General features: G+C 58.7%; 57 protein-coding genes and 1 pseudogene (1 of these 58 running past the window's edge). 21 read left to right on the top strand and 37 right to left on the bottom strand.

Annotated features, from left to right (window positions below; genetic code table 11):
* The 4 genes from ntrC to glnA all read right to left on the bottom strand — a co-directional run.
* On the bottom strand, positions 1-1,134 hold the 5' portion of the coding sequence (gene ntrC, locus ABYA88_RS00290) for a nitrogen regulation protein NR(I) (protein WP_373184407.1). The gene continues 297 nt to the left of window position 1, outside the view; only the first 1,134 of its 1,431 coding nucleotides appear in the window; the start codon lies at positions 1,132-1,134; its stop codon lies beyond the left edge, outside the window.
* A complete protein-coding gene (gene glnL / locus ABYA88_RS00285; protein ID WP_373184406.1) occupies positions 1,121-2,218 on the bottom strand; it encodes a nitrogen regulation protein NR(II) in 1,098 nt (365 codons plus the stop codon). The genes ntrC and glnL overlap by 14 nt, the downstream gene beginning before the upstream one ends.
* 333 nt (positions 2,219-2,551) lie before the next feature.
* Positions 2,552-3,172 (bottom strand): DUF4124 domain-containing protein, encoded by a 621-nt coding sequence (locus tag ABYA88_RS00280; protein ID WP_373184405.1) that lies wholly within the window; start codon positions 3,170-3,172, stop codon positions 2,552-2,554.
* A gap of 129 nt (positions 3,173-3,301) precedes the next feature.
* The gene (gene glnA, locus ABYA88_RS00275) at positions 3,302-4,705 is read right to left on the bottom strand and encodes a glutamate--ammonia ligase (RefSeq protein WP_373184404.1); all 1,404 of its coding nucleotides are present in this window, start codon (positions 4,703-4,705) and stop codon (positions 3,302-3,304) included.
* Positions 4,706-5,143: 438 nt separating this feature from the next.
* Here glnA and typA point away from each other — a divergent pair, with 438 nt between their 5' ends.
* Positions 5,144-6,952: a translational GTPase TypA gene (gene typA / locus ABYA88_RS00270; protein WP_373184403.1), complete on the top strand. Its 1,809-nt coding sequence runs from the start codon at positions 5,144-5,146 to the stop codon at positions 6,950-6,952.
* A 109-nt stretch (positions 6,953-7,061) separates the two neighbouring features.
* Here the strand turns inward: typA and ABYA88_RS00265 are convergent, their stop codons facing one another.
* Positions 7,062-7,979: a MotB family protein gene (locus tag ABYA88_RS00265; RefSeq protein ID WP_373184402.1), complete on the bottom strand. Its 918-nt coding sequence runs from the start codon at positions 7,977-7,979 to the stop codon at positions 7,062-7,064.
* Positions 7,979-8,752 carry a flagellar motor protein PomA gene (gene pomA, locus ABYA88_RS00260; protein ID WP_373184401.1) on the bottom strand — a complete coding sequence of 258 codons (774 nt, stop codon included), beginning with the start codon at positions 8,750-8,752 and terminating at the stop codon, positions 7,979-7,981. Before pomA ends, ABYA88_RS00265 begins: the two co-directional genes overlap by 1 nt.
* Positions 8,753-8,833: 81 nt before the next feature.
* Between pomA and ABYA88_RS00255 the strand changes: the two genes are divergently transcribed.
* Together ABYA88_RS00255 and ABYA88_RS00250 are read left to right on the top strand one after the other, a co-directional pair.
* Entirely contained in the window at positions 8,834-9,991 is a 1,158-nt protein-coding gene (locus ABYA88_RS00255) for a DNA ligase (RefSeq protein ID WP_373184400.1), read from the top strand.
* Between the two features lie 300 nt (positions 9,992-10,291).
* Complete coding sequence (locus ABYA88_RS00250) at positions 10,292-10,426, top strand: entericidin A/B family lipoprotein (protein ID WP_373184399.1); 135 nt, start codon at positions 10,292-10,294, stop codon at positions 10,424-10,426.
* A gap of 79 nt (positions 10,427-10,505) precedes the next feature.
* On the opposite strand, the gene ABYA88_RS00245 is transcribed toward ABYA88_RS00250, so the two are convergent.
* The 5 genes from ABYA88_RS00245 to ABYA88_RS00225 form a co-directional block, all read right to left on the bottom strand.
* Positions 10,506-12,164 carry an NAD(P)/FAD-dependent oxidoreductase gene (locus tag ABYA88_RS00245; RefSeq protein ID WP_373184398.1) on the bottom strand — a complete coding sequence of 553 codons (1,659 nt, stop codon included), beginning with the start codon at positions 12,162-12,164 and terminating at the stop codon, positions 10,506-10,508.
* A gap of 157 nt (positions 12,165-12,321) precedes the next feature.
* A complete protein-coding gene (gene yghU, locus ABYA88_RS00240; RefSeq protein ID WP_373184397.1) occupies positions 12,322-13,200 on the bottom strand; it encodes a glutathione-dependent disulfide-bond oxidoreductase in 879 nt (292 codons plus the stop codon).
* A 111-nt stretch (positions 13,201-13,311) separates the two neighbouring features.
* Positions 13,312-13,542, bottom strand: coding sequence for a ChaB family protein (locus ABYA88_RS00235; protein ID WP_373184396.1), 231 nt, complete (start codon positions 13,540-13,542; stop codon positions 13,312-13,314).
* 98 nt (positions 13,543-13,640) lie between these two features.
* Positions 13,641-13,952: an EthD family reductase gene (locus ABYA88_RS00230; protein ID WP_373184395.1), complete on the bottom strand. Its 312-nt coding sequence runs from the start codon at positions 13,950-13,952 to the stop codon at positions 13,641-13,643.
* Between the two features lie 140 nt (positions 13,953-14,092).
* Entirely contained in the window at positions 14,093-14,689 is a 597-nt protein-coding gene (locus ABYA88_RS00225) for a VTT domain-containing protein (RefSeq protein WP_373184394.1), read from the bottom strand.
* A 125-nt stretch (positions 14,690-14,814) separates the two neighbouring features.
* Here ABYA88_RS00225 and ABYA88_RS00220 point away from each other — a divergent pair, with 125 nt between their 5' ends.
* From ABYA88_RS00220 to dtd, 4 genes are all read left to right on the top strand, one after another.
* The gene (locus ABYA88_RS00220) at positions 14,815-15,384 is read left to right on the top strand and encodes a DUF924 family protein (RefSeq protein ID WP_373184393.1); all 570 of its coding nucleotides are present in this window, start codon (positions 14,815-14,817) and stop codon (positions 15,382-15,384) included.
* Between the two features lie 94 nt (positions 15,385-15,478).
* Entirely contained in the window at positions 15,479-16,060 is a 582-nt protein-coding gene (locus tag ABYA88_RS00215; RefSeq protein WP_373184392.1) for an NnrU family protein, read from the top strand.
* A 123-nt stretch (positions 16,061-16,183) separates the two neighbouring features.
* Entirely contained in the window at positions 16,184-17,158 is a 975-nt protein-coding gene (gene pip / locus ABYA88_RS00210) for a prolyl aminopeptidase (protein ID WP_373184391.1), read from the top strand.
* Between the two features lie 3 nt (positions 17,159-17,161).
* On the top strand, positions 17,162-17,599 hold the full coding sequence (gene dtd / locus ABYA88_RS00205; protein WP_373184390.1) for a D-aminoacyl-tRNA deacylase: 438 nt from the start codon (positions 17,162-17,164) through the stop codon (positions 17,597-17,599).
* Here dtd and ABYA88_RS00200 read toward each other — a convergent pair.
* Both ABYA88_RS00200 and ABYA88_RS00195 read right to left on the bottom strand, forming a co-directional pair.
* Positions 17,596-18,189, bottom strand: coding sequence for a 2-hydroxychromene-2-carboxylate isomerase (locus ABYA88_RS00200; protein ID WP_373184389.1), 594 nt, complete (start codon positions 18,187-18,189; stop codon positions 17,596-17,598). The genes dtd and ABYA88_RS00200 overlap by 4 nt on opposite strands.
* A 23-nt stretch (positions 18,190-18,212) precedes the next feature.
* Complete coding sequence (locus tag ABYA88_RS00195; protein ID WP_373184388.1) at positions 18,213-18,941, bottom strand: SDR family oxidoreductase; 729 nt, start codon at positions 18,939-18,941, stop codon at positions 18,213-18,215.
* Positions 18,942-19,043: 102 nt separating this feature from the next.
* Between ABYA88_RS00195 and ABYA88_RS00190 the strand changes: the two genes are divergently transcribed.
* On the top strand, positions 19,044-19,532 hold the full coding sequence (locus ABYA88_RS00190) for a winged helix-turn-helix transcriptional regulator (protein WP_373184387.1): 489 nt from the start codon (positions 19,044-19,046) through the stop codon (positions 19,530-19,532).
* Between the two features lie 14 nt (positions 19,533-19,546).
* On the opposite strand, the gene ABYA88_RS00185 is transcribed toward ABYA88_RS00190, so the two are convergent.
* Genes ABYA88_RS00185 through ubiE form a run of 9 tightly spaced genes read right to left on the bottom strand, consistent with a single transcriptional unit; the run spans position 19,547 to position 25,439 of the window.
* A complete protein-coding gene (locus ABYA88_RS00185) occupies positions 19,547-20,254 on the bottom strand; it encodes a 16S rRNA (uracil(1498)-N(3))-methyltransferase (RefSeq protein WP_373184386.1) in 708 nt (235 codons plus the stop codon).
* Positions 20,251-21,030 carry a twin-arginine translocase subunit TatC gene (gene tatC / locus ABYA88_RS00180; RefSeq protein WP_373184385.1) on the bottom strand — a complete coding sequence of 260 codons (780 nt, stop codon included), beginning with the start codon at positions 21,028-21,030 and terminating at the stop codon, positions 20,251-20,253. The genes ABYA88_RS00185 and tatC overlap by 4 nt, the downstream gene beginning before the upstream one ends.
* A complete protein-coding gene (gene tatB / locus ABYA88_RS00175; RefSeq protein WP_373184384.1) occupies positions 21,020-21,412 on the bottom strand; it encodes a Sec-independent protein translocase protein TatB in 393 nt (130 codons plus the stop codon). Before tatB ends, tatC begins: the two co-directional genes overlap by 11 nt.
* A 6-nt stretch (positions 21,413-21,418) precedes the next feature.
* Entirely contained in the window at positions 21,419-21,655 is a 237-nt protein-coding gene (gene tatA, locus ABYA88_RS00170) for a twin-arginine translocase TatA/TatE family subunit (protein ID WP_373184383.1), read from the bottom strand.
* Between the two features lie 22 nt (positions 21,656-21,677).
* On the bottom strand, positions 21,678-22,010 hold the full coding sequence (locus ABYA88_RS00165; RefSeq protein WP_373184382.1) for a phosphoribosyl-ATP diphosphatase: 333 nt from the start codon (positions 22,008-22,010) through the stop codon (positions 21,678-21,680).
* Positions 22,003-22,407: a phosphoribosyl-AMP cyclohydrolase gene (gene hisI / locus ABYA88_RS00160; RefSeq protein ID WP_373184381.1), complete on the bottom strand. Its 405-nt coding sequence runs from the start codon at positions 22,405-22,407 to the stop codon at positions 22,003-22,005. The genes ABYA88_RS00165 and hisI overlap by 8 nt, the downstream gene beginning before the upstream one ends.
* A gap of 58 nt (positions 22,408-22,465) precedes the next feature.
* The gene (gene ubiB / locus ABYA88_RS00155) at positions 22,466-24,058 is read right to left on the bottom strand and encodes a ubiquinone biosynthesis regulatory protein kinase UbiB (RefSeq protein WP_373184380.1); all 1,593 of its coding nucleotides are present in this window, start codon (positions 24,056-24,058) and stop codon (positions 22,466-22,468) included.
* On the bottom strand, positions 24,055-24,678 hold the full coding sequence (locus ABYA88_RS00150; RefSeq protein ID WP_373184379.1) for an SCP2 domain-containing protein: 624 nt from the start codon (positions 24,676-24,678) through the stop codon (positions 24,055-24,057). The genes ubiB and ABYA88_RS00150 overlap by 4 nt, the downstream gene beginning before the upstream one ends.
* On the bottom strand, positions 24,678-25,439 hold the full coding sequence (gene ubiE, locus ABYA88_RS00145; protein ID WP_373184378.1) for a bifunctional demethylmenaquinone methyltransferase/2-methoxy-6-polyprenyl-1,4-benzoquinol methylase UbiE: 762 nt from the start codon (positions 25,437-25,439) through the stop codon (positions 24,678-24,680). The genes ABYA88_RS00150 and ubiE overlap by 1 nt, the downstream gene beginning before the upstream one ends.
* A gap of 155 nt (positions 25,440-25,594) precedes the next feature.
* On the opposite strand from ubiE, the gene ABYA88_RS00140 reads away from it, so the two are divergent.
* From ABYA88_RS00140 to ABYA88_RS00125, 4 genes and pseudogenes are all read left to right on the top strand, one after another.
* Positions 25,595-25,870, top strand: a complete 276-nt coding sequence (locus ABYA88_RS00140; RefSeq protein WP_373184377.1) for a polyhydroxyalkanoic acid system family protein — start codon at positions 25,595-25,597, stop codon at positions 25,868-25,870.
* 98 nt (positions 25,871-25,968) lie between these two features.
* Positions 25,969-26,391 carry a phasin family protein gene (locus ABYA88_RS00135; RefSeq protein ID WP_373184376.1) on the top strand — a complete coding sequence of 141 codons (423 nt, stop codon included), beginning with the start codon at positions 25,969-25,971 and terminating at the stop codon, positions 26,389-26,391.
* A 19-nt stretch (positions 26,392-26,410) separates the two neighbouring features.
* Positions 26,411-27,136 (top strand): phasin family protein, encoded by a 726-nt coding sequence (locus tag ABYA88_RS00130; RefSeq protein WP_373184375.1) that lies wholly within the window; start codon positions 26,411-26,413, stop codon positions 27,134-27,136.
* A gap of 173 nt (positions 27,137-27,309) precedes the next feature.
* Positions 27,310-27,725, top strand: a pseudogene (locus tag ABYA88_RS00125) (phasin family protein).
* 98 nt (positions 27,726-27,823) lie between these two features.
* On the opposite strand, the gene ABYA88_RS00120 reads toward ABYA88_RS00125, so the two are convergent.
* From ABYA88_RS00120 to ABYA88_RS00075, 10 genes are all read right to left on the bottom strand, one after another.
* Complete coding sequence (locus tag ABYA88_RS00120; protein WP_373184374.1) at positions 27,824-28,438, bottom strand: TetR/AcrR family transcriptional regulator; 615 nt, start codon at positions 28,436-28,438, stop codon at positions 27,824-27,826.
* A 9-nt stretch (positions 28,439-28,447) separates the two neighbouring features.
* Positions 28,448-30,085: a PHA/PHB synthase family protein gene (locus ABYA88_RS00115; protein ID WP_373184373.1), complete on the bottom strand. Its 1,638-nt coding sequence runs from the start codon at positions 30,083-30,085 to the stop codon at positions 28,448-28,450.
* Between the two features lie 88 nt (positions 30,086-30,173).
* On the bottom strand, positions 30,174-31,031 hold the full coding sequence (phaZ, locus tag ABYA88_RS00110) for a poly(3-hydroxyalkanoate) depolymerase (RefSeq protein ID WP_373184372.1): 858 nt from the start codon (positions 31,029-31,031) through the stop codon (positions 30,174-30,176).
* A gap of 23 nt (positions 31,032-31,054) precedes the next feature.
* Positions 31,055-32,734 carry a class II poly(R)-hydroxyalkanoic acid synthase gene (gene phaC / locus ABYA88_RS00105; RefSeq protein ID WP_373184371.1) on the bottom strand — a complete coding sequence of 560 codons (1,680 nt, stop codon included), beginning with the start codon at positions 32,732-32,734 and terminating at the stop codon, positions 31,055-31,057.
* Between the two features lie 214 nt (positions 32,735-32,948).
* A complete protein-coding gene (locus tag ABYA88_RS00100) occupies positions 32,949-33,329 on the bottom strand; it encodes a gamma-butyrobetaine hydroxylase-like domain-containing protein (RefSeq protein ID WP_373184370.1) in 381 nt (126 codons plus the stop codon).
* A gap of 94 nt (positions 33,330-33,423) precedes the next feature.
* The gene (hslU, locus tag ABYA88_RS00095) at positions 33,424-34,764 is read right to left on the bottom strand and encodes an ATP-dependent protease ATPase subunit HslU (protein ID WP_373184369.1); all 1,341 of its coding nucleotides are present in this window, start codon (positions 34,762-34,764) and stop codon (positions 33,424-33,426) included.
* Between the two features lie 19 nt (positions 34,765-34,783).
* On the bottom strand, positions 34,784-35,314 hold the full coding sequence (hslV, locus tag ABYA88_RS00090; RefSeq protein WP_373184368.1) for an ATP-dependent protease subunit HslV: 531 nt from the start codon (positions 35,312-35,314) through the stop codon (positions 34,784-34,786).
* A 144-nt stretch (positions 35,315-35,458) separates the two neighbouring features.
* Positions 35,459-36,049, bottom strand: coding sequence for an SPOR domain-containing protein (locus ABYA88_RS00085; RefSeq protein ID WP_373184367.1), 591 nt, complete (start codon positions 36,047-36,049; stop codon positions 35,459-35,461).
* 5 nt (positions 36,050-36,054) lie between these two features.
* Positions 36,055-37,800, bottom strand: coding sequence for an arginine--tRNA ligase (argS, locus tag ABYA88_RS00080; RefSeq protein ID WP_373184366.1), 1,746 nt, complete (start codon positions 37,798-37,800; stop codon positions 36,055-36,057).
* 104 nt (positions 37,801-37,904) lie between these two features.
* Entirely contained in the window at positions 37,905-40,121 is a 2,217-nt protein-coding gene (locus tag ABYA88_RS00075; RefSeq protein WP_373184365.1) for a primosomal protein N', read from the bottom strand.
* 193 nt (positions 40,122-40,314) lie between these two features.
* Between ABYA88_RS00075 and rpmE the strand changes: the two genes are divergently transcribed.
* The 4 genes from rpmE to ABYA88_RS00055 all read left to right on the top strand — a co-directional run bounded on the left by rpmE (position 40,315) and on the right by ABYA88_RS00055 (position 44,153).
* Complete coding sequence (rpmE, locus tag ABYA88_RS00070; protein ID WP_373184364.1) at positions 40,315-40,527, top strand: 50S ribosomal protein L31; 213 nt, start codon at positions 40,315-40,317, stop codon at positions 40,525-40,527.
* A 35-nt stretch (positions 40,528-40,562) separates the two neighbouring features.
* The gene (locus ABYA88_RS00065; RefSeq protein ID WP_373184363.1) at positions 40,563-41,351 is read left to right on the top strand and encodes a thermonuclease family protein; all 789 of its coding nucleotides are present in this window, start codon (positions 40,563-40,565) and stop codon (positions 41,349-41,351) included.
* The gene (locus ABYA88_RS00060) at positions 41,351-42,793 is read left to right on the top strand and encodes a M48 family metalloprotease (protein WP_373184362.1); all 1,443 of its coding nucleotides are present in this window, start codon (positions 41,351-41,353) and stop codon (positions 42,791-42,793) included. Before ABYA88_RS00065 ends, ABYA88_RS00060 begins: the two co-directional genes overlap by 1 nt.
* A 97-nt stretch (positions 42,794-42,890) precedes the next feature.
* A complete protein-coding gene (locus ABYA88_RS00055; protein ID WP_373184361.1) occupies positions 42,891-44,153 on the top strand; it encodes a malic enzyme-like NAD(P)-binding protein in 1,263 nt (420 codons plus the stop codon).
* A 43-nt stretch (positions 44,154-44,196) separates the two neighbouring features.
* On the opposite strand, the gene ABYA88_RS00050 is transcribed toward ABYA88_RS00055, so the two are convergent.
* The 5 genes from ABYA88_RS00050 to fmdA form a co-directional block, all read right to left on the bottom strand.
* Positions 44,197-45,264, bottom strand: a complete 1,068-nt coding sequence (locus ABYA88_RS00050) for an AAA family ATPase (protein WP_373184360.1) — start codon at positions 45,262-45,264, stop codon at positions 44,197-44,199.
* Between the two features lie 21 nt (positions 45,265-45,285).
* Positions 45,286-46,332, bottom strand: a complete 1,047-nt coding sequence (locus tag ABYA88_RS00045; protein WP_373184359.1) for an aliphatic amidase — start codon at positions 46,330-46,332, stop codon at positions 45,286-45,288.
* A 37-nt stretch (positions 46,333-46,369) separates the two neighbouring features.
* Complete coding sequence (locus tag ABYA88_RS00040; protein WP_373184628.1) at positions 46,370-48,001, bottom strand: sigma 54-interacting transcriptional regulator; 1,632 nt, start codon at positions 47,999-48,001, stop codon at positions 46,370-46,372.
* An 89-nt stretch (positions 48,002-48,090) separates the two neighbouring features.
* Entirely contained in the window at positions 48,091-48,420 is a 330-nt protein-coding gene (locus ABYA88_RS00035) for an FmdB family zinc ribbon protein (RefSeq protein ID WP_373184358.1), read from the bottom strand.
* A gap of 71 nt (positions 48,421-48,491) precedes the next feature.
* Positions 48,492-49,721: a formamidase gene (gene fmdA / locus ABYA88_RS00030; RefSeq protein WP_373184357.1), complete on the bottom strand. Its 1,230-nt coding sequence runs from the start codon at positions 49,719-49,721 to the stop codon at positions 48,492-48,494.
* Between the two features lie 439 nt (positions 49,722-50,160).
* On the opposite strand from fmdA, the gene urtA reads away from it, so the two are divergent.
* The 5 genes from urtA to urtE all read left to right on the top strand — a co-directional run bounded on the left by urtA (position 50,161) and on the right by urtE (position 55,010).
* Positions 50,161-51,405 carry an urea ABC transporter substrate-binding protein gene (gene urtA, locus ABYA88_RS00025; RefSeq protein WP_373184356.1) on the top strand — a complete coding sequence of 415 codons (1,245 nt, stop codon included), beginning with the start codon at positions 50,161-50,163 and terminating at the stop codon, positions 51,403-51,405.
* Between the two features lie 75 nt (positions 51,406-51,480).
* Positions 51,481-52,404 (top strand): urea ABC transporter permease subunit UrtB, encoded by a 924-nt coding sequence (urtB, locus tag ABYA88_RS00020; protein WP_339844213.1) that lies wholly within the window; start codon positions 51,481-51,483, stop codon positions 52,402-52,404.
* Between the two features lie 27 nt (positions 52,405-52,431).
* Positions 52,432-53,568 carry an urea ABC transporter permease subunit UrtC gene (gene urtC / locus ABYA88_RS00015; RefSeq protein WP_373184355.1) on the top strand — a complete coding sequence of 379 codons (1,137 nt, stop codon included), beginning with the start codon at positions 52,432-52,434 and terminating at the stop codon, positions 53,566-53,568.
* Complete coding sequence (gene urtD / locus ABYA88_RS00010) at positions 53,565-54,305, top strand: urea ABC transporter ATP-binding protein UrtD (RefSeq protein ID WP_373184354.1); 741 nt, start codon at positions 53,565-53,567, stop codon at positions 54,303-54,305. Before urtC ends, urtD begins: the two co-directional genes overlap by 4 nt.
* Before the next feature lie 15 nt (positions 54,306-54,320).
* Positions 54,321-55,010 (top strand): urea ABC transporter ATP-binding subunit UrtE, encoded by a 690-nt coding sequence (urtE, locus tag ABYA88_RS00005; protein WP_339844222.1) that lies wholly within the window; start codon positions 54,321-54,323, stop codon positions 55,008-55,010.
* The last annotated feature ends 231 nt before the right edge of the window (positions 55,011-55,241 follow it).

Here is a 55,241-nt window from a genome sequence, read left to right as displayed (position 1 = left end):
CAGCACTTCGCGGCTAGACGCCATGACGGTGATCCAGCGGCAGGTGTTTTCAAGTTGGCGCACGTTGCCCGGCCACGGCAGGCTGCGCAGGTAGTCGCGGGTCTGCGGCTTGAGTACCTTGGGTTCGACTGCCAGTTCCTGCGCGGCGCGGGCGAGGAAATGCTGGGCCAGAGCAGGGATGTCCTCGCGGCGCTCGGCGAGCTTGGGAATATGGATTCGGATTACGTTCAGGCGGTGGAACAGGTCTTCGCGGAAGTTGCCGGCCTGTACCAGATCCTCGAGGTTCTGGTGTGTGGCAGCGATGATGCGCACATCGACCTTGATCGGCACGTGGCCGCCCACCCGATAGAACTCGCCGTCGGCCAGTACGCGCAGCAGGCGGGTCTGGGTTTCCGGCGGCATGTCGCCAATTTCATCGAGGAACAGCGTGCCGCCGTCGGCCTGCTCAAAGCGTCCACGGCGTTGTACTGCAGCTCCGGTAAAGGCGCCTTTTTCATGGCCGAACAGCTCCGATTCCATCAGATCCTTGGGGATCGCTGCCATGTTCAACGCAATGAACGGATTGCGTGCCCGCGGGCTGTGGCGGTGCAGGGCATGGGCGACCAGCTCCTTGCCGGTACCGGATTCGCCATTGATCAGCACGGTGATGTTGGAGTGGGATAGACGACCGATGGCGCGGAACACCTCCTGCATCGCCGGCGCTTCGCCGATGATCTCCGGCGTGCGGGCGTCGCTCACCTCGGGTCCCTGGCCTTCCTGCTCGCGGCTGTGGGCCAGTGCCCGGCGCACCAGGGCAACTGCTTCGTCCACGTCGAAAGGCTTGGGCAGGTATTCGAAGGCGCCGCCCTGGTAGGAGGCTACCGCGCTGTCCAGGTCGGAATGCGCGGTCATGATGATGACCGGCAGTTTTGGCAGTCGGTCGCGCAAGGTGGAGAGAAGCTCCAGACCGCTGGTGCCGGGCATGCGTATATCGCTGATCAGGACGTCCGGATGTTCGCGCTGAAGCCGCGCCAGGGCGGCATCGGCATTGTCAAAACTGACCGATTCCATGCCTTCCTGCTGAAGCGCCTTTTCCAGCACCCAGCGTATCGAACGGTCGTCATCGACGATCCAGACGTTTTCAGTTCGGCTCATGGGTTTTGTCTCCCGGTACGGGTTCCAGTGGTAGGAACAGGGTAAAAACGGTACGGCCAGGTTTGCTCTCGCATTCGATCAGGCCCTGGTGTTGACTGATAATGTTCTGGGTGATCGACAGGCCAAGCCCCGTGCCTTCGGGCCGACCGCTGACCATCGGGTAGAAAATGCTCTCAACAATGTCGCTGGGTATGCCCGGACCGTTGTCGATAATCTGTACGCGACAGACGAGGCGATGACGTACCTGGCCGATAGTGAACTGGCGTAACGCGCGGGTGCGCAGAACGATACGACCTTTCTGCAGGCCACCTTGCTCGGCAATGGCCTGCATCGCATTGCGCACGATGTTGAGCAGTGCCTGGATAAGCTGTTCCCGGTCGGCCATGATCTCTGGAATGCTTGGATCGTAGTCCCGGCGCAGAATCAGCTCCCGCTGGGTTTCGGCCTCAACCAGGCTGTAGACGCGCTCGGTAATCTCGTGGATGTTCAGCGGCTGCAGGCTGGGTGGCCGATACGGCCCGAGCATGCGATCAACCAGGTTGCGCAGGCGGTCAGCCTCTTCGATGATTACGTCCGTATAATCCTTGAGCGACTCCTCCGGCAATTGGCGGGCCAGCAGCTGGGCGGCGCCGCGGATGCCGCCCAGGGGATTCTTGATCTCATGGGCCAGGCCGCGTACCAGAACCTTGGTCACCTCCTGCTTAGAAAGCTGGGCCTCTTCCTTGGTGATCCGCAGCAGTCGGTCGCGGGGATGCAGTTCCAGCAACAGCCAGTGAGTGTCTGCGCTCACAATTGGGGTGACCGAGTAATCGACCGTCAGGCTGTGGCCGTTGTTAAGGTCCAGCTGGGCTTCACGTTTGGTGAACGGGTTGCCATCGGTAACCGCCTGGCGCAATGACTCGAGGGCGGTCCGATGGTCATTGAACAGATCGCCGATCGGCTGCTGGGAGACGCGCTGGCCGCTGACCTCGAGCAGAATTTCCGCGGCCGGATTCATGTATCTAAGATACAGACCTTCGTCCAGCAAGAGCACAGCTGTGGTGAGGTTGTCGAGTATCTGGCGTAGAAATCGGTCAGGCAGCATAAGAGACCCCGTGGTTTGTGCAGACAGTTGCAAGAAGCGAACCAATAAAGGGCGTAAATCACGCTGGAGACTGCGGGCCGGTCGGGAGCCAGGACAGGTTCAGGCGAATACGCTGGTGCGGGGGATCATGCAGGGCTGCAAAGCCCGCTGCTTAAGGGGTTTGCGGCTTGATTGCGCGCCAGTATGGGTAACTGATGCGACGGGACGTTCACTCCAGCCGGGCGGAACCATGTCCGGCCGAGAAAGGGAAGCGTGCACGAAATCCGGCGTACCGGGAATCAGTATGCACTGATTTGGTGCGCCGCGTCAGGTCGGCTCACTGAGCAGCCGGGTTCAGGGGGCAGGATTGCCTGCGGCGGGCTTTTGCGGTGCCTGGGGTGCGGCATTGGAGCCGGTGCGTCCAGGCTGGAGCAGGGAAGTACGCTGCAGGTGCACGGTGATGCCCTGGCTGCGCTGCACTTCCTCACCCCGGGAATTGGTCACCACTGCCACAATATCGTGCGACCCTCGATCGAGCTCGGTCAGGGTCAGGCGCTGGGTTGCCTGGCCGTTGCCGGCAGTCGCCGCCGGGCGCATCTCACCGTCGACGCTGGCGCGCAGGATGTGTCCGGGCGCCAGTGGCGGCTCGGTGTTGACCACCAGCGTGAGGCTGCCGTCATTCGCCCGGACTGCTTCGTCATGGTCGGGACTGGCAATCTGGAGGGTGTTGTAACTATTTGTCGGTTTTCCCTCGGCATCCTGGTTTTGATCCGGGGTGCGTTCGCGCATTTGCGGGACTGCTGTCTCCACTGTATTGGTGGGTGGCAGATCGATCCGGCGCGAATCGGGGTGAGGCTGGTCGGAATAGATCTTGTTGCCATTCGCATCGGTCCAGGTATAGATCTGGGCGTTGGCGAGGCCGGCCAGCGAGACGAGCACGGCGCCCAGCGCCCAGCACAAATGAATTCGCAGCATGATTGTCACTCCTGTGATTCGAGTTTCAAGCCTTGCACCCAATCGTGCTTCTGGCAAGGCCCGACGGACGGGCGAAAAAAAAGGGCGCCTGAAAGGCACCCTTTTTCGACCGCGGTCAAGACACCGGGTTCAGACGCTGTAGTACAGGTCATACTCGAGCGGGTGAACGAAGGTGCGTACCTTGAGCTCTTCTGCTGCTTTCAGTTCGATGTAGGCATCGATCAGCTCGTCGGTGAATACACCGCCCTTGGTCAGATACTCGCGATCAGCGCTCAGAGACTCCAGGGCCTCCTTCAGGCTGCCACAGACCTGAGGGATCTGGTTCGCCTCTTCGGGCGGCAGGTCATACAGGTTCTTGTCAGCCGCATCGCCGGGGTGGATCTTGTTCTGGACGCCGTCCAGGCCAGCCATCAGCAGTGCCGCGAAGCACAGGTAGGGGTTGGCTGCCGGATCAGGGAAGCGAGCTTCAATGCGACGTGCCTTCGGGCTGGAAACGTACGGGATACGGATCGAGGCGGAGCGGTTGCGGGCCGAGTAGGCCAGCATGACCGGGGCTTCGAAACCGGGTACCAGACGCTTGTAGGAGTTGGTGGCCGGGTTGGTGAATGCGTTCAGCGACTTGCCGTGCTTGATGATACCGCCAATGAAGAACAGGGCAGTGTCGGACAGGCCGGAGTAGCCTTCGCCAGCGAAGGTATTCTTGCCATCCTTGGAGATGGACATGTGTACGTGCATACCGGAGCCGTTGTCACCATACAGTGGCTTGGGCATGAAGGTAGCCGTCTTGCCGAACGCGTCGGCAACGTTGTGTACACAGTACTTCAGCGTCTGTACTTCGTCCGCCTTGGCTACCAGAGTGTTGAACAGCACGCCGATTTCGTTCTGGCCGGCAGTCGCCACTTCGTGGTGGTGAACTTCGATGGTCAGACCCATTTCTTCCATGGCATTACACATGGCGGTACGGATTTCGTGGTCATGGTCGACCGGCGGAACGGGGAAGTAGCCCCCTTTCACTGCTGGGCGGTGACCCTTGTTGCCGGTCTCGATGTCGGCGTCGGTATTCCAGGAAGCCTGCTCGGAGATGATCTTGAACATGGAGCCGGAAATGTCGGACTTGAACTTCACTTCGTCGAATACGAAGAACTCAGGCTCGGGACCAACGAATACGGTGTCACCGATACCAGTGGACTTCAGGTATTCCTCGGCGCGGCGGGCGATGCTGCGCGGATCACGCTCGTAACCCTGCATGGTGGAGGGCTCGATGATGTCGCAGACCAGAATGACGGTGGGCTCTTCGGTGAAAGGATCGAGAACCGCTGTGCTGTCATCGGGCATCAGGATCATGTCGGACGCTTCGATACCCTTCCAGCCGGCGATGGACGAACCGTCGAACATCTTGCCTTCTTCGAAGAAGTCATCGTTTACATCGCGGGCGGGCATGGTGACGTGCTGCTGCTTGCCCTTGGTATCGGTGAAGCGCAGGTCAACCCACTTCACGTCAAATTCTTTAATCAGTTTAACTGTCTTCGACATGGTTTCCTCCAGAAGGAATCATTAGCCGGGCATCTGGCCCGGCGTTACTAAATTCGAGCGGACAACATCCGCGCTCCGCTTGCATTACAAGGGAGCAAAAGGTGTGCCATTTCAGAGCATGCGCTGAAACGCCCGTATCACCGGGCCTCCGGCTGCTAATACAACAGGGCGCACTTAATAAGTGCGCACTTATTTAGTGCAAAAAAGCCAGAGTGCGAACCATAATGGTGCGTCTGCAGCTTTATTTCCCAGTTATGACAATCGCGCGGGCAATAAACGGCGGCACCTATAATGCTCCCGTTTGGCCTGTCTTGCACCCCCGACGCAGAAAACCGCCGTTTCGTACAAAAAACATACACTGTCACGCGAGGGTCTGTATAATGCCCCCCTCTTTTTTCAGTTAGCCAGGCTGCCGTCTGGCCACCCAGGATGTCCATAGTGATCGAGAATCTTCGCAACATCGCCATCATCGCCCACGTCGACCACGGCAAGACCACACTGGTCGACAAGCTTCTGCGCCAGTCCGGCACCCTCGAGCGGAATGAGCTCGACACTGAGCGCTTGATGGACTCCAACGACCAGGAAAAAGAACGCGGTATTACTATTCTGGCCAAGAACACTGCCATCAACTGGCACGACCATCACATCAATATCGTCGACACCCCCGGCCACGCCGACTTCGGCGGTGAAGTAGAGCGCGTGATGTCGATGGTCGACTCCGTACTGCTGCTGGTCGATGCGGTAGACGGTCCCATGCCGCAAACCCGCTTCGTGACTCAGAAGGCCTTCCAGGCCGGTCTGCGCCCGATCGTGGTTGTGAACAAGGTAGACCGTCCCGGCGCGCGTCCGGACTGGGTCGTTGATCAGATGTTCGATTTGTTCGACAACCTCGGCGCCACCGAAGAGCAGTTGGATTTCCCGATTGTATTTGCCTCGGCAATCAACGGCATCGCCGGTCTGGCCCATGATGATCTGGCCGAAGACCTGACCCCGTTGTTCCAGGCTATCGTCGACAACGTGCCTGCGCCGAACGTTGACCGCGAAGGTCCGTTCCAGATGCAGATCTCCGCACTGGATTACAACAGCTTCCTCGGTGTGATCGGCGTCGGCCGTATCGCCCGGGGCCGGGTCAAGGCGAACACGCCGGTGGTTGCCATAGACACCGAAGGCAAGCGCCGCAACGGTCGTATCCTCAAGCTGATGGGTCACCACGGTCTGCACCGTATCGACGTGGATGAAGCCGCCGCTGGCGACATCGTCTGCGTCAGTGGTTTTGACCAACTGTTCATCTCCGACACTCTGTGTGACCCGCTGAATGTCGAGGCCATGACCCCGCTGTCGGTAGACGAGCCGACCGTAAGCATGACCTTCCAGGTTAACGATTCGCCGTTCTGCGGAAGGGAAGGCAAGTACGTCACCAGCCGTAACATCAAAGAGCGTCTGGACAAGGAGCTGCTGTACAACGTAGCCCTGCGTGTGGAAGAAGGCGACAGTGCCGACAAGTTCAAGGTATCCGGTCGTGGCGAACTGCACCTGTCAGTGCTGATCGAAACCATGCGCCGTGAAGGTTTTGAAATGGCCGTAGGCCGTCCTGAAGTTATCATCCGTGAAGTTGATGGCGAGAAGCAGGAGCCCTTTGAGAACGTCACCATCGACCTGGAAGAGCAACACCAGGGTGCCATGATGGAACAAATGGGTCTGCGCAAGGGCGATCTGACCAACATGGTTCCGGATGGCAAGGGTCGTGTACGTCTGGAATACACTATTCCGGCACGTGGTTTGATCGGTTTCCGCAACCAGTTCCTGACCCTGACTTCCGGCTCGGGCATCATCACCAGCATCTTCAGCCACTACGGGCCGATCAAGTCCGGCGAAATGTTCGGTCGCCAGAACGGCGTACTTGTGTCGGTTGCCACCGGCAAGGCTCTGACCTACTCCCTGGAAACGCTGCAGGCACGTGGCAAGCTGTTCCTGGGCCACGGTGACGAGGTGTACGAAGGCATGCTGGTCGGTATCAACAGCCGTGACAACGACATGGGCGTGAACCCGACCAAGGGCAAGAAGCTCGACAACATGCGTGCTTCGGGCAAGGACGAAACCATTGCCCTGGTACCGCCGATCCGCTTCACTCTGGAGCAGGCACTGGAGTTCATCGAGGACGACGAGCTGGCAGAGATCACGCCCAAGTCGATCCGTCTGCGCAAGAAGTTGCTCAGCGAGAACGAGCGCAAGCGTTCCAACAAGTAATAGTCGGCACGTAGTATAGAAAACCCGCCTCGATTGGCGGGTTTTTTTGTGGGCTTTCTAGGGAGTTATCGCGGGGTGAGGTGGCTATTCAGCCTTCAGCATGGGAGCCTCAGGGCATATCCTTGACTTCATAGCCCTCGATAACCTGTTTAATATCGTCCTCCATCAACTGGCGCAATCGGGTTTCGTACTGATTTGCGGCTTCAGCCAGATCCACCACAATTTCTACCCGACGATTAAGCGCACGGGTTTCCGGCCATTCATTGCTGGCGCGCGGGCGCGTGTCGGCGTAGCCCTGAACCTTGAGACGTTGCGCCTCGACGGCGCCTGTGGCGAGCAGGGCGTTGGCTACCGATGAGGCTCGAGCTGCTGACAGGTCCCAGTTGGAATTAAAACGTGTGGTGTTGATCGGAATATCATCGGTATGGCCTTCGATAGTTATCTCTCCCGGCAGCTCGCTCAATACCTCGGAGATTTTGAACAGCATGTCTTCGAAATCGGTCGTCATTACTGCGGAGCCGGACTGGAAGGAACCGCGCTCCTCGATCCTGATAATGACGCGCTTGCGGTCCTGTTCCATCTGCAGGCGTCCTTCGATCAGCTCCTGTTCGAGGACATTCTTGAGAGCTTGCAGGTTGAACTGCAGTTGCTGCTCGGTAGTGGATTCTACCTTTTGTGCCAGCTCTGCCTCCAATTCAGCATCTAACCGGGCACGCAGAGTATCGATCTGCGGTAATTCTTCGCTGGTCTGCTGGCGTACCTGATCAACCGGGGTCGGCTCGGGTTTGCCGGGGGAAAATTTATCGAAAATCGGACTGGTACCCATCGGAATTTCCAGGGCAGGTACGTCGCGCTGCACACCAAAGGCCTTGCTCAGCTCGCCTGCGATTTGCTTGAATTTCATTGCGTCTATCTCGGAGAAGGACAGCAACAGCACAAAGAAGCACATCAGCAAGGACATCAGGTCGGCGAAGGTCACTACCCAGGCGGGAATGCTCGGTTTTTCCTCCTCCTCAGGCAACTCCATCAGGTCGCTCCGGGCTCGCTGGGAGGCTTGTCGCGTTGCCCGGGCGGCAGATAGCTCGTCAGCAGCTGCTCGACAACCCGAGGGTTGGTGCCCCCCTGAATCGCCAGCACGGCGTCGATCCAGAGGCTTTGCATTCGCGCTTCCTCGGTCATGCGCAGCGACAGTTTGTCGGCGATGGGAAGGCAGATCATGGTCGCCAGCATCGCGCCGTAAAGTGTGGTTAAAAGTGCCACGGCCATGGCCGGTCCGATCGACTTGGGGTCTTCCATGTTTGATAGCATCTGCACCAGTCCCACCAGGGTGCCGATCATGCCCATCGCCGGACCCACATCGCCCAGGGCACTGAACACTTTTGCTCCCCAGCGGTTGCGGTCGAGCGTCAGTACCCGCTCCTTCTCCAGAATCGCTTTGACGGTTTCCTGCGGATGACCATCAATCAACAACTGGATGCCGCTCCTTAAAAAGGGGTTGCTGATTTCCTGGTCCTCCAGCGCCAGGACGCCTTGCTTGCGCGCTATCGTCGACAGTTCCACGATTTCGGCGATACTTGATTCGATGTCTTCCAGACGAAACTTGAATGCGCGACCGGCCACCTTGAAGGCACCGAAGCACTGCCCAAAGCTGAACTTTGCCAGCACAACGAGCAAGCTGCCGCCAATCACGATCAGTAGTGAGGGGATGTTCACGAACACCAGTGGTGAAGCGCCCAGTGCTACGGCGGAGCCAATGATACCGAGGGCACCCAGCAAGCCGATGAGTGTAGCTAAATCCAAAGGGATTCTCCTTGAGGACAACAATACGCTGTGTGCAGGCGCAAACTTCGAAGCAGGCTTAAAGCCCGCGATTTTAAGGTAATGCACGACTTCCTGGCCAGCTTTGCCGGCCCTCGATCGTTGGTCTCCAGGCATGCCGTCGGCATGTTGCAGGAATTTTTCCAGTGCGTTGCGGTTCAGAACGTTCTGAGCCTGGAGGATTGCCCGACACATCTACCCTATGAACCAGCGCACAAGGGGCCGACTTGTGCGTTGGCAGCTCCTCTTCTGCACGGCACTATCGAGACTTCTGCTGAATGGGATTGTGCCAGGCTATTTGGAGGCCGGCGGGCGACCCATTTTCTCGGGGCACTAGCGTGTTGCCAATTATCGACAAGGATGTCATTGATGCCTAAGTTTCATTGCCTTGGACTTCTTTTTTATATTTCATGGTGTGTAACGCCTTCTGTCGCCGATGATGGGCGCCATCAGCCGATGCTATCCAGCGTCTACCCTGGTTCAGCCCCCGTGACCGAGTACTGGGTAAGCGAAAAGCTCGATGGGGTGCGTGGCCATTGGGATGGAAAGGCGCTGTGGACTCGCAGCGGTTACCGGATCAGCTCGCCAGTCTGGTTTACCCGCGGTTGGCCGGCGATGCAAATGGACGGCGAGCTCTGGATTGCCCGAAACCAGTTCGACGCCCTCAGCGCGATTGTGCGCACTGCCGAACCCGATGACACCAGCTGGCAGAGAGTGAATTTCATGGTGTTCGATTTGCCTGATCATGCCGGGCCCTTTGATCAGCGGGTACAAGCCATGCGTGATATTCGCGCCTATTCCATTCCCTGGCTACAGCCGGTCAGGCAGTCGCGGGTCGATAATGTCGAAGAGCTCGACTGCTGGCTCGCAGAGCTGGTTGCTGCGAACGGTGAGGGGCTGATGCTGCATCACCAGGATGCACTCTATCTTCCCGGCCGTAGTCAGGATTTACTCAAGTACAAGCTGCACGAGGACGCCGAGGCCCGGGTGGTCGGCTACACCCAGGGCAAGGGAAAATACGCGGGTATGGTCGGCGCGCTGGAGGTAGAGAGTGAGGACGGAAGGCGCTTTCGCCTCGGTAGCGGGCTGACCGATGCCGATAGGGCGAAGCCTCCGCCGGTAGGCAGCTGGGTCACCTACCGATACAGCGGTCTCACATCCAACGGCCTTCCGCGTTTCGCACGCTTTATGCGTGTTCGCGCCGGCGTCTATCCGCCGTAACGAGCTTGCGTCAGTCAAGCCGCGGAAACAGGATGCAACGCCAGATGGATTCGCGGTAGCGTTCACGAAACCAGCCGAAGTAATCGAACGTCAACGCAGTGACATTTTAATTTACCTGGCTGCAATTGAACCGAATCGATCAATCGGGACTCTAACTGTTATCGGGACCGGATTACATCTGCCATGCACTGCAATGGCGGCTGATGCGGAGACGAGGAGCAGCGGCGCTGCTCGGCTTGTCCGGAAGGTGCCGTTGGATTTTATTGCTTCACCTTTTGAAGCGCGGGATAAGGAGTTTTTATGAGCCTGGAAATCAAATCGATTTTGCTTGGTCTGGCCTTGCTGTTCGGTGTGGCTGGTTGTAACACCATAGAAGGCGCGGGAGAGGACATTGAAAGAGGTGGTGAAGCGATACAGGAAGGCGCCCGGGGCTGATTCCGGATCGTTCCGGTGACTGATTCACAATAGTCTTTAGCCGGAGACCTGCTGCGCCCGTCGCGACAGGTCCTTTACCCTAGGTCCTCGCCAGCGGCGACGCCAGCTTGCCATCCCGGCTTATGTCCAGATCTTCCAGCATTGCCAGCGCAACGGCTTCGGCCACTTTGATTCCATCTACTCCTGCCGACAGAATGCCTCCTGCGTAACCTGCCCCCTCACCAGCCGGATATAGACCCCTTGTATTGATACTTTGCAGGGAAAGATTATCGCGCTTGATGCGGATCGGGGAGGATGTACGGGTTTCGATACCCGTAAGGATTGCGTCATGCCGGTCAAAACCGCGAATCTGTTTACCGAAGGCGGGCAGCGCTTCGCGCACCGCTTCGATTACATACTCCGGCAATGCTGACGCCAGGTCGCCCAGCAGAACTCCCGGCTTGTATGACGGCACCACCTCGCCGAAGGTGGTTGATGCCTGACCGCGAATGAAATCGCCTACCAGTTGGCCGGGCGCGCAATAATCCTGGCCGCCCAGCTCGAACGCCTTCGACTCCAGTTGTTCCTGCAGCTCGACACCGGCCAGGGGGCTGCCGGGAAAGTCCTGTTCCGGCGTGATACCGACGACGATGCCGGCGTTGGCATTGCGCTCATTACGCGAGTACTGACTCATGCCATTGGTTACTACCCGGTTGGGCTCCGAGGTGGCGGCGACTACCGTGCCTCCGGGGCACATGCAGAAGCTGTAAACGGCGCGGCCATTTTTTGCGTGGTGTACCAGTTTGTAGTCGGCTGCGCCCAGTTCGGGATGTCCGGCATATTTGCCCAGGCGCGCCTTGTCGACCATCGATTGCGGGTGTTCGATACGGAATCCCACGGCGAAGGGCTTGGCTTCGATATACACGTCCCGGGCATGCAGCATGCGGAAAGTATCACGCGCACTGTGCCCCAGGGCCAATACCACGTAACGACTTCGCAACTCTTCACCATTGGACAGCGTCACGCCTTCGATCCGGCCGTCCTCAATCAGAAAATCGGTGACCCGGCTGTCGAAGCGCACTTCACCCCCAAGCTCGCGGATTTCCTCGCGCATGGTCGATACCACCCCGGTCAGGCGGAAGGTACCGATATGTGGCTTGCTGACGAACATGATCTCCGGCGGCGCTCCGGCGCGCACGAATTCATGCATCACCTTGCGACCATAGAACTTAGGATCCTTGATCTGACTGTAGAGCTTGCCGTCGGAGAACAGGCCGGCGCCTCCTTCGCCGAACTGCACATTGGACTCGGGCGACAGCACCTTGTTGCGCCACAGGGCCCAGGTATCCTTGGTCCGGGTGCGCACATCCTTGCCGCGTTCCAGTACGATCGGTCGAAAGCCCATCTGCGCCAGGCTTAACGCGGCAAACAGGCCGCAGGGTCCAAAACCGATGACCAGTGGCCGCTCGTTCAGGTCCGCTGGTGCCTGGGCGACCGGGTAGTAGGCGGTGTCCGGTGACGGCCGGACGTTGCGATCGCCGGCGAATCGGGCCAGCACCTTAGCCTCATCACGGACCTCGACGTCGATAATGTAGACGAAGGTGATCTCGCTGTTTTTCTTGCGGGCGTCGTAACTGCGCTTGAATACGGTGAGATCGATCAGCTCGGGATCTGTGATCTTCAGCCGCGCTAGAACGGCGCTGCGCAGGGCTTCTGGCGGGTGGTCAAGGGGTAACTGCAGTTCGTTGATACGGATCATGGTGGGTCCTGGCCGGTATCTCCGGCAGAGGGCCTGAGCGTAGGATCCGTGGTGACGGAGCGGCGCTCGGGGGTGGCAGACAGTGGCGCATTGTAGCGACGCAACAGCCAGCTGTCATGCGCCTGGCAACGGCCCGGCGCAGAGCTGGCCGATCAGCCTAGGAGTTGCTGCCGGACTCGATTTTGTCCTGGGTGCGCGTCTGAAAGTCGCTGGCGTCATGACGCTCGCGCAACTGCTCGCTCGGGTCGCCCCAGGCGCGGTTGACCATCCGCCCACGCTGCACCGCTTCGCGCTCTTCCAGTTGCCGGGTCCAGCGCAGTACATTGGTGTAGGTATGGGTCTGCAGAAACTCAGCGGCCTCGTACACCTTGTTGGTGACCAGCGCCCCGTACCAGGGCCAGATGGCCATGTCGGCGATGCTGTACTGGTCGCCGGCGATATATTCGCAGTTGGCCAGTTGTCGGTCGAGCACATCGAGCTGGCGTTTGACTTCCATCGCGTAGCGGTTGATCGGATACTCGTATTTTTCCGGGGCGTAGGCGTAGAAGTGTCCAAAACCACCGCCCAGCATCGGCGCGCTGCCCATCTGCCAGAACAGCCAGGAAAGACATTCCGCGCGCCCAGCCGGGTCTGTCGGCACGAATGCGCCAAACTTCTCGGCCAGATACAGAAGGATTGCGCCCGATTCGAATACCCGGATGGCCGGGTCCGCGCTGCGATCCAGCAACGCAGGGATCTTCGAGTTGGGATTCACCTCAACGAAGCCGCTACCGAACTGATCACCTTCGGTAATCCTGATCAGATGTGCATCATACTCTGCACCTTCAAAGCCCTTCGCCAGCAGCTCCTCGAGCATGATCGTAACTTTCACCCCATTGGGCGTGGCCAGCGAGTACAACTGCAGAGGGTGTCTGCCCACGGGCAATTCCTTGTCGTGGGTCGGACCCGCTACCGGCCGGTTGATATTGGCGAACTTGCCGCCGCTCTCAGCATCCCAGGTCCAGACACGGGGCGGCGTATAGGTTGGATCGGTCATGTTTTTTCTACTCCGGTTGAGGACACCAGACAGCTATCGCTGGCAGTCAATCTTACGTTTTTTATGACATCGATGGCGCCGGGTGCCCGTAACCGGGTAAGGGAGGACCGGTCAGGACTTCTTCTTTACCCAGTCACCATCGTGCTTCTCGTATTCCTGCTTGACGGCCGACCAGGCAACCTTGTGCGCAACGGTTTCACGATCATCGTTGCCGCGGCGTTCGCCAGGGTCGTCGTACTTGTCCCAGGCGCTGTTGAACGCAGATTTATAAATCTCCTGTCCATGCTTGGGCAGGCTGTCCTTCACGCTGTCAGGCAACTCCGAAATCTTGTCATAGGGCATATAGCCTCCTGTCTGGCATGGGGCCGACAAGCAGAAATCCGGCCGGCAACCCTTGTTTCGACCTTGCAGGAAGCTTCATGTTTCTCTTTTCGACGACTTCAGTCCTGAATCTCGCTGATCTGGACCTGCGCATTTATGTCGGTGTAGTTAGGAATATCTTCGGCGAATTTCTTCGCATTGGGCGCAAAGGCCTGCTGAAAACTCTCGAGACTGTCGAAATACAGATTGGCGATCGCCACAAAAGGTGCTTCGGCGCCGGGTGTGCCTCCGGCAACGCCTTTCTCCACTTCCGCCTTGAGGCATGCTGCGCCAAGCGCATTGGTTACCATTGGCATATGTGTGTGCAGGTAATACTTCATGTCGAATCGGGCGTTGGGATTGTTGGGATACATCACACTGGCTTTGATCATCGTTTATCTCCTGGTTTGCATGCCTTCAAGGTAACTTTTCTTTTGCATGGAGGCGAACCGCATATGCGCCATACATCAAGATAAACAGGTTGGAGAAGAGAAAGTAGGAACAGTAAGCACGACCGGGTGGCTAAGTTAGTTCACTGACCAGGCTTATCGTCACGCGAGTGCCTGCGAAACCAGCAGCGTTGAGCTGCGCCCCCCATTACCAGCAATGCACCCACAATGAGCAGAGGGACTACGGCTCCAAAAGCCAGTGCTTCCTCTGCTCGGGAGGCTGAAACCATGCCGTGCACGGTATGCGAGTACACGCCCCATTTAACCGCCAGCCCGAGCACTGCGGCGCTGGCAAAGGTGACCAGTGGCAGGCGCAGGACGCCAGCTGCAAGGTTAATCAGGGCGTGTGGAACCCCGGGTATTATCCGCAGCGCACATTGGGTGATCAGGTCGCTTCGGCTGGTCAGCAGGCGTAATATCTGCCGGGAAAGCCGGCCACCGTTCCAGGCTCTACCAACGCCTGCTCCCACTCGATAGGCGCCGAGGGCACCGCCGACACTGCCGACGAGCAACATGCAGACGCTCAGCCAGGGTGGGTGAAAGGGCGCGATCACCCAGAAACATAAACTGCCTGCGAGTCCGAAGGTCATCAGCGTCGCCATCAGTAGCACGATGCCCAGCATGGCCAGCGGATGGCCGGATACTCGCTCGCCCCAGTGCCAGAGGTCGGCAATGGTCACCGGTAAAAGCCAGCCGATGAGCAGCAGTATTGCTAAGCTACATCCGACTACAGCCGTCTTGTGATGGCGAAAAAATTTGAACACGGCGTACCCGATAATGGCAGACAAGGACTTACTACTGACTCATGCAGCAGCCTACTCGCTTTCCTACCTCTGTGACGCCGGATGACGTCATTTCGTTCTGGTTCGAGGAGCTCGATCCTGCCCAGTGGTGGCGGGTTGACTCCAAGGTTGATGGTACAGTGACGGCGCGCTTTGGGGCGCTGCATGCCCAGGCAGCGCGCGGTGAAATGGCTGGCTGGCGCGTAACGCCCGCGGGTAGACTGGCGGAAATCGTTCTGCTCGATCAGTTTTCGCGCAATATCTGGCGCAACACGCCAAGGGCTTTTGTCTGCGATGCAATGGCACTGGTCCTGGCCCAGGAAGCGGTCGGAGCCGGCGCCGACATGGCTCTGGAAATCGATAAACGCAGATTCTTCTATATGCCATACATGCATAGCGAATCAGCGGAGATCCACCGCCAGGCTGTGTCGTTATTCGAGCAGGAGGGCCTGGAGGACAATCTGCGGTTCGAGTTGCGGCATCAGGAGATCATCCTGCAGTTTGGCCGTTACCCCCATCGCAACGCCATCCTGGGGCGTCCCTCGACCATGGCCGAGATCGAATTTCTCACGCAGCCCGGCTCAAGTTTCTGAATGCTCGCCTGGACGGATGCGCTGTTAGTCCGCGCCGGCTATAGTGTCCGCCTGGAACGATGATTGGCTGTTCAAACATAAAAAGGATATTGCGATGCTGGTTCTGGTGATAGGTCTGTTGATTTTTCTCGGGGTGCATTCCACCCGGATGTTCGCTCCCCAATGGCGCGCGAAGAAGATCGACAAAATGGGTCTTGGGCGCTGGAAAGCGGCCTACTCGATAGCCGCTGTGGTCGGGCTGGTGATGATCGTCTGGGGTTACGGCCAGGCCAGGCTGGACCCGACCTGGTTATGGGTGCCGCCGGTCTGGACCAGACATCTGGCCGCCTTGCTGACTATTCCGGCGTTTATTCTGCTGGTCGCCACCTACGTCCCGCACACCCACATCAAGGCCCGCGTTGGCCACCCGATGCTGCTGGGCGTCAAGTTCTGGGCCATTGCGCATCTGCTGGCCAACGGCACGCTCGCCGACCTGCTGCTGTTCGGTGGGTTTCTTGCCTGGGCGGTGCCGCTGTACATTATTTCGCGCAAGCGCGACCGCATGGCTGGTGTGCGCTATCCCGCCGGGCGCATCAGCCGTGATGCGATTGCCATCGTAGTGGGGCTGGCGCTCTGGGTTGCATTTGCGCTCTGGTTGCATGGTCTGCTGATCGGAGTGAAGCCGTTCGGTGTTTGATCCGGATGACAGATCGTCAGCCGGACAGTAATGTTGTGCGGAAATGCGTCGGCTCTGTTTGCCGGCGTCGCTCTCCAAGGAATCAGCCCCCCGTGGCTGTCATTCAGGCCAGGAGTCTTAACCATGCAGCTGTTGTACCCCGAGATAAAGCCCTATGCCCGCCACGAACTGGCAGTGCAGACACCCCACGTTCTGTACGCAGACGAGAGCGGTCAGAATAGTGAAGGGTTGCCCGTGGTCTTCATTCATGGCGGCCCGGGATCGGGATGTGACAGTCTGAGCCGACGCTTTTTTGATCCGTCAGTGTATCGGATCATCACCTATGATCAGCGCGGCTCTGGCCGTTCTACGCCCCATGCCAGTCTGGAGAACAACACCACCCAGCATCTGATCGAAGATTTGGAAGTGCTGCGCGAGCATCTGGGCATCGAGCGCTGGGTCCTGTTTGGCGGCTCATGGGGCTCGACTCTGGCGCTGGCCTATGCCCAGGCGCATCCGGAGCGGGTAATGGGCATGATCCTGCGAGGCATCTTTCTCTGCCGCGATCAGGATATTCAATGGTTCTACCAGAAGGGCGCAAGCCATATCTTTCCCGACTATTGGGAGGATTACGTATCAATGATCCCCCAGGCCGAACGCAGCGACATGGTGGGTGCCTACTACCGACGCCTCACCGGTGATGACGAAATCTGCCGGATGCATGCGGCCAAGGCATGGTCATTGTGGGAAGGGAAGTGCGCCACACTGAGGCCGAGTCCGCAGGTGGTGGATCGTTTTAGCGATGCGCGGCGTGCCTACGCCATCGCCCGCATCGAATGCCACTACTTCGTCAACCATGCCTTCCTGGCCCCGGACCAGTTATTGATGAACATGGACCGCATTGCACATATACCGGGCATCATCGTGCATGGTCGCTACGACATGGTCTGCCCTCTGGACAATGCGTATAGCCTGCATCACAAGTGGCCCGGCAGCGAGCTGCAGATCATCCGAGATGCCGGCCATGCGGCTTCGGAGACGGGTATTGCAGACGCACTGGTAAGAGCCAGCGAAGCCATGTCGCGCCAACTGCTCGGCCTCGCACCCCGCGTGGAGTAACCGATGAAGGCCTTACTGCAGAGGGTTAGCTCGGCACATGTGGCGGTGGCCGGCGAGACCGTGGGCGCGATCGGGCAGGGGTTGCTGGTGCTGGTTGGCGTTGAGCCGGCAGATGATCAGACGGTCGCTGACAAGCTGCTCGAGAGGCTGCTGGACTACCGTGTATTCAATGATCCGCACGGACGCATGAACCTGTCGCTGCGTGACATCGGTGGCGGCCTGCTGCTGGTGTCCCAGTTCACGCTGGCCGCAGATACCCGCAAGGGTTTGCGACCGGGGTTCTCCACCGCCGCCAAGCCTGAGCAGGCCGCCGCGTTGTTCGACTATCTTCTGGGCCGGGCTGGCGCGGCGCATTCACCGGTAGCCAGCGGCCGTTTCGGGGCTGACATGCAGGTACACCTGGTCAACGATGGGCCGGTTACCTTTCTGCTCGAAGTCTAGCTTTGCCCACCGAGCTTCGCCTCGACGAATTCCAGACGGTCCTGTCCGAAGAACATTTCGTCATCAACGAATAGGGTCGGTGCGCCAAACACGCCTCTGCGCACCGCTTCCTCGGTCGTATCCTTCAGTCCCTGCTTGACCTCCGGAGCGCTCAGGCGCTCCATCAGCTCGGTCGGATCAAAGTCGGCTGCGGCCAGCACCTTGCCAATCACCTCCGGCTGCCCTAGATCCTGCTCATCGATCCACATCGCGGTGAATATAGCAGCCAGATAGGGCTCCAGCTGATCTGTTCCGCGCAAAGCCTCGGCGCCGCGCATCAGTTGCAGTGTGTTTATCGGAAAGTACGGATTGTGATTCAACGTCACGCCATAGCGCCGGGCAAAGCGCTGAAGATCGACCCGAGTGTAGGCGCCCTTGGCTTCGACGCTAGCAGGCGACCGGTTGCCGGTTGCCTGAAATACCCCGCCAAGCAGCATTGGCCGGTATAGCACAGTCGCACCGGTACGATCGGCCAGGGCAGGGAGTTGGGTCCAGGCCAGATAGCTGGCGGGGCTGCCGACATCAAAGAAGAATTCAATCTGTTTGCTCATGCTTGTTTCTCGCTCGGTAGGGCTCAAAAGGTTTCCATCCATGGGCGCAGGTCCAGCTCATGGGTCCAGGCATCGCGGGGCTGACAGTGCAGTTGCCAGTATTGGTCGGCAATATGTTCCGGATTTAGAATTCCGTCTTCTGCCTTTAACGCGTAGCGTTCAGGAAAGGTGTCGCGGATAAAGTCGGTATCGATTGCGCCATCAATGATCGGGTGAGCCACATGGATGCCCTCGGGCCCCAGTTCTCGCGCCATGCTCTGGGCCAAGGCGCGCAACGCGAACTTGGCGCTGGCGAATGCGGCGAATCCGCTGCTACCGCGCAATGAAGCCGTTGCGCCGGTAAAGATAATGGTACCCCGATTGCGGGGCAGCATAACCTTTGCAGCCTCACGCCCGGTCAGGAAACCGGCAAGGGCCGCCATTTCCCAGACCTTGCGATAGACACGTTCTGTGGTTTCGGTAATCGAGAATCGCACGTTGGCACCGATATTGAAAATGACCACTTCGATCTGGCCAACGTCCCTTTCGATATGCTGAAACAACTCGACCATCTGTTCCTCGCTTCGGGCGTCGCAGCCGAACGGATGAGCCTCGCCGCCCGCAGCGCGAATCGCATCTACCAGTGGGGTGAGCTGGTCGAGGTTGCGCCGGGTCACGCACAGCGTGTAGCCCTCGCGCGCGAAACGCCGGGCGACCGCGCCTCCGGTGGCATCTCCGGCGCCGATGACAACTGCAACAGGTGGTCTGGCCATGACTATTCCTCTTGGGTTCTTTTTTGGAACTGAAATCATAGTCGGTTTCTTTTTGGAACCTGTCAAGCTATTGTGGGCAGCAACTGTTCAGGAGAATCAATTATGCGGTGGGAAGAGCTTGACCAGCAGCCCTGTTCATTGGCGCGTACGTTGGCAGTAATCGGAGACAAATGGACCTTGCTGATCCTGCGCGATTGTTTTTTAGGGATTCGGCGCTTTGACGAGTTCGAGCGGCGTCTTGGCATTACTCGGCATCTGCTTGCCGCCCGGCTGAAAAAACTCGTGGAGCATGGCGTGCTGATGAAAGTGGCTTACCAGCAGCGGCCTGTGCGTGAGGAATATCGCCTTAGCGAAAAGGGTCTGGATCTGCACCCGGCCATTCTCGCCCTGGTAGCCTGGGGTGATCGTCACATGGCCGATGAGCGCGGCGCTCCGGTGCTTCACGTGCACAAAAGCTGCGGCAAGGTAATGCGGCCGGTAACGGTCTGTTCCGAATGCGGCGAGCCGGTGGGTGCCCGGGATGTAGTGGTCAGACCCGGATCCGCCTGGGCGAATGAAGGGATGTTGCCAGAACACCCTGCAGGGAAGTAGTGACGCAAACGAGCTCAGAACAGGCGACCAATCAGAGCCGTAACAGCGGTCTCGACGCGCAGAATGCGATCGCCAATCTGAACTGGCTGAAGGCCTGCGTCGCTCAATTTTTCGAGTTCGTAGGGAATCCAGCCACCTTCCGGCCCGATGGCCAGGGTCACCTGCTTAGAAACCTGTCTGGGGCAGGCACTGTAATCGCCGGGGTGGGCGACCAGTCCAAGCGAACCTGCGACGATTGCCGGCAAGTCATCCTCGACGAAGGGTTTGAAGCGTTTTTCGATGCGCACCCGCGGCATCACTGTGTCCCGTGCCTGCTCCAGGCCGAGCATCAGGTTCAGCTCGATCTGGTCTGCTTGCAGGAAAGGCGTCTGCCAAAAGCTTTTCTCCACGCGATAGCTGTTGAGCAGGATGATCTCAGACACCCCCAGGGTCGCGCAGTGCTGGATGATGCGACGGAACATCTTCGGTCGGGGCATGGCCAGCAGCAGGGTCAGCGGAAGCTTTGGCGGCGGAGGCTGGCTGAAACTCACCTGCAATTCGGCGCGCTCTTTACTCAGAATGATGATGCGGCCTTCGCCCATCAGGCCATTGAGTACGCCCACCTTGACGGTGTCGCCCGGCTGCGCCCGATGCACGTTACACAGCTGCTGCAGGCGCCGGTCCCGGAGTTCGACACGGTCATGGGAAAGAAAGTCGGCATCCTGAAGCAATACCAGATTCATGCCTCGGGCTGATCTTCCGGTGGCTGCTCGGCCTGCTTGCGCTTCTTGATGAGCATGCTGAACAGGATCCCCAGTTCGTAGAGCAGCCACATCGGAATCGCCAGTAGCGCCTGTGAGATGACATCCGGCGGCGTCAGGACCATACCAATGACGAAGCAGCCGACCACGACATACGGCCTGATCTCCTTCAGTTTGGCTACATCCACCACGCCAGCCAGCACCAGCAATATGGTTGCGATGGGGATTTCAAATGACAGCCCGAAGGCCATGAACAGCGTCAGTACGAAGTCCAGGTACTTGTTGATGTCGGTCATCACCGCCACGCCGTCTGGCGCTGTACTGGTAAAGAAGCCGAATACCAGCGGAAAGACGACGAAGTAGGCGAACGCCATGCCCGAGTAGAAAAGGACGATGCTTGAGGCCAGCAGCGGGATAGCCAGACGCTTCTCGTGCTTGTACAGGCCCGGCGCGATGAAGCTCCAGAACTGGTGCAGGATGAACGGCATGGCAAGGAACAATGCACTGACCAGCGCCAGTTTGAACGGCGTCAGAAAGGGCGAAGCCACATCCGTTGCGATCATGCTGGTGCCTTCCGGCAGAAACACGCGCAGGGGTTCGGAAATGAATGTGTACAGGTCGTTGGCGAAGTAGAAAAGACCGGCAAAGATCAGCAGCCAGATGCCAACAATACGCAGCAGTCGGGAGCGCAGCTCGGTGAGATGGGCCACCAGGGGCATATCTTCGGCCAGCTGGCTGGGGGTGCGTTTATCCGTCATTGCGGAAATTTTGCTGGGTGGCGGCACGTTTATCGGAGTCTTCAGGGTCGGTGTCTTGGCTGGGAGGCTCAACTGATTCTGTAGTCTGCTCCGTGTCCGTGACAGTCGCGTTACGACCGGATTTCACATTCGAGGCTGGAGGATCGATATGCGTTGCCTGCTTCTCCAGGTTGCTCATGATCCGCTCGTTGTGCAGCTGTTGGCGGATTTCGTCAGCACCGATTTCCCGCTCGACCTGCGACTTCACGTCGGCAAAGCCACGCTTTATCCGACCTATGGTCAGACCAACCATGCGCACAGCACCGGGCAACCGCTCCGGGCCGAGGACCAGAAGGGCAATGATGCCAATGATCAGTAATTCGAAGAACCCGACATCGAACATGGACGATCAGTCTCCCGACCGTGTTTCCTGCTTCTTGCGTTCGGCCTCGGCGTCGAGGGTCTCGCCACTGGTCTTGTCCTGTACCGGGGGCTTTTCGTCTTCGTTGCCGACCGACTTGCGGAAACCCTTGATCGCTTCGCCCAGATCGCTGCCGACACTCTTCAGGCGCTTGGTGCCGAAAAGCAGAATAACGATCGCCAGTACGATCGCGAGTTGCCAGATACTGATGCCACCAAAACCCATTGGAAACCTCCAGGGCGATGCCCTATTTCAGTTGGCGGGATGCCTTCTCAGTGAGACCGGATAGATTGAAACGTCGTTCCAGCTCATCGAGTATATCGTCCGGACCCAGACCCAGATGGCTGAGCATGACCATGCTGTGAAACCACAAATCAGCCGTTTCACCGATTAGCTCGGACTTGTCCTGGCGATGCTCGCAATCCTTCGCGGCGAGCAGTGTTTCAGTGCATTCCTCGCCGACTTTCTCGAGAATCTTGTTCAGCCCCTTGGCGTGCAGGCTGGCCACGTAGGAGTTATCGGCACTGGCCTGCTTGCGCTGCTCCAACACAGCGGCCAGCTGCCTGAGAGTATCATTCATGCTTGTGCTCATAGATGTGCTCGGGGTCCTTGAGGACCGGGTCCACAGCTTGCCACTCGCCGTCGCGCAGAACCCGGTAGAAGCAGCTCTCGCGTCCGGTGTGACAGGCCATACCGCCGATCTGCTCGACCATCAGGATAATCACATCGGCATCGCAGTCCAGCCGCAACTCGTGCAGTACCTGCACGTGTCCGGACTCCTCGCCCTTGCGCCAGAGTTTCTGCCGCGAGCGGGACCAGTAGATGCCGCGGCCTTCAGCGGCAGTAAGCTGCAATGCCTCGCGATTCATCCATGCCACCATCAGCACGCGCTGGGTATGGATATCCTGTGCGATCGCGGGAATCAGGCCGTCGGCACCCCATTTCACGCACTCGAGCCAGTCGGTGTTTTCAGTCATGTCGGTCATGCGTGGAAGTGTGCCAGTTATGGGGCGGGTTGCGCCAGTGGTATGTAATCTACGCGCGACGCAATACCAGCCAGCCACCGAGCGCCAGCAGCAGCCAGTTGGAGAGCTCTGCCTGGGCCCATTCAGCCGGATCGCCACCCAACTGGCTGGCCCCCAACAACACCAGCAAAAGACCGGCCAGGCGCACGGCGCTATTGCCGGAACGCACCACGACTTTCGGCTGACGCTCGGGCAGGTTATCCAAGGCATGGCGGGCGCTGTGCAGCAGGGCGGGAACCTGTTCCAGCTGCTGTTGCCAATGCCGCAGCTGGTGCGCCGGCATCGCGCGCTCGCGCATCCAGCGTTCCAGGTAGGGTTGGCCGGTGCTCCAGAGATCGAGGTCGGGGTAGAGCTGGCGGCCCAGACCCTCGATGTTCAGCAGGGTCTTTTGCAGCAACACCAACTGTGGCTGTACTTCCATGTTGAAACGTCTTGCCGTCTGGAACAGGCGCAGCAGCAGCTGACCAAAGGATATGTCTTTCAGCGGACGCTCGAATATCGGCTCGCAGACGCTGCGGATGGCTGCTTCGAATTCATTTACCCGGGTGTCGGCGGGTACCCAACCGGAGTCGATATGCAGCTGCGCCACCTGGCGGTAATCGCGCTTGAAAAAGGCCATCAGGTTGCGCGCCAGATAGTTCTGATCTTCCGGCGTCAGGCTGCCGACGATGCCGAAGTCGACCGCCAGGTATTGCGGATTCCATGGATGGCTGCGCGAGACGAAGATATTGCCCGGATGCATGTCGGCATGGAAAAAACTGTCACGGAAGACCTGGGTGAAGAATATCTCCACGCCGCGTTCGGCAAGCTTCTTCATGTCGGTACGCTGGTCCAGCAGGCCCTCCATGTCAGTCACCGGCAGGCCGTTGATGCGCTCCATCACCAGTACCTTGTGACGGCTCCAGTCCCAATAGATTCTGGGAATGTAGAGCAGGGGCGAATCCTCGAAGTTACGGCGCAACTGGGATGCGTTGGCTGCCTCGCGATACAGGTCGAGCTCGTCAAAAATGGTGTTCTGGTAATCACTGACTACCTCCACCGGCCGCAGGCGACGGCCCTCTACCCAGACCCGCTGGAGCAGTTTTGCGGCGAGGAACAGCCACTGCATGTCCTGGTGGATAGTCTGGCCAATACCCGGACGAATCACTTTCACCACCACCTCGTCTCCGTTGTGCAGACGGGCGGCATGCACCTGGGCAACCGAGGCCGAGGCCAGCGCCTCGTCGCTGAAGCTGCTGAACACCGAGTCGATGGTCTGGCCGAGCTGCTCCTCGATACGCCGGCGGGCCTGCTCGGCGGGGAAGGGCGGCACCTTGTCCTGCAGGCGGGCAAGCTCCAGCGCAATATCATCGGCGAGCAGATCGCGGCGGGTGGAGAGAATCTGACCGAACTTGATGAACACCGGACCCAGATCCTCGCAGGCCAGACGCAGGCGTGCACCGCGGCTGAGGTCGCGGGGTACGGGTTTCAGGCGCCAGGGCCCGAGGCGCAGTAACAGCCGGGCAAACCACGGCAGCGGAAACGCCCAGAGCAACTGGTCGAGGCGGTAGCGCGTGAATATGCGGGCGATGCGCAGCAGGCGCAGAAGGGCGGTCGGATTCATGCTTCTGGGGGTTCCGGGTCGGTTACGCTCAGGAGGTTTACCCGGGCTTCCAGGCGATCCAGATCCAGGCGCAGCTGGTATAGCTGGTCGGCGCAGGCGCGGGCTTCGGCATTGCCGACCAGTTGGCCGCTTTCTTCGGTCAGGTATTCGGCCAGGCCACGACTCAGGGTTTGTCTGGCTTCGCCGCCCCACTGCCAGCCGCTTCGCGCCACGCCGGCAATGCTGTGGCCCGCTACCGGCCCGAGCCAGCGCGCGAGTTCGGCTTCACCATCCAGGCGCAGATCAGCCATGGCATTCTGCAGGCTGACAAGCACCTGACTGTCGCCACTGAGCTGCAGCTGCGGGTCCTGCAGTAGTCGTTGGCGTCGCTCGCTGATGAACAGTTGCACGAGCAGGCGGGTGGGCGCGCTCAAGGTGCAGTCGGGATCGGCAGGACTGTCCATCGCCAGGCGAATGCCGTCCACGCCCGGTTGCAGATAGAGCAGCCAGGCAGGATCGCTGGCCTGGATCAGAATGGTTTTGCCTTCCAGTGCTGCCAGGCGTCTGGCCGTGAGCGGGTCGCGATCCAGCGCCAGCTTGAGGCTGCGCTCTGCTGCGGCGAGCACCGAACGGGTCAGCATCAGGGCTTGATTCCCCGGTGCAGTGCGACCACGCCGCCGGTCATGTTGTGATAGGTCACGCGAGCGAACCCGGCTTCTTCCATCATCGCCTTGAGTGTTTCCTGGTCCGGGTGCATGCGGATGGATTCTGCAAGGTAGCGGTAACTTTCCGAATCGTTGGTGACCAGCTTGCCAATCAGTGGCAACAAGGTGAACGAGTATTGGTCATAGGCTTTGGACAGCAGCTTGTTACCCGGCTTGGAGAACTCCAGCACCAGCAGACGACCACCGGGCTTCAGTACGCGCAGCATTGACGCAATCGCGCGATCCTTGTGGGTGACGTTGCGCAGACCAAAAGCAATGGTGATGCAATCGAAATGGTTGTCCGGAAAGGGTAGCGCCTCGGCGTCGGCCTGCACGAAACGCACATTACCTGCCACGCCGCAATCGAGCAGCCGGTCACGGCCGACCTTGAGCATCGAGTCGTTGATATCGGCCAGTACGACCTCGCCCTCGATGCCCACCAGTTTGGAGAACTTGCGGGTGAGATCACCGGTACCGCCGGCGATATCGAGTACGCGGTTACCCGGGCGCACACCGGACAGCTCGATAGTGAAGCGTTTCCACAAACGGTGGATGCCTCCGGACATCAGGTCGTTCATCAGGTCGTAGCGGGCGGCTACCGAGTGGAACACGTCGGCTACCCGCGCTGCTTTCTCTGACTCGTCGACTGTCTGATAGCCGAAGTGGGTGGTGCGATCTGTTTTCTGCTCGTCTGTCATTGGCTCGTCTGCCTGGGCAAATCAGCGTCCATTCTAACCATTTTTTCGGCCTGAGCGGGGGTTTTCAGGCGGACAGGCTGTCGCACGGCCAGGATGACGCTGGGCCGGCTTTGGGGCATGCTATGGCCCTTGAATCCAACGAGAGAGATCCCCCGATGGCAACTGTCGATATTACCCGCGAACATAATCTGGGCAAGGAAGAGGCGCGCGTGCGCGCGCAGAAGCTGGCCGACAAGCTGGCACAGAAACTGGACGCGAAATGTACCTGGGAAGGCGACGACCTCACGTTCAAGCGCAGCGGTGCAGACGGTTGTATCAGCGTGGGCGAGGATCAGGTGCGGGTCACCGTCAAGCTGGGCCTGATGCTCACGCCGATGGCGGGCATGGTCAAAGGCGAGATCGACAAGGCACTGGACAAGTATCTGAGCTGATTTGTCCTTTTAGTATGTGTTTTCTAATTCTGATCGGTAACTTGGGCTCCAAGGATCGATATCCGGTCCACTTTTGATCCATTTGAGGAGTTACCAACATGGCCAAATCTACAGCCAAGAAAGTTGAAGAAAACACCGCATCGGTTACCGGCGACATGAAGAACTACGCTCACCAGATCTGGTTGGCCGGCCTGGGTGCCTACGCCAAGGCTGGTAAGGAAGGCGCAGACTACTTCAAGAAGCTGGTCAACGAAGGCGAAGCCGTCGAGAAGCAGGGTAAGGAACTTGTTTCGAGCCAGATCGAGTCAGCCACCAGCCGCGTGAACACTAAGGTCGAGAGCCTGCGTGAGCGCTTCCAGACTCGCACTGGTAGCAGCCTGAACAAGGTCGAGGAAGTCTTCGACGAGCGCGTAGCTTCTGCGCTTGGCCGCATGGGCATCCCGAGCAAGAAGGACGTTGACCAGTTGTCTGCTAAGCTGGATGATCTGACGGCTGCAATCAAGTCGATGGAAAGCAAGTAAGTCACAGAGGAGTTACTCCATGGCGGGCAAGAAAAAGCAGGACAAGGATACGGGCTGGGTCAGCGATATAGAAAACTATTCGCGCCAGATCTGGTTGGCTGGACTGGGCGCTTACGCCAAGGTCGGCAAGGAGGGTGTCAAACTCTTCGATACGCTGATCAAGGATGGCGAGCAGGCTGAAAAAGCGGCCAAGGCCGAAATCGACAAACAGGTCGAGGCCGTCAAGGGCAAAGCCAGCAAGAGCAAGAAGGACTCTGTCGAGGCAACCAAGTCCAAGGTCGACAAGGCCAGGGGCAAGGTTTCCGGTCGATGGGACGAGCTTGAAGCTGCTTTTGACAAGCGTCTCAACAGCGCTGTTTCCCGCCTCGGAGTGCCCTCGCGTGATGAAGTTAGAGCACTGAATGCGAAGGTCGACGAGTTGACTCGGCTGATCAGCCAGATGACCAGTACAAAGGCGCCCGCTAAAGTAGCGCCCAAGGCTGCTCCGAAAGCTGCTGCCAAGCCACCGGCGAAAACAGCCGCCAAGCCGCCAGTGAAATCTGCGGCCAAGACGGCTCCGGCCAAGGCTCCGGCCGCCGCGAAAGCGCGGGCCAAGCCCAAGGCCCCGGCCAAGCCGCGAGCAGCAGCAAGCTCGCGTACTGTTGCCAAGCCGCAGGCGGCTCCAGGCAAGACCGATGCGACCGCTCCGGCGGCACCCGCAGCGACCAGCCCGGCAACTTCGGCGGACAAGCCGTCTAACAGCTGATCGCTGACAGACAGCTGGCTCTGAAAGCAAACCCGACCCGCGCAAGCAGGTCGGGTTTTTTATTGCCTAAAGAACGTCATTAGTATGTTTTTCTAGAATGACTGGTTAGTCTGTTTTTGAGGCTTCAGTTTCACAGCTTCCTGAACCTTTCTTTCAAGCAGGGAGTAACGATCATGGCCAATGTAAAAACAGACGATATCCTCGAGTCAGGGGCGCACTTTTTCAACGAGATCTCCGGCGGGATGAAGACGCGGACGCGTCAGTTCTGGCTGGCAGGGCTGGGCGCCTGCGCCAAGGCCGGCAAGGACAGCATGGATTACTTCAAGACGCTCGTCGCCGAGGGCGAAGAGTTGGAGAAGCAGGGCAAGGAGCTCTTCTCCGAGCAGGCAGACAACGCCAACGAGAAGTTGGCTGAATTGAAGTCCCGTTTCGAGGACGTTACCGGGGGCGCCTGCAGAAGGTTTCCAAAACGCTTGAAGAACGTCGCGCAGAATTTCTCAGCCGCTTCGGAATCCCGAGCAGCAGGGAGATGGAGACACTGAATTCCAAGCTTGATGAGGTTTCGAAGGCGCTGAAAAAGTCTCAATAGAGCTATAGCCGCAGCCGTTTTGCCGCCAGCGGAGAAGAAGCCCGGCCGATGGTCGGGTTTTTTTGTCAGTTTTCCGTGCCGAGCAAATGCAGGACCCGTCAGTCGTAACGCTCCATCAGGTTGCTCATCCAGTTGCGGGTGTCCGTATCCAGGTAGGGCAGCAACAACCCCAGCACCTGTTGTACTGCCTCGGTGGGTTCTCCGTCTTCGCGCTGGCTGATGCGCTGATAATCAAGCCAGAACAGCACTGTCTGGCACAGCGCATCGAGCAGGCGCTGCAGAGCCTTGCTGTCGCATTGCAAGCGCTGCTGTTCGCGCAGGGCGAGTAGCAGGCTGCCCAGCGTGGAGCGCAGCGCATCGACCCATAGCCGCATGCTGCGCGCGATCAGGCTGTAACGGCCCATCAGGTTCGACAGGTCCTGGAACAGGAAGCGATAGGTGATGATTGATTCGAACAGCAGGTGAAGAAAGAGCCAGTAGTCCTCTGGCTCGAGCGCTTCGGGATGTGTTTGCGGATGCAGCAGTCCGTGCGTTCTGTCGATGAAGTCGGCGAGCAGCTCTTCCAGCAGGGCCTCTTTGCCGCGAAAGTGGTAATACAGATTGCCGGGGCTGATATCCAGCTCGTTGGCGATATCCAGCGTGGTTACATTGGGCTCGCCATGCTCGTTGAACAGTTCCAGTGCGCATTGCAGGATACGTTCACGTGTCTTCATCACTATTCCTCATGACTGGTGTACATAGCGTCCCGGAGCCGGCTCCTGGGGCGCAAACGTCGGGTTGCCGAGCTGTGAAGGGGCTCGGCCCAACGGACCGCTGTGGCTCTTCAGCCAGGTTGCCCAGTGGTGTCGCCAGCTTCCTGTCTGCATTTGATTTTCCGCCAGCCAATGGGGTAAAGCGCCGGCTCCGACAGCGCCTGCGCGAAACCAGGCGCCCGCATGATCGGATGGATTGACCAGACTCTGGATATGTCCGCTGTGGCTTTGCACGAAAACGCTGTCACCGCCCAGCCGGCCAGCCGGAAAGCTGTTGGCAAAGGGTACGATGTGGTCATGTTGCGCGCCCATATGCCAGCTGGGTGTGGTGAGCGCACTGAGATCGATGGCGCACCCCTGCACTACCAGGCTCGCAGGGCGGACAAAGGGGTCACGCTCGAAATAATCGAGCAGATCCTCGACCAGACGCGCAGGCAGGCGGGTGCAGTCCTGACTCCAGGACAGGATGGTGCGCGGGGTCGGGTCGCGGCCCATTGCGTAGCGGTCCAGTGCTTGCGGACAGACGAACTCGTGCGGTCGTTGCCAGGAAAATGCACGGGCAAGATCTGCCGCCGGCAGGTACCCGTGGCGCCAGACTCTGGCCCGCAGCTGCTGACGCGCGGCCGGCCCGCACATGCGCAGCAGGCCGGTATCGAGCCGCGCATCGATTGGCGTGACCAGATAGCTGGCGGCGCTGATCCTGGCGGCCTGGCCGCGGCAGTGCAGCACTCCCTGCAGCAATAGGCCGAGCACGCCGCCGGCGCATACCCCGAGCAGGCTCGCCGGCACACCCCCGGCGACTTCGCTTGTGGCCTCAAGCGCGCGATCGCAGGCGCTCACGTAATGGTTGAAGCCCCATTCGCTATGTTCTGTTCGTGGGTTGCGCCAACTGATCAGAAACACCTGCAGCCCCTGATCCAGCGCATGCCTGACCAGGCTGGTACGTTGGGTCAGATCCAGCAGATAGAACCGGTTGAGCGGTGGCGGCACGATCAGTAGCGGTCTGGCATGGGTCTGGCTCGTGGTGGGTCTGTACTGGATGAGCTCGAAGAGCGGCTCGCGCAGTATTACCTGGCCGGGGCTACCCGCCAGATCGCGCCCTACATGGAACGCGTTTTCTGCGCACAGCGGAGCCAATGGCTGCTGCAGTAGCAGGTCGGTTGCCAGATTCCGCGCTCCCTGACAGAGGCTGGCCCCGCGTGTCTCATGCAGGCGCTGACGTATTTCCGGATTGAGCAGGGTATTGCTGGGTGCGAGCAGGGCGCTGACGATGTCGCCAGCCTGGCGCAGGCGGGCGCGGTCAGGTTCGGCAATGTCCAGGCCGTCCAGCCATTGCTGGTACTGAGCATTACTGCCTAGCCAGACTTGCAGCGCACGCTGGAGCAGGGCGTTGGATTGCCAGGCGGGATGATCGAATCGACTTTCGCGCGGTGGAACGGGGAGTGACCCCGATCCGCTTGCCGCGCTCAGCAGCTGGCGGGCCAGCGCAGTGATATGGCGAAGGTGGTGGGAGTGTTGTTCCGGCAGCGTTTTCAGCAACGCGTGCAGGCTGTCAACGAGATCGCCTGCCAGCTCCGCCGATCCGGTGTGGGCACTGCTCTCGGGCATCCAGCGGTCCTTGTCCAGATACAAAAGGGATGATTTTGCAGTCTACTCCATCTGCCCGGCACGGTGTTGCCCTGGCCGCGCGGTGCAATCAGTGTTTTGCAACCTGCTCGACGCGCGGCCGGATAACCGCTGGTTGCCGCTCTTCGGCGAGGAAGCGCATGATGATTGGAGCGACAGCCCCGGCGCGGGTAATCAGAAACAAGTGGCCGTCGTCGATTACATGCAGCTCGGAGTTCGGAATACGCCAGGCGATCATGCGCATGTTGACCAGCGGAATGAGTGGGTCGTCGTCGCCAGCCATTACCAACGTAGGCTGCCGGATCTTGTGCAACCAGTGGATGCTGGTCCACCCCAGGCCTGCCGCCAGTTGCCAGTAATAACCCAACTTGCCGGACGAGCGAACCTTGGAAGCGTGGCCGCGAGCGAGGTCCGGATCCCGGCGGAATCCGCCGCCGTAGATGTCAGGTGCAATCTTGAGCACGTGGGAAGGCTGAATGTAACGCCTTGGGCTGGCCATTTTCAGCAGCACGTGAGGTCTGCCCGGCACCATGAAGAAGCCCGGAGAGGTGGCTGCCAGAATCAGTTTCTTGCAGCGCTCTGGATAATCGTGGGCAAATTGCTGTGCCAGTGCACCGCCCCATGAGACGCCGATCACATTGACCTGGCCGTAATCGAGATAGTCGAGCATCCGTGCGGCAAGCCTGGCCAGGCCCGGAAAGCGGAACGGTGTCCCGGGCGTTGATGAGCCGCCGACACCGGGCGCGTCGAATACGATGACTTCCAGGTCCGGATCCAGAGCCTTGACGAACGGAAAAACCAGTTCGAGGTTCGCCCCGATGCCATTGAAGACCAGCAGCGGTGGAAGGTTGCTGGTGCCCGGCCGCACGGCAGTTCTCAAAAACTGACCATTGAGCTCAATGGTGCGAAATACAAAATTCTGAGGCATGTATCGATCTCGGTTAAACGCTCCTAGCGTTCGTGGACGTAAGTCCCGGGCGCCGCTTCCATCGGCGGATAGTTTTCGTTGCCCAGCTTTGCGGGCGCCGGCTTGATCTTGCCACCACGGGCGTGCAGCCAGTCGCGCCAGTAGGCCCACCAGGAGTCCGACTGTTTGGTGGCGGTCTCGAGCCACTGCTTGGGATCGTCGGGCATGTGCGTATTGGTGAAAAAACGCGATTTGGGATTGCCTGGCGGGTTCAGGATGCTCTGAATGTGACCGCTTGAGGAAAGCACAAACTCACACTTGCCACCCAACAGCTTGGCGGACTTGTAACAGGCATCCCACGGAGTGATATGGTCGTTGAGTCCCGCGATACAGAAAAAGTCGGCCTTGACCTGCTTGAGGTCGATGGGCGTGCCGCACACTTCCAGGGCCTTGGGTCGGGTCAGCGGGTTGGTCTTGAACATCTCCAGGAACTCGCCATGGAGGGCCGCAGGCAGGCGCGTAGTATCGTTGTTCCAGAACAGGATGTCGAATACCGGCGGCTCATTGCCCAGCAGGTAGTTGTTCACCCAGTAGTTCCAGATCAGGTCATTGGGGCGCATCCAGGCAAACACCTTGGCCATGTCTTTGCCTTCCAGCACGCCATTCTGATAGGACATCCGTCGCGCAGCTTCAATCGAGCGCTCGTCGGCAAAGAGCGCGACCTGCGTCTTGATGCCGGTGTCGAGAACGCTGACCAGCAAGGTAAAGGCGTGGACCTTCTTTTCTTTCAGAGCCGCATAGTGGCCGAGCAGGGAAGCGGTGGTGATACCGCCGGAGCAGGCGCCTAGCATGCTCAGATCCTTGCTCCCGGTGATCTCCAGGACGACGTCAATGGCCTCTTTCAGGGCCTCGATATAGGTCGTCAGACCCCATTCGCGCTGGGCCTTGGTCGGATTGCGCCAGCTCACGACAAAGGTCTGCATGTGGTTTGCGGTCAGGTAGCGGGCCAGACTCTTTTCCGGTGACAGGTCGAACACATAGAATTTGTTGATCTGTGGCGGTACCACCAGTACCGGGCGTTCGTAGACTTCCTCGGTCAGTGGCTTGTACTGGATCAGCTCCAGTACCTCGTTGCGAAACACCACCGAGCCCTTGGTGACGGCGAGGTTCTTGCCCACCTCGAACGCATTCATGTTGACCTGGCTGGGCATGCCGCCGTTATTGGCGATGTCCTGGGCCATATGAGTCAGACCGTCTAGGATGCTCTTGCCGCCGGTTTCAAAAAAGCGTTTCACCGCTGCCGGATTGAGCGCCGTGTTGGTCGGTGCCATGGCTTCGGTGAGCAGTGAGATAACAAACTGTGCTCGCGTGACATCCTGTTCCGGCAGGTTGGATGAGGTGATCCAATCGTTCAGCTCGGTGCGCCAGGCCAGATAGCTCTGCATGTAGCGGCGGTACAGGGGGTTCTGACTCCAGGTGGGGTCCAGAAAGCGCTTGTCTTCCGGTGCCGGGGCTATTTCAGAGCGGCCAAGCATGACTTTGGTCACTGCCATCGACAGGTGACCGATATGCTTGAGGCTGTGCACCGGCTGTTTGACCGTCTGGCGCATGACCTGTCTGGCGGTACTGATTATGTCGCGCGTGGGCGCACCAATTACTGGGTTGGGTCCCAGGATACTCTCGCTGGCTCTTGTGCTGAGTTCTTCATTCTTGTTTTGGGCCATCGGGTAAAGCTCCGTAGTAGCAGTTTTCAGCCATTGCTGACAGTTCGGGAATTACGGCTTGGCGAGCTGTTAGGAAAACGGCAGATCGCCAGAAAGTGTGTTCATATGAGACAACTTAGCATGGCCTGATGCTGCTGTTAAAAAGATTTTCTCGGCCAGGCCGGCGATAACTGGCCGGGAGACGGGTATACAAGAAAAGAACAGTGCGTTTGCTTTAGGGAACCAAGCGCACCGTACTGGTATGCGGATCGCGGCTGGCGCCTGCTTTTTGCAGCTGATCAAGGTAGGCCTGCCAGCGGCTAGTTTGCTCAACGGCGAGTTCGTACAAGTAGTCCCAGGTATACAGCCCGCTGTCATGACCATCGTCGAATGTCAGCTTTAGCGCATAGCGTCCAGCAGGCTCGGCGCCCACCAGTCCTACATGCTGTTTGCCGGTTTGCAGTACCGGCTTGCCGTGCCCGCGGACCTCGGCCGAGGGTGAATATACCCGCAGATACTCGGCCGGTAGTACATACTCCTGACCATCGGCATAACCCAAAAGGAGGCTGCGCGAGGCTTTTCGAAGTTTGATGGTCGTCGGGATCGGTGCTGGCATCGGGAGGTCCTGAGAGGCAAAGTCGAGACTGGAAACCAGAAGCAGAGACTGCGATGTGCACGGTCTGCTTCCAGCTCAAAACGTCCAGCTTGTTCTAGAGAATATACCGCGATAGATCCTCGTTCACTGCCAGTTCACCCAAGTGCTCATCGACATAGGCGGCATCGATCACCATTGCCGCGCCATCCTGCGAGGAGGCGAGATCAGCTGCGCTGAAGGATATTTCTTCCAGCAGCCGCTCGAGCACAGTATGCAGTCGGCGTGCGCCGATGTTCTCGGTTTTCTCGTTGACCTGCCAGGCGATCTCGGCCAGGCGAGTGACGGCTTCATCGGCAAACTCGATAGTCAGCCCTTCGGTGTCCATCAGCGCGCGATACTGCTCGGTCAGCGACGCATCCGGCTCAGTCAGGATTCGCTCGAAATCGCCGGGAGTCAGGGACTTGAGTTCGACCCGGATAGGCAGGCGGCCCTGCAGCTCGGGGATCAGATCCGAGGGCTTGGTCAGGTGAAACGCGCCCGAGGCGATGAACAGGATATGGTCGGTCTTGACCATGCCGAACTTGGTGTTGACCGTGCAGCCTTCGATCAATGGCAGCAGATCGCGCTGTACACCTTCGCGAGAGACGTCAGCGCCGCTGCCGCTGTCTGCGCGTTTGCTGACCTTGTCGATTTCGTCGAGAAATACAATGCCATTCTGCTCCACTGCCTCGATGGCCTTGGCCTTCAGTTCTTCTTCATTGACCAGTTGTGCGGCTTCCTCGTCACGGATCAGCTTGAAGGCTTCCTTGACGGTAAGCTTGCGCGTTTTGCGCTTTTCCTTACCGAAGCTGGAAAACATGCTCTGCAACTGACTGGTCATTTCTTCCATGCCGGGTGGCGACATGATCTCGACGCCGATAGGCGTATCAGCGACGTCGATCTCGATTTCCTTGTCATCCAGCTGGCCTTCGCGCAGGCGCTTGCGGAAAAGCTGGCGGGTACTGCTGTCGTCCTTCGCGGGCTGGTCGCTCGCGCCTTGCCGGGCGGGGGGCAGCAATGCATCAAGAATACGCTCCTCGGCGGCGTCTTCGGCGCGGTGGCCGACCTTCTCGATTTCCTGTACCCGCAGCATCTTCAGTGCCGCATCCACCAGATCGCGAATGATCGACTCGACGTCGCGGCCAACGTAGCCGACCTCGGTGAACTTGGTCGCTTCAACCTTGATGAACGGAGCCTGGGCCAGCTTGGCCAGGCGACGGGCTATTTCGGTCTTGCCAACGCCGGTCGGGCCAATCATCAGGATGTTCTTGGGGGTGACTTCGTTGCGCAGCGCATCAGGTAGCTGCTGACGCCGCCAGCGATTGCGCAGGGCGATGGCTACGGCGCGCTTGGCGTCCTGCTGGCCAATGATGTAGCGGTCCAGTTCATGGACAATCTCGCGTGGGGTCATGGACATGCTTATGCTTCCGGCCGCCTCAGGTATTGGCGTCCAGCTCCTCGATTGTCTGGTTGTGATTGGTATAGATGCAGATTTCGCCGGCAATGTTCAAGCTTGATTCGACAATCTCGCGGGCGGACAGATCAGTGTGGCGCAGCAGGGCGCTGGCTGCGGCCTGGGCAAAAGGTCCGCCAGAACCTATGGCGATCAGGCCCTCTTCAGGTTCGATAACATCGCCGTTGCCGGTGATGATCAGCGATGCGTCCTTGTTGGCCACAGCCAGCAGGGCTTCAAGCCGGCGTAGTGCGCGGTCGGTGCGCCAGTCTTTGGCCAGCTCCACGGCAGCGCGGACCAGGTTGCCCTGGTGTTTTTCCAGTTGCGCCTCGAAGCGCTCGAACAGCGTGAACGCATCCGCTGTGCCGCCGGCAAAACCGGCGATGACCTGATCCTTGTAGAGGCGGCGAACTTTGCGGGCATTGCCTTTCATCACGGTATTGCCCAGGGATACCTGGCCATCGCCGCCGATCACGACCTTGCCGTGCCGACGAACAGATACGATTGTAGTCACGCGCAACTCCTGGTTGGCTGGTCTGAATGAAATGGAGGGGGTGCAGCAGGGCTGGCCCCTTTCAACGTATCTTGGGGCGCCCATGGCTATTTCAAGTTGCGATTGTGCTACTGGTAATCGGAACAGCCCCGAACGGGGCTATTTTCAGGGCTTGGCGTCGCGCTGCTGCAACAGCAGGTTGTCGAAGCCGTTACCGGTAAGGACCTTCTGGGCATCGCTCAGCTTGGTGCGATCCGTGTAGGGTCCGACCTGCACGCGGTACCAGACATCACCGCTGTCGAGGCGGGCATCTTCCAGGCGCACATTGAGACCGAGCAACAGTATTTGTGCGCGGACCCGATCGGCCTCGGCCTGCTTGCGGAACGAGCCTGCCTGCAGGAAAAACCGCGTGCGTGTATCTGCCGCGGCTACGGTATCACCGTCGGAGGGGGTTTCGGCCTCTGGAGGAACGTCTGGCGCACCGCCCTGGGGCACGATCACTTCGGACTCCGGCAGGAGGGTGTAGAAATCGTAGCGGGGCTCCCCACTCGCCTTGCTGCTCTGACTCGGCGGCGGGGTGGGTGGGGTCTTGTCGCGCTTGACTGTTTCACGCCCGGGCTCAAGCTGGAACAGGAAGGCGACGAACAGGCCTATGGCCAGTCCGCTGACCAGCCAGAGCCAGCCTGGAATAGCGCGGCGTGGCGCGGGCTGCTGCCGGCTGGCGCCGCGTCTGGGGGCTTTGCGTGCTTTGGCCATACTGCTTACATGCGCTCCAGGGTGTCGATGCCGAGCAGGTCGAGTCCCTGCTTCAGGGTGCGACCGGTCAGGGCCGCCAGGCGCAGACGGCTGTCGCGCTGGGCCGGCTCCTCAGCGGCCAGGATCGGGCATTGCTCGTAGAAGCTGGAAAACCGCCCGGCCAGTTCATATAGATAGTGGCAGAGTACATGAGGTGTGCCTTCTCGGGCGACATAATCCAGCGTCGAGGCAAACTGCGCCAGATGCGCTCCCAGTTCGACCTCGGCGGGCTGTTCGAGTTGCATTGGCCCCAGGTCGTCAAGCTGCGCCATGCTGCGCTCGAGTTTGCGGAACACGCTGGCGACTCGGGTATAGGCGTACATCAGATAAGGAGCCGTATTGCCCTCGAAGCTCAGCATCTGTTCGAAGTTGAAGTTGTAGTCGCTGCTGCGATGCTTGGACAGATCGGCATATTTCACCGCGCCGATGCCCACTGCATGGCCGATCCCGCGCAGCTCGCTCTCGGCCAGCTCGGGATTTTTCTGCGCGACCAGCTGGTGCGCGCGCTGTTCGGCTTCGTCAAGCAGGTCGGTGAGTTTGATGGTGCCACCGGAGCGGGTCTTGAAGGGCCTGCCGTCGGGCCCGTTCATGGTGCCAAAGCCCATGTGCTCGAGCTGCATGCTTTCCGGTACGAAGCCAGCGAGGCGGGCAACTGCAAAGACCTGCTGGAAATGCAGTGCCTGACGTTGATCGACAAAATACAGCACACGATCAGCCCCGAGCTGGGTGTAGCGGTAGCGCATTGCCGCCAGATCGGACGTGGCGTACAGATAGCCGCCGCCGGCCTTCTGGATAATCACCGGTAGGGGCTCGCCTTCGGCATTCTTGAACTGGTCGAGGAATACGCATTGTGCGCCCTGGCTTTCGGTCAGCAGGCCAGTCTTGCGAAGCTGCTCCACCACACTGGAAAGCTGATCGTTGTAGGCGCTTTCACCGCGTACATCGGCGGTAGTCAGGCTGACGCCGAGCCGGTCATACACTGCCTGGCAATGGCCGAGGGAAATGCTGTTGAACCTGTCCCAGAGTGTCAGGCACTGGGGATCGCCGGCCTGGAGCTGGACCACGCGTTCACGCGCTAGGTCGGCAAATTCCGGGCTTTCGTCAAAACGCTGCTTGGCCTGGCGGTAGAAGTTTTCCAGATCGGCCAGCTCGGCCTCAGCGTCTACGCTGTGTTCTTCCAGGTAAGCCAGTAGCATGCCGAACTGGGTGCCCCAGTCGCCCACGTGATTCTGGCGTATTACCTCGTGACCGAGATATTCGAGAACCCGGGTCACCGCGTCGCCGATGATCGTCGAGCGCAGGTGACCTACATGCATCTCCTTCGCCAGGTTGGGTGAGGAGTAGTCGACCACCACCCGCTGCAGCGGATGTGCTTCCGGCACGCCCAGGCGTTCATGCTGCAGGGCCTCATCCAGACGGGTGGCCAGCCACTGCCTGCTCTGGAAGATATTGATAAAGCCCGGCCCGGCAATGCCTACCTCGGCGATTGCTTCGTGGTCGGGCATCGCCGCCACAATTTTTTCCGCCAGATCCCGGGGCTTCATTCGGGCCGGCTTGGCCAGGGTCATGGCCAGATTGCTGGCAAAGTCCCCGTGGGCCTTGTCACGTGCTATTTCGACCTGAATGGAGGGCACGATGTCGGCAGGCAACACGCCTTCGTTCTGGAGGCGGTTGACGGCACTGGCGAGCAACTGGCTGATAAGGTTTTTCATATGCGTTCGGGTATCCGGCATCTGCCTGTGGAAAGCCGGTCATTATCCGGGTTAGGCAAGGGATTGCCAAATCTGTCTTGCCGGGGGAGCCGGTGGTGCCACAGCTAGAACATGTCCAGCGGGTCGACATCAATTGACCAGCGAACCTTGCGGCTCAGGCTATGGCTTTCAAGCTGTATCAGCCAGTGATGCAGGAGCTGATGCAGGGCTGAGCGTTGAGGAGCCTGCACCAGAAGCTGTGCCCGGTAGCGTCCGGCGCGGCGCTCCATTGGCGAGGGGACCGGCCCAAGCGTGTCGACCTTGGCCAGGTCCAGATCAATGCACAGCTGCTCGGCGAGTTCGCAGGCGGACTCGAGAAACTCGTTGGCCATCGCGGCGTTGTTGGCCTCGGCACGGAGCAGGGCGATGAAGCTGCACGGAGGCAGACCGGCCTTTTCCCGTGAATCGAGTTCATTTTGGGCGATAGTGGCGTAGCCATGTTCGGTCAGGTCGATCAGTAACTGGTGCTCGGCCATATGGGTCTGGATCAGTACCTGGCCCGGCTTTTCCGCACGTCCGGCCCTACCGGCAACCTGAGTGATCATCTGCGCCATACGTTCGGGTCCGCGGAAGTCGGAGGAAAAAAGTCCGCCATCGGCATCCAGGATGGCAACCAGTGTGACATCGGGAAAGTGATGCCCCTTGGCCAGCATCTGGGTGCCGACGAGCAGGCAGGGTTGGCCGGTCTGGATACGGGCCAGCATGTCCTGCATGGCTTTTTTCCGGGCCATGCTTTCGCGGTCGATGCGCAATACCGGGAAATCCGGAAAACAGCTGACCAGATGTTCCTCGGTACGCTCGGTGCCGGCACCGATGGAGCGCAGCTCGGTGCTCTGGCATTTCGGGCATTCCCGATCAACTGGACGCTGGCTGTTGCAGTGGTGGCAATGCAGTCTCGGCGGCGACTGATGCACGGTCATGCGCGCATCACAGCGCGTGCATTCGGCCATCCAGCCGCAGTCGTGGCACATCAGTGTGGGAGCAAACCCCCGGCGGTTGATGAACACCAGCACCTGGTTGCCTTTATTCAGGTGCTCACCAATGGCCTCGATCATCGGGCGGCAGAGACCGGCCTCGAGCTTGCGGCTACGGATGTCGATGCATTGGAAACTGGGCGGCTTTGCGTGACCGGCCCGCTCGGTCAGATGCAGGTGCCGGTAGCGTCCGCGTCTGACGTTATACAGGCTCTCCAGCGAAGGTGTGGCAGAGCCGAGAATGATCGCAGTGTGTTCCAGGTGCGCGCGATAGACCGCCAGGTCCCGGGCGTTGTAGCGCAGCCCTTCCTGCTGTTTGAAGGACAGGTCGTGCTCCTCGTCGACGATGATCAGGCCGGGTCGCGCAAGCGGCGTGAAGATTGCAGAACGGGTGCCGATGACGATACCCGCTTCGCCGTCACGGGCCGCGACCCAGGCATCAAGCCGCTCGCGGTCATTCAGGCCCGAATGCAGGATCACCACGGGCACACTGAAACGGCGTTGAAAGCGCTCAAGGGTCTGTGGCGTCAGGCCTATCTCCGGAATAAGTACCAGCACCTGGCGGCCGTCGCCCAGGCAGTGTTCGATTGCCTGCAGATAGACCTCGGTCTTGCCGCTGCCGGTTACACCATCGAGCAACCAGGCAGCAAAGCCCGATTTTGCCTTTATAACCTGCAGCGCAGCGGACTGTTCGAGGTTGGGGGTTAGCCTTGGTTCGCGCAGCAGCGGCAATGGCTCGTTGGTATGATGATGAGACTGGCTGATACGTTGGGCCAGGCCTTTTTTCTCCAGCGCTTCGAGGGTGTCACGACTCAATCCCCATTGTGTGGTCAGGGCGTGGGACAGCCCATGGGGATGCTTGGCGAGTATCTGCACCGCCTGCTTCTGTTTTGCTGCGCGACTGATGGCCGGGTGTTCCGGATAGGCGCCCGGCAGCAGTTGCCAGAGGCGGTCCTGGCGCGCGATGGCTGGCTCGCCCTGACGCACTAGTGTGGGTAGTGCGCAGCTCAGGGTGTCGCCCAGGCCATGCTGGTAGTAGCTCGCGGTCCAGCAACACAGTTGCCAGAGGGTTTCAGGGAGCAATGGTTTCAGATCGATCAGCTCGGACGCACGCTTCAGGCGGGCCGGGGGCACCTCGGAGACGTCACTAAGGGAGGCAATCACCCCGACCATCTGACGCTGGCCGAAGGGCACGCGAACTCGCTGGCCCGGGTGCAGATCTTCTGCTCGCACGCCGCTGGGAGCGCGATAATCGAAGAGTCGTCGCAGTGGCGAGGGCAGGGCGACCTGCAGTATGGGTCCGGACACGTTGGCTCCTTGGTTAGCCCGGCATGTTAGCATCGCACGGTGGTTCGCATGAGACTTGCGTTGAGTGAGGTTTCTGGTATTATCGCCGGCCTATTTTACGGTCTCTGCGCATCGGCGCCGGAACCGGCAGACAACCACAGTGCGGTGCCAGATCAGGTCGATCGGGTGGCGGCACACCTACCGAGGAAATACCATGAAAGCTGATTTGCATCCTACCTATCAGGAAATCGAAGCAACCTGCAGCTGCGGCAACGTGATCAAGACCCGTTCCACGCTGAAAGATGGCATTCACCTGGACGTCTGCTCCGAGTGTCACCCGTTCTACACCGGCAAGCAGAAGATCCTCGACACCGGCGGTCGTATCGAGCGTTTCAAGCAGCGTTTCGGCGCCGTCAGCTCCAAGTAATCACCGTGCCCGGCCACTCGCAAGTGCTGGGACATGTGAACAAGAAGGCGCTCCTATGGAGCGCCTTTTTTGTTGCCTGGCTAATAGCCCTGCCGTTGCAGGCGGATACCTGTATTCCGGTTGGCCGGGGCAGCGAGGTGGTCAGCCGCTTCGTGATTGATGGCGACACTCTGCAGCTGGTCGATGGGCGCAGGGTACGTCTGCTGGGTATAGATACGCCGGAAATCGGCCGGCGCGGCGAACCTTCCGAGCCCTTTGCCCAGGCTGCCAGAAAACGCCTCGAGGCGCTGGTGAGCAAGCCGGGCATGCGCATGCACGTGGGCGAAGCCCCTCGGGATCGCTACGGGCGGACTCTGGCACACCTGTTCGCTGCCGATGGCAGCAATGTCGAGGCGCAGCTGCTGGAAGAAGGGCTGGGGTTCGCCCTGGTGGTGCCGCCCAACGACAGGATGGCAGACTGTCACGGCGTGGCCGAGCGTCGGGCGCGCTCCGCCGATCGCGGCGTCTGGAGCCGCTCGCCGATCACGCCTGCTTCAGTGGTCAAGACGGGTGGCTTCAGCGTCATAAGCGGTAAGATCGCGTCGGTTTCGGAGGGCGGCGGTTACCTGTGGCTGGATCTCGACGGTCCGGTGACGCTGCGCATTGGCCGGGAAGAACTCGAAGTCTTCCAGGAGGCCTTCGGCGGTACTCCCCGGCAATGGGCAGGGCGTACATTGGAGGCTCGCGGCTGGGTAGTGGACCGTCAGCGCCAAGGACAATCGCTAACTGCATATAAAAGGTTCATGCTGCCAGTGCGGCACCCCTTCATGCTGGAGTTCGACTGATGCGCTCATTTTTTCTACCTTTCCTCGTTCTTGCAGTGCTGGTTTTCCAGGGCTGCGCGGTAAACCCGGTTACTGGCAAGCAGAACTTCGTGATGATGTCCGAGAGCCAGGAGCTGGCGATGGGTCGGCAGGCCAATGCGCAGATCAGCGAGCAAATGCCCATGGTGGAGAACGCTGCGCTGCAGGCCTATGTGCAGCGTATAGGTGAAGAGCTGGCTCGCAACAGTCATCGCAGTAATCTCGAGTACCGTTTCCAGGTGGTCGATTCGGCCGATATCAACGCTTTTGCCCTGCCTGGCGGCTATGTCTACATGAATCGCGGCCTGATGGCCTATATGAACTCGGAAGCAGAGCTGGCGGCTGTGCTGGGTCATGAGATCGGTCACGTGACAGCACGCCATGGCGTACGCCAGCAGAGCATGGCCATGGGTTCGAGCATTCTTGGCCAGCTGGTCACCATGGGCACCGGCATGCCGGCGGCAGGTGATCTCAGCAATATGCTCGGCAGCGCACTGGTGTCGGGCTACGGTCGTGACATGGAGCTGGAAGCGGACGGCCTCGGCGCCGAGTACCTGGCGCGCTCGGGGTATCGGCCCGACGCTGTGCTTGAGGTGATCGGCGTGCTCAAGGACCAGGATACGTTCTCCCGCCAGCAAGCCGCGGCCCAGGGCAAGCAGGTAGAGAGCTATCACGGTCTGTTTGCCAGCCATCCGACTCACGATCAACGGCTGCAACAGGTGGTTGGTCAGGCCCAGGCGCTGTCCACCGGCACCAGCCAGCGCGTAGGCCGCGACGACTATCTCAAGGCAATCAATGGAATGGTCTACGGCGATAGCGAAGCGCAGGGCGTGATACGCGACCAGCGCTTCTACCATGTGCCTTTGGACATGCGGCTCGACTACCCGGCGGGTTGGGCCGTTCTCAATCGCCCCGATGTGGTCATAGGGCACACACCGGATGAAACTGCTTTCATTGCGATGACCCTGGAGACGGTAACTGCCGGATCGAATGTCCGCGACCTGCTACGCCAGCGTGCGGGTAGCCAACAGCAGCTGGCGCAGGAGCAGACATTTTCCGGGCCGGGTTTTCAGGGTGTCATGGCTATCCTGCCGGGGCAGAGCCCGCGGCGGGTCGGCGCCATTTTGCGCAGGGACCAATTGTTTCTGTTTGTCGGTGCGGTGCGCGGTCAGGCGCGGCTCGAAAGTCATGACGCCGGCTTTACCAGTGTCATTCGCAGTTTCGGTGGACTGAGTGCCACCGACCGCAAGAAAGCGGCACCCCTGCACATCCGGCTGGTCCGCGCAGGCAAGGGTGATACCTATGCGCGTCTGGCCCGTAACAGCCCGCTGGGCGAAGAAGCGGAGGCGCGTCTGCGCCTGCTCAACGGGCACTGGCCGGATGGCCAGCCGCAACCAGGGCAGTGGCTCAAAGTTGTAAGATAATGTCCTTGACATTGATACGGTGAATGATCTTGTTCGGGCAGGTCCTTTTCTGTATTCTCTTCGACCCCGCATAAGCAACTTGACCGGAATATTGAACATGTCTGATTTGAGAACCGATGCACTCGACTATCATGCCAACCCACGTCCGGGCAAGCTGAGCGTCGAGCTGACAAAGCCTACCGCCACTGCCCGTGACCTCGCGCTTGCCTACAGCCCGGGTGTTGCAGAGCCAGTACGCGAAATCGCCAAGGACCCTCTCAACGCCTTCAAATACACCGGCAAGGGCAACCTGGTAGCAGTTATTTCCGACGGCACCGCTATCCTCGGCCTGGGTAACCTGGGTCCGTTGGCGAGCAAGCCGGTCATGGAAGGCAAGGGCGTGTTGTTCAAGCGCTTCGCCGGTATCGATGTATTCGACATCGAAGTCGAATCCGAAAGCCCGCAGGCCTTCATCGACACAGTGCGCCGCATCTCCTGCACCTTCGGGGGTATCAACCTGGAAGATATCAAGGCGCCCGAGTGCTTCGAGATCGAGCGCGCGCTGATCGAACAGTGTGATATTCCGGTATTCCACGATGACCAGCACGGCACGGCCATCGTTACTGCTGCAGCGATGATCAATGCGCTGGAGCTGGCTGACAAGAAGCTGGAAGACGCCAAGATCGTCTGCCTGGGTGCCGGTGCCGCCGCCATCGCCTGTATGAAGCTGCTGGTCAGCATGGGTTGCAAGGTCGAAAACATCTACATGCTCGACCGCAAGGGTGTGATTCATGCCGGCCGTGACGACCTGAACGAGTACAAGGCCATCTTCGCGACCGAAACCGACAAGCGTACCCTGGCCGATGCCATGAAGGGCGCCGACGTGTTTGTCGGCCTCTCTGGTCCGAACCTGCTCAAGCCGGCCGAGCTTAAGCTGATGGCTGAAAACCCCATCGTCTTCGCCTGCTCCAACCCGGATCCGGAAATTGATCCCGAGCTGGCCCACGCTTCGCGTCCCGACGTGATCATGGCGACTGGCCGTTCGGACTATCCGAACCAGGTGAACAACGTACTGGGCTTCCCCTTCATCTTCCGCGGCGCACTGGATGTGCGTGCCACCCGCATCAATGAAGAAATGAAGATTGCGGCCGTTCACGCGATTCGCAAACTGGCCAAGGAGCCTGTGCCTGAGTACATCTCCGAAGCATACGGCGGGATCAAGCTCGAATTCGGTCGCGAGTACATCATTCCCAAGCCGATGGATGTGCGCCTGATCGAGGAAGTGCCTGCCGCTGTTGCCCAGGCCGCGATCGATTCCGGCGTAGCGACACTGCCCTATCCGGCACATTACCCACTGAAGTCAGTCGAAGACTGCATCTGATCAATAGGTAATCAAAAACCCCGCTCCGGCGGGGTTTTTTGTGTTAGTCGGAAGCTGCCGGCGCCTCGAGGGTCAGTACGACCGCGTCCTGCCGCGGGGTCAGATCCGCAATCAGCAGGCAGCCTGCTGGTCGATCGGGACTCTGTAGCAGCGCGTTAGCGACTTCCGGTTCCAACCATTGGCGAAAGCAACGTGACATGGCGCGTGCTCCATAGCGTCGGTCGAAGCCACGTTCGCCCAACCAGTTCTTCAGTTCAGGCCTGGCGACAAGTTGTATCTGGTGTCGGGCGAGTCGATTGTTCAATCGCTCCAGTGCAAGCTCTACCAGCACAAGCACCTGATCATCATCCAGGCGTTGATAAATCAACTGCTGGTCAATCCGATTGAGAAACTCAGGGACGAAGGCCTTTTCCAGGGCCAGCCTGTGCTGTTTTTGCTCCTGACGTGTTCGCCAGGCTTCAGGTAACCAACGACACCAGCCCCTTTGCTGGCGCTGCTGCCAGCTCCAAATTGCTTGCGCGCCAACATTACTGGTCATGAAAATCAGACTGTTGCGGAAATTCAAAGTGGTGGTGCCGGAGCTGAGCCGCAGTTCACCGTTATCAAAAATGTTCATCAATGCGCGGGTCACAGGTTCGCTGGCTTTCTCGAGTTCGTCGAACAGCACGATGCCTGGCTTGCCAAAGCTGCCCTCAATCGCCTCGCGATCAAAAAGTGTATTGCCCTCCTTGCTGCCGACATAACCAGGCGGTGCACCTGTCAGTGATGCGGCGTAATGTTCCTGGGCCAGGGTATTCATATCAATCCTGCACAGCGCATCGGCTCGGCCATGAATGGCCTCTGCGAGCAGACGCACTGTTTCGGTCTTGCCCACCCCGGTTGGCCCCATGAGCAACATGACAGCCAGCGGCTTGCGGGGATCGCCCAGTTCGGCTTTGGTCAGGGCCAGGCTCGCAGCTATGGCATCCAGGGCAGCATCCTGCCCTGTGATGCGCGAGCGCAGCTGCTGCATGACGGTGTCCAGATTGAACTGGAATCGTGACTGGCGCACGGAGGGTGTGGTGCCCCCCTTGCGCTGGTTGTGCTCAAGCACTTCATTGATAAAGGGCATTACCGACTCCCCTCGGCAATATCATGCTCCGGCTTCCTTGTCCTTGCCGGGATGCGGCAGCTCGCCTACGGGGCAGTCCTTGACGCCTATGGTACTGCGGGTCATTTTCTCCACATCGTCGCGGGCCTTCTCTGCGTCCAGAACCCAGGTACGATAGAAGTCGAATGGGCAGTCAGCGACACCGCGGTCGCCGTCCCCGGAGTTATACATTCCGGTATAGCCCCGATGCAGTAGCTTGAACAGATGATTTTGTGACTGGTCATTGGCACGCGCATCGCGGATCTGCGATACCGAGAGTTGGGCGTACTGGATACCCATATCCTCTTCGCCACATTCGCCCAGCGTACGGCCGTCGAAGCCGATAATCGCCGAGTGGCCGAAATAGGAGTACACCCCGTCAAAGCCACTGGCGTTGGCTACCGCCACATAGCAGTTGTTGGCCCAGGCCATGGACTTGGACATCATCACCTGTTGTTCCTTGGCCGGGTACATATAGCCCTGGCAACGCACGATCAGCTCGGCGCCTTTCATCGCACAATCTCGCCAGATTTCCGGATAATTACCGTCGTCGCAGATAATCAGGCTGATCTTCATGCCCTTAGGGCCTTCCGACACATAGGTACGGTCCCCGGGATACCAGCCTTCGATCGGACACCAGGGAATGCACTTGCGGTATTTCTGTACGATCTCGCCCTGATCATTGATCAGGACCAGTGTGTTATAGGGCGCCTTGTGCGGATGTTCCTCATGCTGCTCGCCTGTCAGAGAGAATATCCCCCAGGTTTTAGCCTGCTTGCAGGCTTCACTGAAAATACGTGTTTCGTCTCCGGGAATAGTCGCCGCGGTGGCCATCATCTCATCGTTGTCGTACATGATGCCCATGGTGCTGTATTCGGGGAATACCACCAGATCCATACCCGGCAGGCCTTTTTTCATGCCGACGACCATATCTGCGATGTTGCGTGCGTTGGCCAGCACCTCTTCGCGAGTATGCAGCCTGGGCATCTTGTAATTGACGACCGCGACGCCCACGGTATCGGGGCTGCTTGAAATATCTCCATGACGCATTGGTTAGTCCTCCGCTGGCTTGCTTGGTTTGGGTAGGTCAGTTGAGGTCGATACCCAGCTTGCTGACCCGATAACGCAGTTGTCTGAGTGTCAGGTTGAGTCGTCTGGCGGCTTCAGATTGGTTGTTGCTGGTGTCCACCAGCATGGCGCGGATCTGCGCAGCTTCATCCTGGTTAACCCAGTTATAGGAGCGTCCGTAAGGCCTTTGGCCGGGCCCGCTTGGTTGATATGCAGGTGTTTCCGGTGCGCCGGGAAGGCTCGGCTTCTCGGTAATAGCGTATTCGGGAAGATTGATGGCGCTTTCTGATGAAAGGCTGTGTTTGAGCTTTGCGCCGCTGAGCGAATCCTGGTCACTGGTCAGGGCTGTGCGCTCAAGGACGTTCTGCAGCTGCCGGATGTTGCCTGGCCAGTCAAACCGTTCAAGGACTTCGAACGCATCTGCTTCGAGGCTCCAGTTGCGTTCGTAGTGGTGATTGAGCTCGTTGAGAAAATGCAGTGCCAACTGTCGGATGTCTTCCTGGCGTTCGCGCAGGGGAGGCAGTTGCACGGGAACGACATGCAGTCGATAAAACAGATCCAGACGGAACCGCCCCTGATTGACCGACTCCTGTAGATTGACGTGTGTCGCAGTGATCACGCGAAAGTCCACTGAAACAGCACTGTCGCTGCCGACCGGGTCCACCTTTTTTTCCTGTAGTACACGCAGCAGTTTGGCTTGCAGGGCCAGAGGCATATCACCTATTTCGTCCAGAAAAAGGGTGCCACCGTCGGCCTGGACAATCTTGCCCTGCTTGTTCTGGGAGGCGCCGGTAAAGGCCCCTTTGGCATGGCCAAACAGCTCGGATTCGAGTAGGTCAGCGGGTATAGCGGCGCAATTGATACAGATGAAAGGTTTCTCGCGCCGATCACTTTGCTGGTGCGTCATCCGGGCGAACTTTTCCTTGCCAGTGCCGGACTCGCCGAGCAGCATTACCGGCGCATCGCTGCGGGCAACCTGGATGGTTGAGCGCACGGCATCCATGAGCGCTGGACTGGTGCCCAGAATTCCGTGGGCCAGGCTCTGCTTGAGCATCGCTTCGATCGCGATGCTGTGACGTAAATGCTGGTTTTCCTTTACCAGGTGCGCTGTCTGATCTACCACAAACTGATGGATGCGCAATACCTGGCCTACCATGGAGGCGGCGATACGCATCAAGCTTATGTCTCCATCAAAGGGCCTTTCATGCAGACCCTCGCGCTGGACCGACAGCACACCGATCGGCCTGCCTGACTCCAGGATAGGCACCGCGATAAAAGTCATGCGTCCGCCGGTATGGTTTGACAGTTCCGCCACCCGATAGATGAACAGCGGCTCTTTGTTAACGTCCGGTACCAGGCCGATAGAGCCGGTGCGCATGACGTAGCCGGTCACACCCTGATTGATGTTCAGGGTAAAGCGGCCGGCCTTGAGATCTTCTGGCGATAATCCGTAGGAATAACGCACTTCAATTGTGTTGTTCGACGCCACAGGCAGACTGACTCTGCCGCAGTTGAGGCCATATAGCTGCGAGAGCAGCCGAAGAATCCCCTGTATGGTGCGCGGGGCATCCAGTGGCTTTTCCAACAGCTTGGCCATTTCCAGAATCACGACCAGTTCACGCTTCATCTGCTGGGATATCCCATCCGACATGGTTGTCACGGAATGCAGGCTCCTTGGGTAGGGGATGAACTGGCCCCCTGCGGCCTGCGTCTTGGGCGTGCACCGGCTAGGTTGCTAGCTCAGTGACTGATCATCCACGGACGTCGCGGACCACTCTGTTGCTTCAGGGGGGGCGGCTGCCCTTCAGCGCGTGGCTGATGGGTGCATTTACCCGAGTTGCAACAACTGTGCCCGTGTCCATGGCTGACCTTCGGTTGATGGGCGCTGCGTTCATTGGTTTCATGGGCCGTGCGTTGCTGACGACTGAGTACCTGCAGACGCGGCGCGCTGATCAGGCGCTGCATGATCTGCCCGCAGGCAGGGCAGTCGCGGGGCAGGTTGCGTTCTGCGCTGGGCAGCAAGGCTTCAAAAGCGCCACATTGTGGGCAGTCGAAATCGTATAGGGGCATGGTGTGCTCTCTAACTGTGCGCTTTAGGGGGTGGCCGCCGCACCAAAAAAGACCGCGGCGGCCGGACCTGATCACTTATTCCATTTGGACGTTGGCACTTCCGGGCTATTGACCGAGATCGTTGGACCGTCTGCGTTCGGCATGATGTCGAAGTCGAATATCTCTGTGGGGATCCATAGAGTGGCGCATACGTTGGGAACATCGACAATGCCGCTGATGTGCCCCTGCACCGGCGCGGTACCAAGCAGTGAGTAGGCCTGTGCGCCGCTGAAACCGAATTTTTTCATGTATTCGATGGCGTTCAGACAGGCCTGGCGGTAAGCCACATGGGCATCCAGGTAATGCTGCTTGCCGCTCTCATCGACGGAAATGCCTTCGAAGATCAGGTGTTTCTTGTAACTGGGGGCCATGTCGCTGGGCTGGAATATGGGATTTTTCACACCGTACTTTTTAACCCCGTCCTTGATCAGGTTGACCCGGATGTGGATCCAGCCGGCCATTTCAATGGCGCCGCAGAAAGTGATCTCACCGTCACCCTGGGAAAAATGCAGGTCGCCCATCGACAGCCCGCCGCCCTTGACGTAGACCGGGAAGAACACCCGCGAGCCCTTGGTCAGGTCCTTGATGTCGCAGTTACCACCGTGTTCGCGCGGGGGCACGGTGCGGGCGCCTTCATTGGCGATCTTGGCTGCCACTTCACCGGTGGCTCGTCCGGTATGGGCGGTCGGTGCATAGGGCGGGTTTGCCAGTCCGGGTACACGATCAGGATCGGTATCGATCAGGGCCTGTTCGCGCTTGTTCCATTCATCGAGCAGTTCCTGCGAGGGCAGGCAGCCAATAAGGCCTGGGTGCATTAAGCCAATGAATTCGACGCCGGGAATATGCCGAGACTTGGTATAGATGCCGTTGAAGTCCCAAATGGTCTTGCGGGCTTCTGGGAAATGCTCAGTCAGGAAGCCGCCGCCGTTCTCCTTGGCAAAGACGCCGTTGAAACCCCACATCTGGTCGGCGAAGGCGCCCAGGTCGAGAATATCCACGACCATCAGGTCGCCGGGTTCGGCACCTTCTACTGCTACCGGGCCGCTTAGGTAGTGCACCTTGCTCAGGTCCACATCGCGCACGTCATCGGCACTGTCGTTGTTGGCGATCTGTCCGCCGGTCCAGTCCATGCACTCGATGATGAAGTCATCGCCAGGCTTGACCGTCGCTACCATCGGCACATCGGGGTGCCAACGGTTATGAATGATGTCGTGCTCCTTGGGGCTCTTGTTCAGATCGATTTTGATCAATGTCTCAGCCATGACTGTGAATCCTCTATGTGGGTGATAGCAATCGCGGCCAGATCCTGGCCAGTCATGATCCCAGAGCAGATGACGTGCCAGCTTTGTCATTAAAATGAAAAGTCGTTTTTAATCATATAGATAGGAATCAATAGTCAATTAATGTCAGATCCTGATGATTCGATGTCATGACAATGTCACTACTCAAATGTGGACATTGTCATGACAATGTCAGATTGCACTATCAGGGAGCCGGCTATGTCAGACCCCGTGTTTTGCTCAGCCATAACCGGGTGGCTTACGCAAGTCATTGATATTTGGTGGTTTAAGCGCATGGGCTGATATTTTTATGAAGGATTTCGGCATGCTGGCACAAGGGTTGCTCAGGGTGTGGTGACAGGTAGACAAACCGTTAAACGGATTTGCTTGCCGGTTTTACCCACATCTAGGAGATCCACCCATGCAAGATTCGATACGCAAGATGCCCGCCTGGAAGCGCCATGTGCTGGCGTTGGCGCTGGGCACCGGCTTGGGCGTGACCGGCGTTGCCAATGCAGCCGATTACCCGACCGCTAAGGTTAATACCACAGGCCTCGCAGTTACCGATGACACGGTTCAGGTCGGTATCCTGCATTCCATTACCGGCACCATGGCTATCAGTGAAACAGGTTCGGTCGAGGCTGAGATACTCGCCATTGAACAGATCAACGCGATGGGAGGTGTACTTGGCCGCCAGATCGAGATTGTTCAGGAAGATGGTGCCAGTGATTGGCCCACCTTTGCCGAGAAGTCTCGCAAGCTTCTAACCCAGGACAAGGTTGCTGCCGTGTTTGGTTGCTGGACCTCGGCATCACGCAAGGCGGTTCTGCCAGTATTCGAGAAGGAAAACGGGATGCTCTATTACCCGACTTTCTACGAAGGGCTCGAGCAATCCAAGAACGTCATCTACACAGGCCAGGAAGCAACTCAACAGATTCTGGCCGGCCTGGACTGGATAGCCGAAGAAAAGAGTGCCAAGACTTTCTACCTGGTTGGCTCTGACTATATCTGGCCACGTACTTCCAACAAGATCGCCCGCAAGCACATTGAGAATGTTCTCGGTGGCACGGTGGTTGGCGAAGAGTACTACCCGCTGGGCAATACCAACTTTGGTTCGCTGATCAACAAGATCCGTCTGAAAAAGCCTGACGTGGTGTATTCAAGCATTGTCGGTGGCTCCAACGTTGCCTGGTGGAAGCAGCTGAATGCTGCGGGTATTACGGCTGATCGCCAAACCATCATGACCATTTCCGTTACTGAGGACGAAGTGCTGGGTATCGGCGGTGAGAACATGAAGGGTTTCTATTCCTCCATGAAGTACTTCCAGTCCCTGGAAAACGACAACAACTCCGAGTTCGTCAAGGCGTTCAAGGCTCGCTGGGGTGATGACAGCGTCATCGGTGACGTGACTCAGGCAGCTTATCTTGGCCCCTGGTTGTGGAAAGCAGCAGTAGAAAAGGCTGGAAGCTTTGATGTCGACAATGTCAGTGCCGCCTCTCCGGGCATCGAACTGACTACTGCGCCTGAAGGCTACGTCAAGATTCATGCAAACAATCACCTCTGGAGCAAGCTGCGCGTTGGTCAGTGGCAGGAAGATGGCCAGGCCAAGGTGGTTTACGAGTCAGATCTGATCGAGCCGAATCCCTTCCCCGAAGGTTATCAGTAAGCCCCTGGCTTAAGCGTAGATCAACACCGGTGCGGTCATTGTTGACCGCATCGTACTGAGTCAAGGAGAACGATCATGGGCGGTTATTCCTCGCAGGAACTCACGGCCATCTTTGTCATGCAGGGGTTCAGTGGGCTCAGCCTGTTCTGCGTATTCCTGTTGATGGCATTGGGGCTGGCGATCATCTTTGGACAGATGGGCGTCATCAACATGGCCCACGGCGAGTTTCTCACCCTGGGCGCCTATATTACCTGGATGGTATCCGTTCTCGGCACCGAGATATGGCCGTGGATGGCGCATATCTATTTCCCGATAGCGATACTTGCAGCATTCACCGGGACGTTTATTCTCGGTTATTTTGTCGAACGATTAATGATCAGGCGCCTGTACAAGCGCCCTCTGGATACGTTGCTTGCGACCTGGGGGTTGGGTCTCATCATGCAGCAGGCCTTCCGCTCCGGCTTTGGCCCGCGCGAAGTCAGTGTCAATCTGCCCCCGTGGCTAATGGGATCGTGGAGACCGACAGACATCATCGATATTCCGGTCAACGGGATGTTCGTGATGGTCATTACCTTTTTCATCACCCTTGGCGTAGCACTGCTGCTGTACAAGTCGCGCTGGGGAATAAAAGTCCGAGCGACTACCCAGAATCGGCCGATGGCCAATGCGGCAGGAATCAATACGCAACGGGTTGACCGATTCACCTTTGCCCTGGGTTGCGGTATTGCCGGTGTCGCCGGAGCTGCTTTTACAACCATCGCTTCCACCGGTCCTACCACGGGCTCGCTGTATATCGTGGATACCTTCCTGGTCGTGGTTTTTGGTGGTGCAGCCAGCATTCTCGGTACCGTGGTATCGGCGTTCGGTATTGCCCAGGCGCAGTCGATAATGGAGTTCTTCCTCAGCGGTTCCATGGCCAAGGTAATCACCCTTACGGTGGTAGTCGGCATTCTGATGGTTCGTCCCCAGGGACTCTTTGCAAGCAAGGTACGCCGGTGATCGGCGTGCTAGCTGGAGGTTATTGATATGCACAGATGGATAGCGGCATTCGGGGGAGGCCAACGCCTGCTGCAGCTACTGGCGCTGGCGATTTTACTGCTGGTCATTCTGCCACTGACCCTTGATATTTTCAGGCTCAACCTGCTGGGCAAGTACCTGACCTACGCGTTTGTTGCGGTTGGTCTGGTGCTCTGCTGGGGATATGGGGGCATTCTTAGTCTGGGCCAGGGTATCTTCTTTGGCGTTGGTGGTTATTGCATGGCGATGTTTTTGAAGCTGGAATCGTCTGCTCCGGAGTTCACATCGATTCAGAGCACGCCGGGCATTCCTGACTTCATGGACTGGAACCAGATCACCGAACTGCCAATGATGTGGATGCCGTTTCACAGTCTTACGCTCACCATCATCCTTATGCTTACGGTGCCAGCCCTGGTTGCCTTCTTCATTGGCTTTGCCATGTTCAAGCGCCGGGTAGGTGGGGTGTATTTCGCAATCATCACACAGGCCATTGCCTCCATCGCGACCATTCTTATCGTCGGGCAGCAGGGTTATACCGGTGGTATCAATGGTATTACCGACCTGAGAACACTGTTGGGCTGGGATATTCGTTCCGATAGCGCACGCTACATTCTCTACTTTGTCTGCTGCGTGGCGCTGATCATTTGTCTGTTGATCGGTCAGTTCGTGTTGGAGAGTCGCTTTGGCAAACTGTTGATCGCCATGCGCGACCAGGAAGACCGTGTGCGCTTTTCGGGATACGACGTTGCCAATATCAAGATCTTTGTCTTCGCCTTGGCAGCGGTATTCTCGGCCATCGGCGGTGCCATGTTTGCTTTGCAGGTGGGCTTCATGTCGCCTTCCTTTGTGGGCACAGTGGCATCAATCGAAATGGTCATCTTCTGCGCCGTGGGCGGCAGGCTTTCGTTGATTGGTGCAGTGTATGGAGCTCTGCTGGTCAACCTGGCCAAGACCATGCTTTCAGAAACCTTTCCGCAACTCTGGATTGTGTTCATGGGGGCGTTGTTCATCGGCGTAGTTCTGCTGTTCCCTCAGGGTCTGGCCGGTATTTACAACGACTACATAAAGCCACCCCTCTCGGGGCTATTGGGTCGCTCTCGCAAAAAGGAAAGTGAGCCGGACGCTGCTCAGGAGGCACAATCATGAGTTCACCGATATTGCTTGCGATTGAAGATTTGACTGTCTCCTTTGATGGGTTCAAGGCGGTTGATGGGCTCAATCTCTATGTGGAGCGCAACGAGGTGCGAGTAGTCATCGGGCCTAACGGTGCGGGCAAGACAACCTTGCTGGATCTGATCTGCGGCAAGACGCGCGCTTCTTCAGGCTCGATCATGTTCAAGAACACCGAGCTGACCAAGCTTGCAGAGAATCAGATCGTCAAGGCGGGTGTGGGTAGAAAGTTCCAGACACCTTCGATCTACGAGAATCTCACCGTGCGCGAGAATCTTCAGCTGTCCTACCCTGGCGGGCGCACTGTATTTGGCAGTCTGTTCTTCAAGACAACCGAGCATGTCACCCAGAGAGTCAGTGAGGTAGCCGCGGATATTTTCCTCGAAGAGCGGCTGGACGTCAGTGCTGGTCTGTTGAGTCATGGTCAGAAGCAGTGGCTGGAAATCGGGATGCTGCTTATCCAGGATCCCGAGTTGCTGATGCTGGATGAGCCCGTGGCAGGCATGAGTGTCCCGGAGCGTGAAGCGACAGCTGATCTGCTACGGCGTATCAGCAGCAATCGTTCAGTGATCGTGATTGAGCACGATATGGATTTCGTCAAGGACATCGCCAACAAGGTCACCGTATTGCACCAGGGCAAGCTGCTCGCCGAGGGCAAGATGGACGATGTTCAGAAAAACGAAAAGGTCATCGAGGTCTACCTGGGCCATTAATAGAAGGAATCGGACATGCTGGCTGTTCGCGATTTGTACGTAAGTTACGGAATGAGCGAGGTCATCCATGGTATTTCGCTGGATGTCGGAGCCAATGAAACCGTAGCAGTCATGGGGCGCAACGGGATGGGCAAGACCACGTTGTTCAAATCCCTTATCGGGATGCAGCCCAGTAGCAGTGGAAGCATCACCTTTAACGGCAAGGAGTTGAGTAAGGCGCAGTCCTACCAGCGGGTAGCCAACGGTATTGCCTACGTACCCCAGGGTCGTATGGTTTTTCCTACCCTCACGGTGGAGGAAAATATCATGGCGGGTCTTGAGGCGTCAGGGCGCAAGAAAGTGCCAGGCGATATCTACGAGCTGTTTCCGGTACTGCTGGAGATGCGTCGCCGCAAGGCGGGCAACTTGTCTGGGGGGCAGCAACAACAGTTGGCTATCGGTCGCGCGTTGGCTGCGGACCCGAAGATCCTTTTGCTTGATGAGCCTACCGAGGGTATCCAGCCATCAATCATCAAGCAGTTGGCCAGCACCCTCAACGATATCAAGCATGCGCGCAAGATCAGTATTGTGGTTTCCGAGCAGGTTCTGAGCTTTGCACTGGCCGTAGCTGACCGGATGCTGGTAATCGACAAGGGCAACATCGTACATGAGGCAAGTGGCAGCGAGATTGATCGCGAACACATCAGCCGTTACCTCTCCGTGTGACCAATGTGGTCGTACCCTCCGCCCGTGAAAACGGTCGGAGGGTTTTTTTATGCCTGGCAAACGCAAAGAAGCCTTGACGGCAAAATCACAGCCCCTATAATGCGCGTCTGCCCAGTCAGGGCGCTTTTGATAAAGCGCTTTACAATCAATAAGTTAGCGATAATTTAGCGGTTGACAGGGCAGAATGAGACGGTAGAATACGCCGCTCACCGAGACAGCAGCACGATCGCT

Origin of the sequence: Halopseudomonas sp. (genome assembly GCF_041579695.1) — a bacterium.
Classification (GTDB): domain Bacteria; phylum Pseudomonadota; class Gammaproteobacteria; order Pseudomonadales; family Pseudomonadaceae; genus Halopseudomonas.
Note: the sequence above shows the minus strand (reverse complement) of the source record. Positions and strands in the feature narration are given on the sequence as shown.

Bases quoted from the DNA above. Each gene is read 5' to 3' on its own strand.
- glnL (WP_373184406.1), bottom strand. From the start codon at position 2,218: ATGCTGCCTGACCGATTTCTACGCCAGATACTCGACAACCTCACCACA.
- ABYA88_RS00280 (WP_373184405.1), bottom strand. From the start codon at position 3,172: ATGCTGCGAATTCATTTGTGCTGGGCGCTGGGCGCCGTGCTCGTCTCG.
- glnA (WP_373184404.1), bottom strand. From the start codon at position 4,705: ATGTCGAAGACAGTTAAACTGATTAAAGAATTTGACGTGAAGTGGGTT.
- ABYA88_RS00265 (WP_373184402.1), bottom strand. From the start codon at position 7,979: ATGGAGTTGCCTGAGGAGGAGGAAAAACCGAGCATTCCCGCCTGGGTA.
- ABYA88_RS00255 (WP_373184400.1), top strand. From the start codon at position 8,834: ATGCACGACTTCCTGGCCAGCTTTGCCGGCCCTCGATCGTTGGTCTCC.
- ABYA88_RS00250 (WP_373184399.1), top strand. From the start codon at position 10,292: ATGAGCCTGGAAATCAAATCGATTTTGCTTGGTCTGGCCTTGCTGTTC.
- ABYA88_RS00245 (WP_373184398.1), bottom strand. From the start codon at position 12,164: ATGATCCGTATCAACGAACTGCAGTTACCCCTTGACCACCCGCCAGAA.
- yghU (WP_373184397.1), bottom strand. From the start codon at position 13,200: ATGACCGATCCAACCTATACGCCGCCCCGTGTCTGGACCTGGGATGCT.
- ABYA88_RS00235 (WP_373184396.1), bottom strand. From the start codon at position 13,542: ATGCCCTATGACAAGATTTCGGAGTTGCCTGACAGCGTGAAGGACAGC.
- ABYA88_RS00230 (WP_373184395.1), bottom strand. From the start codon at position 13,952: ATGATCAAAGCCAGTGTGATGTATCCCAACAATCCCAACGCCCGATTC.
- ABYA88_RS00220 (WP_373184393.1), top strand. From the start codon at position 14,815: ATGCAGCAGCCTACTCGCTTTCCTACCTCTGTGACGCCGGATGACGTC.
- ABYA88_RS00215 (WP_373184392.1), top strand. From the start codon at position 15,479: ATGCTGGTTCTGGTGATAGGTCTGTTGATTTTTCTCGGGGTGCATTCC.
- pip (WP_373184391.1), top strand. From the start codon at position 16,184: ATGCAGCTGTTGTACCCCGAGATAAAGCCCTATGCCCGCCACGAACTG.
- dtd (WP_373184390.1), top strand. From the start codon at position 17,162: ATGAAGGCCTTACTGCAGAGGGTTAGCTCGGCACATGTGGCGGTGGCC.
- ABYA88_RS00200 (WP_373184389.1), bottom strand. From the start codon at position 18,189: ATGAGCAAACAGATTGAATTCTTCTTTGATGTCGGCAGCCCCGCCAGC.
- ABYA88_RS00195 (WP_373184388.1), bottom strand. From the start codon at position 18,941: ATGGCCAGACCACCTGTTGCAGTTGTCATCGGCGCCGGAGATGCCACC.
- ABYA88_RS00190 (WP_373184387.1), top strand. From the start codon at position 19,044: ATGCGGTGGGAAGAGCTTGACCAGCAGCCCTGTTCATTGGCGCGTACG.
- ABYA88_RS00185 (WP_373184386.1), bottom strand. From the start codon at position 20,254: ATGAATCTGGTATTGCTTCAGGATGCCGACTTTCTTTCCCATGACCGT.
- tatC (WP_373184385.1), bottom strand. From the start codon at position 21,030: ATGACGGATAAACGCACCCCCAGCCAGCTGGCCGAAGATATGCCCCTG.
- tatB (WP_373184384.1), bottom strand. From the start codon at position 21,412: ATGTTCGATGTCGGGTTCTTCGAATTACTGATCATTGGCATCATTGCC.
- tatA (WP_373184383.1), bottom strand. From the start codon at position 21,655: ATGGGTTTTGGTGGCATCAGTATCTGGCAACTCGCGATCGTACTGGCG.
- ABYA88_RS00165 (WP_373184382.1), bottom strand. From the start codon at position 22,010: ATGAATGATACTCTCAGGCAGCTGGCCGCTGTGTTGGAGCAGCGCAAG.
- hisI (WP_373184381.1), bottom strand. From the start codon at position 22,407: ATGACTGAAAACACCGACTGGCTCGAGTGCGTGAAATGGGGTGCCGAC.
- ubiB (WP_373184380.1), bottom strand. From the start codon at position 24,058: ATGAATCCGACCGCCCTTCTGCGCCTGCTGCGCATCGCCCGCATATTC.
- ABYA88_RS00150 (WP_373184379.1), bottom strand. From the start codon at position 24,678: ATGCTGACCCGTTCGGTGCTCGCCGCAGCAGAGCGCAGCCTCAAGCTG.
- ubiE (WP_373184378.1), bottom strand. From the start codon at position 25,439: ATGACAGACGAGCAGAAAACAGATCGCACCACCCACTTCGGCTATCAG.
- ABYA88_RS00140 (WP_373184377.1), top strand. From the start codon at position 25,595: ATGGCAACTGTCGATATTACCCGCGAACATAATCTGGGCAAGGAAGAG.
- ABYA88_RS00135 (WP_373184376.1), top strand. From the start codon at position 25,969: ATGGCCAAATCTACAGCCAAGAAAGTTGAAGAAAACACCGCATCGGTT.
- ABYA88_RS00130 (WP_373184375.1), top strand. From the start codon at position 26,411: ATGGCGGGCAAGAAAAAGCAGGACAAGGATACGGGCTGGGTCAGCGAT.
- ABYA88_RS00120 (WP_373184374.1), bottom strand. From the start codon at position 28,438: ATGAAGACACGTGAACGTATCCTGCAATGCGCACTGGAACTGTTCAAC.
- ABYA88_RS00115 (WP_373184373.1), bottom strand. From the start codon at position 30,085: ATGCCCGAGAGCAGTGCCCACACCGGATCGGCGGAGCTGGCAGGCGAT.
- phaZ (WP_373184372.1), bottom strand. From the start codon at position 31,031: ATGCCTCAGAATTTTGTATTTCGCACCATTGAGCTCAATGGTCAGTTT.
- phaC (WP_373184371.1), bottom strand. From the start codon at position 32,734: ATGGCCCAAAACAAGAATGAAGAACTCAGCACAAGAGCCAGCGAGAGT.
- ABYA88_RS00100 (WP_373184370.1), bottom strand. From the start codon at position 33,329: ATGCCAGCACCGATCCCGACGACCATCAAACTTCGAAAAGCCTCGCGC.
- hslU (WP_373184369.1), bottom strand. From the start codon at position 34,764: ATGTCCATGACCCCACGCGAGATTGTCCATGAACTGGACCGCTACATC.
- ABYA88_RS00085 (WP_373184367.1), bottom strand. From the start codon at position 36,049: ATGGCCAAAGCACGCAAAGCCCCCAGACGCGGCGCCAGCCGGCAGCAG.
- argS (WP_373184366.1), bottom strand. From the start codon at position 37,800: ATGAAAAACCTTATCAGCCAGTTGCTCGCCAGTGCCGTCAACCGCCTC.
- rpmE (WP_373184364.1), top strand. From the start codon at position 40,315: ATGAAAGCTGATTTGCATCCTACCTATCAGGAAATCGAAGCAACCTGC.
- ABYA88_RS00060 (WP_373184362.1), top strand. From the start codon at position 41,351: ATGCGCTCATTTTTTCTACCTTTCCTCGTTCTTGCAGTGCTGGTTTTC.
- ABYA88_RS00055 (WP_373184361.1), top strand. From the start codon at position 42,891: ATGTCTGATTTGAGAACCGATGCACTCGACTATCATGCCAACCCACGT.
- ABYA88_RS00050 (WP_373184360.1), bottom strand. From the start codon at position 45,264: ATGCCCTTTATCAATGAAGTGCTTGAGCACAACCAGCGCAAGGGGGGC.
- ABYA88_RS00045 (WP_373184359.1), bottom strand. From the start codon at position 46,332: ATGCGTCATGGAGATATTTCAAGCAGCCCCGATACCGTGGGCGTCGCG.
- ABYA88_RS00040 (WP_373184628.1), bottom strand. From the start codon at position 48,001: ATGTCGGATGGGATATCCCAGCAGATGAAGCGTGAACTGGTCGTGATT.
- ABYA88_RS00035 (WP_373184358.1), bottom strand. From the start codon at position 48,420: ATGCCCCTATACGATTTCGACTGCCCACAATGTGGCGCTTTTGAAGCC.
- fmdA (WP_373184357.1), bottom strand. From the start codon at position 49,721: ATGGCTGAGACATTGATCAAAATCGATCTGAACAAGAGCCCCAAGGAG.
- urtA (WP_373184356.1), top strand. From the start codon at position 50,161: ATGCAAGATTCGATACGCAAGATGCCCGCCTGGAAGCGCCATGTGCTG.
- urtB (WP_339844213.1), top strand. From the start codon at position 51,481: ATGGGCGGTTATTCCTCGCAGGAACTCACGGCCATCTTTGTCATGCAG.
- urtC (WP_373184355.1), top strand. From the start codon at position 52,432: ATGCACAGATGGATAGCGGCATTCGGGGGAGGCCAACGCCTGCTGCAG.
- urtD (WP_373184354.1), top strand. From the start codon at position 53,565: ATGAGTTCACCGATATTGCTTGCGATTGAAGATTTGACTGTCTCCTTT.
- urtE (WP_339844222.1), top strand. From the start codon at position 54,321: ATGCTGGCTGTTCGCGATTTGTACGTAAGTTACGGAATGAGCGAGGTC.